The 55,775-nt window shown below is 61.8% G+C and carries 56 protein-coding genes (2 of these 56 running past the window's edge); 35 read left to right on the forward strand and 21 right to left on the reverse strand.

Annotation, left to right across the window (positions count from 1 at the left end):
- From prlC to OSW16_RS00570, 5 genes are all read left to right on the forward strand, one after another.
- Positions 1-583: the 3' portion of an oligopeptidase A gene (gene prlC, locus OSW16_RS00550; RefSeq protein ID WP_241806691.1), read on the forward strand. It extends 1,505 nt beyond the left edge of the window; only the last 583 of its 2,088 coding nucleotides appear in the window; its start codon lies off the left edge, out of view; it ends in the stop codon at positions 581-583.
- A complete protein-coding gene (locus OSW16_RS00555) occupies positions 580-861 on the forward strand; it encodes a YheV family putative zinc ribbon protein (protein WP_012312067.1) in 282 nt (93 codons plus the stop codon). The genes prlC and OSW16_RS00555 overlap by 4 nt, the downstream gene beginning before the upstream one ends.
- 204 nt (positions 862-1,065) lie before the next feature.
- Positions 1,066-2,124, forward strand: coding sequence for a PA0069 family radical SAM protein (locus tag OSW16_RS00560; RefSeq protein ID WP_267819968.1), 1,059 nt, complete (start codon positions 1,066-1,068; stop codon positions 2,122-2,124).
- 271 nt (positions 2,125-2,395) lie between these two features.
- The gene (locus tag OSW16_RS00565; RefSeq protein ID WP_241806693.1) at positions 2,396-3,115 is read left to right on the forward strand and encodes a carbonic anhydrase; all 720 of its coding nucleotides are present in this window, start codon (positions 2,396-2,398) and stop codon (positions 3,113-3,115) included.
- 192 nt (positions 3,116-3,307) lie between these two features.
- Positions 3,308-4,834, forward strand: a complete 1,527-nt coding sequence (locus tag OSW16_RS00570; protein ID WP_267819972.1) for a SulP family inorganic anion transporter — start codon at positions 3,308-3,310, stop codon at positions 4,832-4,834.
- A 2-nt stretch (positions 4,835-4,836) separates the two neighbouring features.
- Here OSW16_RS00570 and OSW16_RS00575 read toward each other — a convergent pair whose 3' ends face one another.
- Together OSW16_RS00575 and OSW16_RS00580 are read right to left on the reverse strand one after the other, a co-directional pair.
- A complete protein-coding gene (locus tag OSW16_RS00575) occupies positions 4,837-5,925 on the reverse strand; it encodes a hypothetical protein (protein WP_267819974.1) in 1,089 nt (362 codons plus the stop codon).
- A 117-nt stretch (positions 5,926-6,042) separates the two neighbouring features.
- Complete coding sequence (locus tag OSW16_RS00580; protein ID WP_267819976.1) at positions 6,043-6,684, reverse strand: hypothetical protein; 642 nt, start codon at positions 6,682-6,684, stop codon at positions 6,043-6,045.
- 369 nt (positions 6,685-7,053) lie between these two features.
- Between OSW16_RS00580 and coxB the strand changes: the two genes are divergently transcribed.
- Genes coxB through OSW16_RS00600 form a run of 4 tightly spaced genes read left to right on the forward strand, consistent with a single transcriptional unit; the run spans position 7,054 to position 11,295 of the window.
- Complete coding sequence (gene coxB / locus OSW16_RS00585) at positions 7,054-8,181, forward strand: cytochrome c oxidase subunit II (RefSeq protein ID WP_241806697.1); 1,128 nt, start codon at positions 7,054-7,056, stop codon at positions 8,179-8,181.
- 43 nt (positions 8,182-8,224) lie between these two features.
- Positions 8,225-9,814 (forward strand): cytochrome c oxidase subunit I, encoded by a 1,590-nt coding sequence (gene ctaD / locus OSW16_RS00590; protein ID WP_012312075.1) that lies wholly within the window; start codon positions 8,225-8,227, stop codon positions 9,812-9,814.
- A gap of 10 nt (positions 9,815-9,824) precedes the next feature.
- Entirely contained in the window at positions 9,825-10,391 is a 567-nt protein-coding gene (locus tag OSW16_RS00595; protein ID WP_241806698.1) for a cytochrome c oxidase assembly protein, read from the forward strand.
- Between the two features lie 16 nt (positions 10,392-10,407).
- Positions 10,408-11,295, forward strand: coding sequence for a cytochrome c oxidase subunit 3 (locus tag OSW16_RS00600; RefSeq protein WP_267819980.1), 888 nt, complete (start codon positions 10,408-10,410; stop codon positions 11,293-11,295).
- A 57-nt stretch (positions 11,296-11,352) separates the two neighbouring features.
- Here OSW16_RS00600 and OSW16_RS00605 read toward each other — a convergent pair whose 3' ends face one another.
- Positions 11,353-11,556, reverse strand: a complete 204-nt coding sequence (locus OSW16_RS00605) for a twin transmembrane helix small protein (RefSeq protein WP_241806700.1) — start codon at positions 11,554-11,556, stop codon at positions 11,353-11,355.
- Positions 11,557-11,607: 51 nt separating this feature from the next.
- On the opposite strand from OSW16_RS00605, the gene OSW16_RS00610 reads away from it, so the two are divergent.
- From OSW16_RS00610 to OSW16_RS00630, 5 genes are read left to right on the forward strand one after another with little or no spacing between them, the layout of a single operon-like run.
- The gene (locus tag OSW16_RS00610) at positions 11,608-12,348 is read left to right on the forward strand and encodes an SURF1 family protein (RefSeq protein ID WP_241806701.1); all 741 of its coding nucleotides are present in this window, start codon (positions 11,608-11,610) and stop codon (positions 12,346-12,348) included.
- Entirely contained in the window at positions 12,314-12,898 is a 585-nt protein-coding gene (locus OSW16_RS00615) for a hypothetical protein (protein ID WP_267819983.1), read from the forward strand. The genes OSW16_RS00610 and OSW16_RS00615 overlap by 35 nt, the downstream gene beginning before the upstream one ends.
- Before the next feature lie 10 nt (positions 12,899-12,908).
- Positions 12,909-13,982, forward strand: a complete 1,074-nt coding sequence (locus OSW16_RS00620) for a COX15/CtaA family protein (RefSeq protein ID WP_267819985.1) — start codon at positions 12,909-12,911, stop codon at positions 13,980-13,982.
- Complete coding sequence (cyoE, locus tag OSW16_RS00625; RefSeq protein WP_267819987.1) at positions 13,967-14,860, forward strand: heme o synthase; 894 nt, start codon at positions 13,967-13,969, stop codon at positions 14,858-14,860. Before OSW16_RS00620 ends, cyoE begins: the two co-directional genes overlap by 16 nt.
- Positions 14,857-15,489: an SCO family protein gene (locus tag OSW16_RS00630; protein ID WP_267819989.1), complete on the forward strand. Its 633-nt coding sequence runs from the start codon at positions 14,857-14,859 to the stop codon at positions 15,487-15,489. Before cyoE ends, OSW16_RS00630 begins: the two co-directional genes overlap by 4 nt.
- Positions 15,490-15,586: 97 nt before the next feature.
- On the opposite strand, the gene OSW16_RS00635 is transcribed toward OSW16_RS00630, so the two are convergent.
- The 4 genes from OSW16_RS00635 to aspA form a co-directional block, all read right to left on the reverse strand.
- The gene (locus OSW16_RS00635; protein WP_267819991.1) at positions 15,587-16,690 is read right to left on the reverse strand and encodes a polyamine ABC transporter substrate-binding protein; all 1,104 of its coding nucleotides are present in this window, start codon (positions 16,688-16,690) and stop codon (positions 15,587-15,589) included.
- Positions 16,690-17,733 carry a histone deacetylase family protein gene (locus OSW16_RS00640; protein ID WP_241806707.1) on the reverse strand — a complete coding sequence of 348 codons (1,044 nt, stop codon included), beginning with the start codon at positions 17,731-17,733 and terminating at the stop codon, positions 16,690-16,692. The genes OSW16_RS00635 and OSW16_RS00640 overlap by 1 nt, the downstream gene beginning before the upstream one ends.
- A 111-nt stretch (positions 17,734-17,844) precedes the next feature.
- Positions 17,845-18,837, reverse strand: coding sequence for an AraC family transcriptional regulator (locus tag OSW16_RS00645; protein ID WP_267819993.1), 993 nt, complete (start codon positions 18,835-18,837; stop codon positions 17,845-17,847).
- A gap of 157 nt (positions 18,838-18,994) precedes the next feature.
- Positions 18,995-20,419 carry an aspartate ammonia-lyase gene (gene aspA, locus OSW16_RS00650; protein WP_241806709.1) on the reverse strand — a complete coding sequence of 475 codons (1,425 nt, stop codon included), beginning with the start codon at positions 20,417-20,419 and terminating at the stop codon, positions 18,995-18,997.
- Positions 20,420-20,601: 182 nt separating this feature from the next.
- Here aspA and OSW16_RS00655 point away from each other — a divergent pair, with 182 nt between their 5' ends.
- Entirely contained in the window at positions 20,602-21,519 is a 918-nt protein-coding gene (locus OSW16_RS00655; protein WP_241806710.1) for a LysR substrate-binding domain-containing protein, read from the forward strand.
- On the opposite strand, the gene OSW16_RS00660 is transcribed toward OSW16_RS00655, so the two are convergent.
- Positions 21,511-22,131, reverse strand: coding sequence for a hypothetical protein (locus OSW16_RS00660; RefSeq protein ID WP_267819996.1), 621 nt, complete (start codon positions 22,129-22,131; stop codon positions 21,511-21,513). The two genes, OSW16_RS00655 and OSW16_RS00660, sit on opposite strands and share 9 nt — an antisense overlap.
- 270 nt (positions 22,132-22,401) lie before the next feature.
- Between OSW16_RS00660 and purE the strand changes: the two genes are divergently transcribed.
- From purE to OSW16_RS00680, 4 genes are all read left to right on the forward strand, one after another.
- Positions 22,402-22,893, forward strand: coding sequence for a 5-(carboxyamino)imidazole ribonucleotide mutase (gene purE, locus OSW16_RS00665; protein WP_125924414.1), 492 nt, complete (start codon positions 22,402-22,404; stop codon positions 22,891-22,893).
- Positions 22,894-22,903: 10 nt separating this feature from the next.
- Positions 22,904-23,986 carry a 5-(carboxyamino)imidazole ribonucleotide synthase gene (locus OSW16_RS00670; RefSeq protein WP_241806712.1) on the forward strand — a complete coding sequence of 361 codons (1,083 nt, stop codon included), beginning with the start codon at positions 22,904-22,906 and terminating at the stop codon, positions 23,984-23,986.
- A 108-nt stretch (positions 23,987-24,094) separates the two neighbouring features.
- Positions 24,095-24,340: a GlsB/YeaQ/YmgE family stress response membrane protein gene (locus OSW16_RS00675; protein ID WP_241806713.1), complete on the forward strand. Its 246-nt coding sequence runs from the start codon at positions 24,095-24,097 to the stop codon at positions 24,338-24,340.
- A gap of 48 nt (positions 24,341-24,388) precedes the next feature.
- A complete protein-coding gene (locus OSW16_RS00680) occupies positions 24,389-24,922 on the forward strand; it encodes a DUF3299 domain-containing protein (protein ID WP_418942026.1) in 534 nt (177 codons plus the stop codon).
- Positions 24,923-25,031: 109 nt separating this feature from the next.
- On the opposite strand, the gene OSW16_RS00685 is transcribed toward OSW16_RS00680, so the two are convergent.
- The gene (locus tag OSW16_RS00685; protein ID WP_267819999.1) at positions 25,032-25,928 is read right to left on the reverse strand and encodes a D-hexose-6-phosphate mutarotase; all 897 of its coding nucleotides are present in this window, start codon (positions 25,926-25,928) and stop codon (positions 25,032-25,034) included.
- Positions 25,929-25,999: 71 nt separating this feature from the next.
- Positions 26,000-26,398 (reverse strand): acyl-CoA thioesterase, encoded by a 399-nt coding sequence (locus OSW16_RS00690; RefSeq protein WP_003253317.1) that lies wholly within the window; start codon positions 26,396-26,398, stop codon positions 26,000-26,002.
- A gap of 356 nt (positions 26,399-26,754) precedes the next feature.
- On the opposite strand from OSW16_RS00690, the gene OSW16_RS00695 reads away from it, so the two are divergent.
- The 10 genes from OSW16_RS00695 (at position 26,755) to OSW16_RS00740 (ending at position 40,191) form a co-directional block, all read left to right on the forward strand.
- Entirely contained in the window at positions 26,755-28,044 is a 1,290-nt protein-coding gene (locus tag OSW16_RS00695) for an MFS transporter (protein ID WP_241806716.1), read from the forward strand.
- A 1,308-nt stretch (positions 28,045-29,352) separates the two neighbouring features.
- Entirely contained in the window at positions 29,353-29,826 is a 474-nt protein-coding gene (locus OSW16_RS00700) for a hypothetical protein (protein WP_267820002.1), read from the forward strand.
- Complete coding sequence (locus OSW16_RS00705) at positions 29,816-30,895, forward strand: bacteriocin immunity protein (RefSeq protein ID WP_267820004.1); 1,080 nt, start codon at positions 29,816-29,818, stop codon at positions 30,893-30,895. The genes OSW16_RS00700 and OSW16_RS00705 overlap by 11 nt, the downstream gene beginning before the upstream one ends.
- A 158-nt stretch (positions 30,896-31,053) precedes the next feature.
- Positions 31,054-32,052 carry a phosphate ABC transporter substrate-binding protein PstS gene (locus tag OSW16_RS00710; protein ID WP_241806719.1) on the forward strand — a complete coding sequence of 333 codons (999 nt, stop codon included), beginning with the start codon at positions 31,054-31,056 and terminating at the stop codon, positions 32,050-32,052.
- A 138-nt stretch (positions 32,053-32,190) separates the two neighbouring features.
- Positions 32,191-34,479, forward strand: a complete 2,289-nt coding sequence (locus OSW16_RS00715) for an ABC transporter permease subunit (RefSeq protein WP_267820006.1) — start codon at positions 32,191-32,193, stop codon at positions 34,477-34,479.
- A gap of 17 nt (positions 34,480-34,496) precedes the next feature.
- Entirely contained in the window at positions 34,497-36,167 is a 1,671-nt protein-coding gene (pstA, locus tag OSW16_RS00720; RefSeq protein ID WP_267820008.1) for a phosphate ABC transporter permease PstA, read from the forward strand.
- Positions 36,168-36,269: 102 nt separating this feature from the next.
- Positions 36,270-37,103 (forward strand): phosphate ABC transporter ATP-binding protein PstB, encoded by an 834-nt coding sequence (gene pstB / locus OSW16_RS00725; RefSeq protein WP_241806722.1) that lies wholly within the window; start codon positions 36,270-36,272, stop codon positions 37,101-37,103.
- 188 nt (positions 37,104-37,291) lie between these two features.
- Entirely contained in the window at positions 37,292-38,062 is a 771-nt protein-coding gene (phoU, locus tag OSW16_RS00730; RefSeq protein ID WP_267820010.1) for a phosphate signaling complex protein PhoU, read from the forward strand.
- Between the two features lie 165 nt (positions 38,063-38,227).
- Positions 38,228-39,139 (forward strand): response regulator, encoded by a 912-nt coding sequence (locus OSW16_RS00735; RefSeq protein WP_267820012.1) that lies wholly within the window; start codon positions 38,228-38,230, stop codon positions 39,137-39,139.
- A gap of 152 nt (positions 39,140-39,291) precedes the next feature.
- Positions 39,292-40,191, forward strand: coding sequence for a M23 family metallopeptidase (locus tag OSW16_RS00740; RefSeq protein WP_267820014.1), 900 nt, complete (start codon positions 39,292-39,294; stop codon positions 40,189-40,191).
- Between the two features lie 32 nt (positions 40,192-40,223).
- Here OSW16_RS00740 and OSW16_RS00745 read toward each other — a convergent pair whose 3' ends face one another.
- The 3 genes from OSW16_RS00745 to phoB form a co-directional block, all read right to left on the reverse strand.
- Complete coding sequence (locus OSW16_RS00745) at positions 40,224-41,564, reverse strand: hemolysin family protein (RefSeq protein ID WP_241806728.1); 1,341 nt, start codon at positions 41,562-41,564, stop codon at positions 40,224-40,226.
- A 117-nt stretch (positions 41,565-41,681) separates the two neighbouring features.
- A complete protein-coding gene (phoR, locus tag OSW16_RS00750) occupies positions 41,682-42,989 on the reverse strand; it encodes a phosphate regulon sensor histidine kinase PhoR (RefSeq protein ID WP_267820016.1) in 1,308 nt (435 codons plus the stop codon).
- A 136-nt stretch (positions 42,990-43,125) separates the two neighbouring features.
- Positions 43,126-43,815: a phosphate regulon transcriptional regulator PhoB gene (phoB, locus tag OSW16_RS00755; protein WP_012312105.1), complete on the reverse strand. Its 690-nt coding sequence runs from the start codon at positions 43,813-43,815 to the stop codon at positions 43,126-43,128.
- Positions 43,816-43,990: 175 nt separating this feature from the next.
- Between phoB and OSW16_RS00760 the strand changes: the two genes are divergently transcribed.
- Positions 43,991-44,362, forward strand: coding sequence for a hypothetical protein (locus OSW16_RS00760; protein ID WP_267820018.1), 372 nt, complete (start codon positions 43,991-43,993; stop codon positions 44,360-44,362).
- Positions 44,363-44,434: 72 nt separating this feature from the next.
- Here OSW16_RS00760 and ubiA read toward each other — a convergent pair whose 3' ends face one another.
- Together ubiA and OSW16_RS00770 are read right to left on the reverse strand one after the other, a co-directional pair.
- Positions 44,435-45,325 carry a 4-hydroxybenzoate octaprenyltransferase gene (gene ubiA / locus OSW16_RS00765; RefSeq protein WP_241806730.1) on the reverse strand — a complete coding sequence of 297 codons (891 nt, stop codon included), beginning with the start codon at positions 45,323-45,325 and terminating at the stop codon, positions 44,435-44,437.
- On the reverse strand, positions 45,325-45,882 hold the full coding sequence (locus OSW16_RS00770; protein WP_267820020.1) for a chorismate--pyruvate lyase family protein: 558 nt from the start codon (positions 45,880-45,882) through the stop codon (positions 45,325-45,327). The genes ubiA and OSW16_RS00770 overlap by 1 nt, the downstream gene beginning before the upstream one ends.
- A gap of 131 nt (positions 45,883-46,013) precedes the next feature.
- On the opposite strand from OSW16_RS00770, the gene OSW16_RS00775 reads away from it, so the two are divergent.
- The 4 genes from OSW16_RS00775 (at position 46,014) to OSW16_RS00790 (ending at position 48,377) form a co-directional block, all read left to right on the forward strand.
- Positions 46,014-46,181: a rubredoxin gene (locus tag OSW16_RS00775; protein WP_012312109.1), complete on the forward strand. Its 168-nt coding sequence runs from the start codon at positions 46,014-46,016 to the stop codon at positions 46,179-46,181.
- A gap of 34 nt (positions 46,182-46,215) precedes the next feature.
- A complete protein-coding gene (locus OSW16_RS00780) occupies positions 46,216-47,364 on the forward strand; it encodes an NAD(P)/FAD-dependent oxidoreductase (RefSeq protein ID WP_267820023.1) in 1,149 nt (382 codons plus the stop codon).
- A gap of 188 nt (positions 47,365-47,552) precedes the next feature.
- A complete protein-coding gene (locus OSW16_RS00785; RefSeq protein WP_241806733.1) occupies positions 47,553-47,852 on the forward strand; it encodes an HU family DNA-binding protein in 300 nt (99 codons plus the stop codon).
- A gap of 147 nt (positions 47,853-47,999) precedes the next feature.
- Positions 48,000-48,377 carry a helicase gene (locus tag OSW16_RS00790; RefSeq protein WP_241806734.1) on the forward strand — a complete coding sequence of 126 codons (378 nt, stop codon included), beginning with the start codon at positions 48,000-48,002 and terminating at the stop codon, positions 48,375-48,377.
- Positions 48,378-48,409: 32 nt separating this feature from the next.
- Here OSW16_RS00790 and OSW16_RS00795 read toward each other — a convergent pair whose 3' ends face one another.
- The 6 genes from OSW16_RS00795 to exbB form a co-directional block, all read right to left on the reverse strand.
- Positions 48,410-49,813: an aminoacyl-tRNA deacylase and HDOD domain-containing protein gene (locus OSW16_RS00795; RefSeq protein ID WP_241806736.1), complete on the reverse strand. Its 1,404-nt coding sequence runs from the start codon at positions 49,811-49,813 to the stop codon at positions 48,410-48,412.
- A 78-nt stretch (positions 49,814-49,891) separates the two neighbouring features.
- A complete protein-coding gene (gene recG / locus OSW16_RS00800; RefSeq protein ID WP_267820026.1) occupies positions 49,892-51,970 on the reverse strand; it encodes an ATP-dependent DNA helicase RecG in 2,079 nt (692 codons plus the stop codon).
- Positions 51,971-51,973: 3 nt separating this feature from the next.
- Positions 51,974-52,900 carry a hydrogen peroxide-inducible genes activator gene (locus OSW16_RS00805; RefSeq protein WP_012312115.1) on the reverse strand — a complete coding sequence of 309 codons (927 nt, stop codon included), beginning with the start codon at positions 52,898-52,900 and terminating at the stop codon, positions 51,974-51,976.
- 94 nt (positions 52,901-52,994) lie between these two features.
- Positions 52,995-53,729 (reverse strand): energy transducer TonB, encoded by a 735-nt coding sequence (locus OSW16_RS00810; RefSeq protein ID WP_241806740.1) that lies wholly within the window; start codon positions 53,727-53,729, stop codon positions 52,995-52,997.
- The gene (exbD, locus tag OSW16_RS00815) at positions 53,726-54,154 is read right to left on the reverse strand and encodes a TonB system transport protein ExbD (protein WP_241806741.1); all 429 of its coding nucleotides are present in this window, start codon (positions 54,152-54,154) and stop codon (positions 53,726-53,728) included. Before exbD ends, OSW16_RS00810 begins: the two co-directional genes overlap by 4 nt.
- A gap of 3 nt (positions 54,155-54,157) precedes the next feature.
- Positions 54,158-55,129, reverse strand: coding sequence for a tonB-system energizer ExbB (gene exbB, locus OSW16_RS00820; protein ID WP_267820030.1), 972 nt, complete (start codon positions 55,127-55,129; stop codon positions 54,158-54,160).
- Positions 55,130-55,319: 190 nt separating this feature from the next.
- Here exbB and OSW16_RS00825 point away from each other — a divergent pair, with 190 nt between their 5' ends.
- Positions 55,320-55,775, forward strand: partial view of an SDR family oxidoreductase gene (locus tag OSW16_RS00825; RefSeq protein WP_267820032.1) — the 5' portion only. The gene runs 402 nt beyond the window's last position; the window shows 456 of its 858 coding nt (coding positions 1-456); the start codon lies at positions 55,320-55,322; its stop codon lies off the right edge, out of view.

The raw sequence follows: 55,775 nt of genomic DNA on the forward strand, positions 1-55,775 counted from the left end.
CATCAATGGCGTGGCTTGGGATGCAGTCGAGTTGCCGAGCCAGTTCATGGAAAACTGGTGCTGGGAGCCGGAAGGCCTTGCACTGATCTCCGGCCATTACGAAACGGGGGCTGCCCTGCCCCAGGACCTGCTGGACAAGATGCTGGCGGCGAAGAACTTCCAGTCCGGCATGATGATGGTGCGCCAGCTGGAGTTCTCGTTGTTCGACTTCGAGCTGCACGCCAGCCACGGCGATGGCCGCAGTGTGCTGCAGGTGCTTGAAGGCGTGCGCGACGAGGTGACGGTCATGCGCCCACCGGCGTACAACCGCTTCCCGAACAGCTTTGCGCACATCTTCGCTGGTGGTTACGCGGCGGGCTACTACAGCTACAAATGGGCCGAAGTACTGTCGGCTGATGCCTTCTCACGGTTCGAGGAAGAAGGCGTGCTCAACGCCGAGACAGGCCGCGCCTTCCGCGAGGCCATTCTGGCCCGAGGCGGCTCGCGCGAGCCGATGGTGCTGTTCGTCGACTTCCGTGGCCGTGAGCCTTCCATTGATGCATTGCTGCGCCACTGTGGGCTGAGCGAGGACGCGGCGGCATGAGCGAGGTAGCTGTGAACAAGACCAAGAAGCGCTTCATCGCCGGGGCGGTCTGCCCGGCGTGCAGCGAGCCGGACAAGTTGATGATGTGGAGCGAAGACGACGTGCCGCACCGAGAGTGCGTGGCCTGCGGCTTCACCGACACCTTGAATGAACAGGGGCTGTCGGTACCCAAGGAGCTGGGGACGCGGGTCAACCACTTGGCGCCCAAGGCGGCGCCGGCCAAGGTACAGACGGTGCAGTTCTTCCCCAATCCCAAGCTGAAGAAACCAGCTGACTAAGGCCCGCCCGCCTGTGTCGGGGTGGTAGAAGATCATGGCTCTACCGCTCCGCCAGGCAGGCATGCTCGCCCATGAGGCAGGCAATATTGGCCGCACCCCAAGCCATGCCATCTACCTGAGTTGGCACGGGCTGGCCTGACCAGAGGTGCTGGCAAGTTGAGCCCTGCCCCTATACTGTTCATTCATACAGTATAGGGCTTGGCGATGAATCTTCCAGCACCACCCAAAGGCCGTGGGACGGCTCACAATCCGCACAACCGCTTCGCTCCGAGCCATTCGGTGGCGGAGGATGACGGCTGGTACCTTGAGGTTCCACTTACCCAAGGCACCGAGGTGCGGGTTGAAACCGCCAAGACGATCATCAGCCGCAACACGTCACCCGACCTGCCCTTCGATCGCTCCATCAATCCCTATCGAGGCTGCGAGCATGGTTGCATCTACTGCTATGCCAGGCCCTCGCACGCCTATTGGGACTTGTCCCCAGGGTTGGATTTCGAAACCAAACTGATCGCCAAGACCAACGCTGCCGAGGTACTTGCCGAGCAGCTGAGCAAGCCTGGCTATGTGTGCGCCCCCATCAACCTGGGTGCCAACACAGACCCCTACCAGCCGATCGAACGTGAGCACCAATTGACCCGGCGCTTGCTGGAAGTGCTGTTACGTTTTCGCCACCCGGTGACCATCGTCACCAAAGGTTCGCTGATATTGCGTGACCTCGATTTGCTGGCCGAAATGGCCAGCCAGCGGTTGGTGCGGGTGATGATCAGCCTGACCACACTGGACGATGGCCTCAAGCGGGTGCTCGAACCGCGTGCGGCCTCGCCCAAGGCCAGGCTGCGGGCAATCCGGGTGCTGCGCGAGGCGGGTGTACCGGTGGGCGTGTTGTGTTCGCCGATGATTCCCATGATCAACGACAGCGAACTGGAGCACCTTTTGCAAGCCGCCAAGGAGGCTGGTGCGCAGAGCGCAGCCTACATGATGCTGCGCCTGCCCCTGGAAGTGGCACCGCTGTTCGAGCAATGGCTGCAGGACCACTACCCGCAGCGCGCCAGCCATGTGTTGAGCCTGATTCGCCAGAGCCGGGGTGGCGAGCTGTATGACAGCCGCTTTGGCGCGCGCATGCGTGGTGAGGGCGTTTTCGCAGAGCTGCTGGCACAACGCTTTGCCAAGGCCATGCGCAAGCTGGGTTTGGAGGGGCGGCAGGGGCAAATGCTGGATTGCTCGGCGTTCTGTCCGCCCGGTGGGCAAATGGCATTGTTTTGACCCTCAATGGGACTAATCCAAGCACATAATCTTATTCGGAGGTCTTGGCATTTGATGTGTTTTTGCTATTATCCAATTCCCGCCTTATCTATCTGGAACACCCGTTCTAGAGCCTCCGAATTAAGTTTCAGTTAAGTTTTCCCCGCTAGCGTAGGAAACCAGTCCACGAAGACTGTGATCTATGGCCTGTGCGTGTCATCTAATTCCTCGCATAGCCAGAATCTTTCACCGGTAAAATGGATTTACCAACTCACCGTCAAGAGGATGAATCATGCCCGTCAAGGACCCATCCAAGGTCGTTCCGCAGGCCCCCGCGGAGAGCGCCGATGCCGCCCTCAAGCACATCGTCGACGGCTTCCTGCGTTTCCACCATGACGTCTTCCCTGAGCAGCAAGAGCTGTTCAAGAAGCTCGCCACCGCGCAAACGCCGCGCGCCATGTTCATCACCTGTGCCGACTCGCGCATCGTCCCCGAGCTGATCACCCAGAGCTCGCCAGGCGACCTGTTCGTTACCCGTAACGTCGGCAACGTGGTTCCGCCGTATGGCCAGATGAACGGCGGTGTTTCCAGCGCCATCGAGTACGCCGTGTCGGCGCTGGGTGTGCACCACATCATCATCTGTGGCCACTCCGACTGCGGCGCGATGCGTGCGGTACTCAACCCGCAATCGCTGACCAAGATGCCGACCGTTTCCGCCTGGCTGCGGCATGCCGAAGTGGCACGTACCGTGGTCGAGAACAACTGCGCCTGCGGCAGCGAGCACGAAACCATGCAGGTGCTGACGCGGGAAAACGTCATCGCCCAGTTGCACCACCTGCGCACCCACCCGTCGGTGGCCTCGCGCCTTGCGGCTGGCGAGCTGTACATCCATGGTTGGGTCTATGACATCGAGACCAGCCGGATCGAAGCCTACGATGCCGCCAGCGACAGCTTCATGCCCCTGGCCGCCGGTGAGCCGGTGCCCTGCGCGACTCCGAGAGGCCGCTACTAAGCGACCCATCCAACGCTAGAACCTTGATAGCCAGCTGCACCCCGCAGGGGTGTGGCGCGGCCTTCGGCTGCCTTGAATTCCCTGACTGCCCTGCCGGCATGCTCGCTGGCGGCCCGCGCCTGCGCGTTTGTCAGGGGCCAAACGTGCCCATGGCCAGAGGAAAGGCCATGTGACAGAGAAAGGAGAAACACGGTGAACATTACACAGTTGAAAGCGGCCTTGCCGCGAGAGTTGCTGGCGTCGGTTGTGGTCTTCCTGGTAGCCCTGCCCTTGTGCATGGGCATTGCGATCGCTTCGGGCATGCCACCGGCCAAAGGCCTGATAACCGGCATCATCGGCGGTATCGTGGTGGGCTTTCTGGCCGGTTCGCCGCTGCAGGTCAGTGGCCCTGCGGCCGGCTTGGCCGTGCTGGTGTTCGAGTTGGTGCGCCAGCACGGCGTGGCGATGCTCGGGCCGATCCTGCTGCTGGCGGGGTTGCTGCAATTGCTGGCCGGGCGCTTGCGCCTGGGCTGCTGGTTCCGCGTCACTGCCCCGGCGGTGGTGTATGGCATGCTGGCTGGTATCGGTGTACTGATCGTGCTGTCACAGGTGCATGTGATGTTCGACACGGCGCCGCAGCCTTCGGGCTTGCAGAACCTGATCGGCTTCCCCGCCACGGTGGCTAGCGCCCTGCCCTTTGAAAGTGCCGGCAGCGGCTGGCAGGCCGGCCTGCTCGGTATGGGCACCATCGCCGTGATGTGGGGCTGGGAGCGTTTTCGGCCACAGCGGCTGCGGTTTTTACCTGGCGCCTTGCTCGGTGTGGGGGGGATGACGCTGCTCAGCATGTGGCTGGCACTGCCAGTCAATCGTGTGCAGGTGCCGGCCGACTTGTCCGAGGCCATCGACTGGCTGCGCCCCGAAGATCTGCTGCAATTGGCTGATCCGACCTTGCTGGTGGCCGCCTTCGCGCTGGCGTTCATCGCCAGTGCCGAAACCCTGTTGTCTGCCGCAGCGGTGGACCGCATGCACAGCGGCCAGCGCTCGGACTTCGACCGGGAACTCTCCGCGCAGGGTATCGGCAACATGCTCTGCGGTGTATTGGGCGCCCTGCCCATGACCGGCGTGATCGTGCGCAGTTCGGCCAATGTGCAGGCCGGCGCGCAAACCCGCGCATCGGCGATCCTCCATGGCTTGTGGTTGTTGGCGTTCGTGGTGGCCTTGAGCAGTGTGCTGCAGCAGATTCCGGTGGCGAGCCTGGCGGGGGTGCTGGTGTACACCGGTATCAAGTTGGTGGACTTCAAGGCCTTTCGCGGGCTTGGCCGCTACGGTCGCATGCCGATGTTCACCTACGCAGCAACAGCGCTGGCGATCATCTTCACTGACCTGCTGACCGGTGTGCTGCTGGGCTTTGCCCTGACGCTGCTGAAGTTGGCACTCAAAGCGGCCCGCCTGAAGATCAACCTGCTCAGCCTGGACCGGCCGGGGCACATGGAGCTGAGGCTCACCGGCGCCGCCACCTTCCTCAAGGTGCCGGCACTGACCCAGGTGCTGGAAACGGTGCCAGCTGGCACCCAGTTGCACGTCCCGCTGGCCAACCTGAGTTACATCGACCATTCGGTGCTGGAGTTATTGGAAGACTGGGGGCGTACGCAGCGCAGCGCCGGTTCACGCCTGCTCATCGAGCCGCGTGGGCTCAAGCGGCGTATCGAGGGGGGCTTGCGCACTGCGGCAGAGTGTTGAGCTCAGTCTTCCTCGACGACACGCACGGAGGGCGAGCCGGGCCACGTACCATACAGGTTGATGGTCCGGCTGCCGCCAACCCACTGGCTGAGGGGCGTTGTCCAGTGCCGCGTCAACGTTTGATTGGCGCCTACGTTGACGAATTCGGCGCTGAAGTCGAGATTTCTGGCGCCCAGCGGAAGGGTGAAGTTATGCGACAGGCCGCCGGAAATGGTCATCGGGCCAACCGTGGTGCGGCGCTCGCCTGGAAGATCATAGGCAATCGATACCTTGGTGATGTAGGTGGTGGCCGAGGTGGCCTTGCTGTCGACATGCAGTTGCAAGCTGCCAATTTTGCGCACCCAGATCGGAATGATCATCCTGTCCGGGCCAAAGGAGGCAAAGCTGTAAGCTACCGGCAGTGGGAGGGTGGCAACCTGGCCATCTTGCGCAGGTAGAGTATGCGATTCCACCGACGCGGTATCGCGGGTGGAAATGAACGTTGCTCCGCCTTTGCCTGAAATACCGTTTTCGCCCAGCAAGGTGTTCAGGCCGCTGGCTGAACCCGAAAGGGAGAATTTGGCATTCTTGCTCTTGGCGCCGGCATTCACGCCGCTATCGGCCAGAATGACGCTCGTTACCACGCCAAAGCCCTCTGCAATCCGGCCATCGCTGGCCATGCCGACTTTCTGTGCCTGCGCGTACAGCCAATCGTATTGGTCGTGGATCAGGGCCAGGTCATTCAGACGTTGCTCTCCATGGAGGGCAAACTCCGAAGCGATCGACTCCTCTTTACCGAAGTTCCACTCCAGCGTCAGGTCTGGCTTGACCTGAGCCCCGGTGGCAGGGTCGATCACGGTCCCTGAAACATTGGCCTTGGTCTCCCTGCGGGAGACGTCCTTGGAGCTGATGGCCCAGCGGCGCCCTTGCTCGACATTGGAAATCTGTACGGAGGGCAACGCTTCGTTGACCAGGGTGAAATCGCCGGACGCCGGGTCGATGATACCCACCGCTCCGGGTTTGATGACTGGGTTGAGGGCCCAGTTGCCCCAAAGGGTGGAGCGGCTGCCGCGTAACAGGTCCGTGTAAAGCCTGTTCCATTTGATGCTCATGGTTTCTTCCTCGCCTTGTTAGGTCAGTGCCTACCCCGTAAGGAGGCGGGAAGAATCTATCCGTGCGCGGTACAGCCGATCAGTTGGAGCCTGTTCCCATTGGGCTGCAGGCAGCGGTCAGGCGGGTTGGCCCAGTTCGACCCCCAGCTGGCGCGACAGGCATGGCCAGCGTTTCCAGGCCTCACCAGTCTTCGGGCTGCTCAAGGTTTCCCGGTAGGCTTCCACGGATTCGGTAGCGAAGCTTTCCTCGTCCAGCATTTCATCCACCGAGTGGTGCACCACCTCATCGAGCTGGTTGGCGAAGGTCTCTCCGATCAGTTGATGGGCAATCAGGTTGGCCATGGTGGTATCGAAGGGGATCAGTGGTTGCTGGAAGTGGCGGATATAAAGATCGTTCACCTCCTCCACCAAACGGTGCGCCAGGTAGGCTTCATCCAGCAGGCAGTCCAGGCCCACGTGCCCCTGCATAACGCTCGGCGGCTGCAGGAAATAGGCCTCAGCGATCTTCAGCACGGGTTTGATCTGCGATTCGATACCGGCCTCCAGCGCCACCGCGTGGGCAGCTTCGAGCAACTCGGGCACTTGGTCGATATAGGCGCTGACGAAGCGCGCCAATGTACCCTGGGCGTCCTGCTCAGGCAGCTGGATCGAGGGGTGCAGATGGGGCAGTTGCAGCTCGAGACGCTCTTTCAGTTGGCCGGTCTGGCGTTCGTGATCGTGGGCTTGGCTTATCTGCTCGCGTACAGCAGCGATGTTCATGACAACTCCAGGGACAATACGTTTCAAACGGAAGACACTAAATTAGCTCGGTATACAGAATACCTAAGACGCATTTGTTATAAACCACGCAAACGTGTGCGCTGTTGGGCATATGCAGGTGCCATCATTATGCCATTTAGCGTCTAGGGCAGGCTTTACAGGCGTTTTCACGATTTCGTGAAGATCATTTCACCCGCGCCGTTGCGTGCCATTGGTCGCTGTCTATACTCGGGTTGAACGTGATTCGCTGATGAGGCCCGACTGCTTATCGCAGGGGCTCGGTCGTCGAAGCCAGGCAGTCTTGACCGCCGTTCCCTCTTGCCGCAGGCCATGCCTCCGGGACAACAAGAATTAGAAGGGGAACCCGCAATGATGCGACATCCACCCGTCTGGATGGGCCTCCTGTTGTGGACGGTTTTCGGTCAGGCGAACGCCGCCTGGACCGTAAACATGGCGCCGGGGGCGACGGAAGTCTCCAACGCCGTGTTCGACCTGCACATGACCATCTTCTGGATATGCGTGATCATCGGCGTCGTGGTGTTCGGCGCGATGTTCTGGTCCATGGTCATCCACCGCCGTTCCACCGGCCAGCAAGCTGCGCATTTCCACGAGCACACCTGGGTGGAAATCCTGTGGACCGTGGTCCCCTTGCTGATCCTGGTGGCCATGGCCATCCCCGCCACCAAGACCCTGATCGACATCTACGACGCCAGCGAATCGGACATTGATATCCAGGTTACGGGCTATCAGTGGAAATGGCACTACAAATACCTGGGCCAGGATGTGGAGTTCTTCAGCAACCTGGCCACCCCTGCCGACCAGATCCAGAACAAGGCGCCCAAGGACGAGCACTACCTGCTTGAGGTCGACCAGCCGCTCGTGCTGCCGGTGGGCGCGAAAGTGCGCTTTCTGGTGACCGCCGCCGACGTGATCCATTCCTGGTGGGTTCCGGCTTTCGCGGTCAAGCGCGACGCCATCCCTGGCTTCGTCAATGAAGCCTGGACCCGGGTCGAGAAGCCCGGCATCTACCGCGGCCAATGCACCGAGCTGTGTGGCAAGGACCACGGTTTCATGCCGGTGGTGGTGGAGGTCAAGTCCAAGGCCGACTACGACACCTGGCTCGGCGAGCGCAAGGCCGAGGCGGCCAAACTCAAAGAGCTGACCAGCAAGGAATGGACCCTTGAAGAGTTGGTCGCCCGTGGCGACAAGGTTTACCACACCACCTGCGTGGCCTGTCACCAGGCCGAGGGCCAGGGCTTGCCGCCGATGTTCCCGGCACTCAAGGGCTCGAAGATCGCCACCGGCCCCAAGGATGCCCACCTGGACATCGTCTTCCACGGCAAGCCCGGCACCGCCATGGCGGCCTTCGGCAAGCAGCTGTCTGAAGTCGATATCGCCGCCGTGGTCACCTACGAGCGCAACGCCTGGGGCAATGACACAGGCGACATGGTGACACCGAAGGACGTGCTGGCGCTCAAGCAGGCACAAGCGCAATGAACCGGGTTACTCGCGGCAGTCAGTGGGCTGCAGGAGACAGGACATGAGTGCAGTGATCGACGACCACGCCCACGGCCATGAGCATGCCCACGGCCCGGCCAAGGGCCTGATGCGCTGGGTGCTGACCACCAACCACAAGGACATCGGCACGATGTACCTGTGGTTCAGCTTCATCATGTTCCTGCTTGGCGGTTCGTTCGCCATGGTGATACGCGCCGAGCTGTTCCAGCCCGGGCTGCAGATCGTCGAGCCGGCATTTTTCAACCAGATGACCACCATGCACGGCCTGATCATGGTGTTCGGCGCGGTGATGCCGGCCTTCGTCGGTTTGGCCAACTGGATGATCCCACTGATGATCGGCGCGCCGGACATGGCCCTGCCGCGGATGAACAACTTCAGTTTCTGGCTGCTGCCGGCAGCGTTCCTGATGCTGGTATCGACCCTGTTCAGCCCCGGTGGTGGGCCGAATTTCGGCTGGACGTTCTACGCTCCGCTTTCCACCACCTATGCCCCCGCCAGCGTGACGTTCTTCATATTCGCCATCCACTTGATGGGTATCAGCTCAATCATGGGGGCCATCAACGTCATAGCCACCATTCTCAACCTGCGCGCACCGGGCATGACCCTGATGAAAATGCCGCTGTTCGTCTGGACCTGGCTGATCACGGCCTTCCTGCTGATCGCGGTGATGCCGGTGCTGGCCGGCGTGGTCACCATGATGCTGATGGATATCCACTTTGGCACCAGCTTCTTCAGTGCCGCCGGTGGCGGTGACCCGGTGCTGTTCCAGCATGTGTTCTGGTTCTTCGGCCATCCCGAGGTGTACATCATGATCCTGCCGGCCTTCGGCGCGGTCAGCTCGATCATCCCGGCGTTCTCGCGCAAGCCACTGTTCGGCTACACCTCGATGGTCTACGCCACGGGTGCCATCGCCTTTTTGTCGTTCATCGTCTGGGCGCATCACATGTTCGTGGTCGGCATCCCGGTGGTGGGCGAGTTGTTCTTCATGTACGCGACCATGCTCATTGCCGTGCCCACCGGGGTGAAGGTGTTCAACTGGGTCAGCACCATGTGGGAAGGCTCACTGACCTTCGAGACGCCGATGCTGTTCGCCATCGCCTTCGTCATCCTGTTCACCATCGGTGGGTTCTCGGGGTTGATGCTGGCCATCGCGCCGGCGGACTTCCAGTACCACGACACCTACTTCGTGGTGGCGCACTTCCACTACGTGCTGGTGCCCGGGGCGATCTTCGGCATCTTCGCCTCGGCCTATTACTGGCTGCCGAAGTGGACCGGCCACATGTACGACGAAACCCTCGGCAAGCTGCATTTCTGGCTGTCGTTCATCGGTATGAACCTGGCCTTCTTCCCCATGCACTTCGTTGGCCTGGCAGGCATGCCGCGGCGCATTCCTGACTACAACCTGCAGTTCGCCGACTTCAACATGGTGTCATCGGTCGGGGCATTCATGTTCGGTGCCACGCAGATCTTCTTCCTGTTCATCGTCATCAAGTGCATTCGCGGCGGCGCGCCGGCCCCGGCCAAACCCTGGGACGGGGCCGAGGGGCTTGAGTGGTCGGTGCCTTCGCCGGCGCCGTATCACACCTTCCAGACGCCACCGGATGTGAAATAGGTAACCGCCCATGACCGGCCAACCGCTCAAACGCCTGGTGCTGCGCCTGTTGATGCTGACGGTGGTGATGTTCGCCTTCGGCTTTGCCCTGGTGCCGATCTACGACGTCATGTGCAGGGCCTTCGGCATCAATGGCAAGACGGGCGGGCAGTATGAAGGGAGCCAGGTCAGCGATCCGACGCGTTCGGTGCGGGTGCAGTTCATGTCGACCAATGCCGGTGACATGGTCTGGGATTTCTACGCCACTGCCGACCAGCTCGCGGTCAACCCGGGGGCCGTCAACCAGATGATCTTCGTGGCTCACAACACCACTGACCGGCCGATGACCGCCCAGGCCGTACCCAGCATCACTCCGGCCGAGGCCGCGGCGTACTTCCACAAGACCGAGTGCTTCTGCTTTACCCAGCAGGTGCTGCAGCCCGGCGAACGTATCGAGATGCCCGTGCGCTTCATCGTCGACCGGGACCTGCCGGCCACTGTGAAGCACCTGACACTGGCCTACACCTTGTTCGACATCACCGCTCGCCACCCGCCGGTCGCGCATGTCGCGCCCCAGGACGTTCAGGGCGCCCGTTAAGGGAAGGAGAACAGCAATGGCAAGTCATGAACACTACTACGTCCCTGCGCAGAGCAAATGGCCGATCATTGCCACCATCGGAATGTTCATCACGGTGTTCGGCCTTGGCACGTGGTTCAACGACCTCAAGGCTGGCCACCCCGATTCCCACGGGCCGCTGATTTTCTTCGTCGGTGCGCTGTTGCTGGCCTACATGCTGTTCGGCTGGTTCGGTGCGGTGGTGAAGGAAAGCCGCGCCGGGCTGTACAGCGCGCAGCTGGACCGCTCGTTCCGCTGGGGCATGAGCTGGTTCATCTTCTCCGAGGTGATGTTCTTCCTGGCGTTTTTTGGCGCACTTTTCTATGTACGGGTACTGGCCGGACCCTGGCTCGGCGGAGAAGGCGCCAAAGGTGTCGCACACATGCTGTGGCCCAGTTTCGAGTTCGCCTGGCCCCTGCTCAATACCCCGGACCCCAAGTTGTTCCCGCCGCCCAAGGACGTCATCGACCCTTGGCACCTGCCTTTGATCAACACCATTCTGCTGGTCAGTTCGAGCGTGACCATCACCATCGCCCACCATGCGCTGCGGCGTGGCCACCGTGGGGCGCTGAAGCTGTGGATGGCCATCACCATCTTGCTGGGGCTGAGCTTTATCGCACTGCAGGCCTACGAATACTTCGAGGCCTACACCCACTTGGGCCTGACGCTGGGCTCGGGGATCTACGGCGCGACCTTCTTCATGCTCACAGGCTTCCACGGTGCCCACGTGACCTTGGGCACGATCATTTTGATCGTCATGTTCGTGCGCATCCTGCGGGGCCACTTCAACCCGGACAAACACTTCGGCTTCGAGGCGGCAAGCTGGTACTGGCACTTCGTCGATGTGGTGTGGGTTGGGCTGTTCATCTTTGTGTATGTGCTGTGAAGAGCGACACAGCCCTTTCGCGCCACAAGGCCGCCCCTACAGGTGGCGGCTGACGGCCTAGAAGGGAGCGTGGGAGACGAGCTGGCCAGAGATGAAGCCATATGCCACCAGGGCGATGGTCACGCAGGCCAAGGTGACACGCACGGTCAGTGCCTTGAGCAGGCGGGTGGAGTTCTCATCGTCCTTGACCAGAAACACCAGGCCGCTGAACAGGCTGGCGATGGTGGCCAACAGCATCATGACAATCGCGGCCTTGAGCATGGCGTTTCTCCAGGGGGATGCGGTGATGTGGATAAGTATAGCGAGGCGCCCGTGAGGCTGTTTCGCCCGGGCTGGGTACCCACCCTGGTAGTGCTTGCGCTACTGCCGGGCTTGATCGCCCTTGGCTGCTGGCAATTGGGCCGAGCCGCCGAAAAGCGCGCATTGCTGGCCAGCCATGCCGAGCGTAGCGTCGACGCGCCGCTTTCCGCCGCCCAGTTGCAGCTGAGCGACGACCCCGCCTTCCGCCGTGTGCACCTCTACGGCCGCTTCGATGCCGAGCACAGCGTGCTGCTGGACAACCGCATGCGCGACGGCCAGGCCGGCGTCGAGTTGCTGCAGCCGTTTCTCGACCAGCCCAGCGGCCTGTGGCTGTGGGTCAACCGCGGGTGGCTGCCCTGGCCCGACCGCCGCGTGCCGGTGCCCTTCGACACCCCTGCGCAGGCTCTGGCCCTGGATGCCTCGGTATACGTAGCGCCGGGCAGCACCTTTCAATTGCACCCCGACCCCGTTGGCGGCCAGTGGCCGCACCTGCTGACGGCGGTGAACCCCGTGCAACTGTGGCAACAGCTGCGGCGCGCAGGCTTCGCCCATGAACTGCGCCTGCAGCCTGGCCCGGCGGCGTACCGCCTGGACTGGCCAGTGGTGGCCATGGGGCCGGAAAAACACCTGGGCTATGCCGTGCAATGGTTCGCCCTGGCGACCGCGCTGGTGTTGCTCTACCTCTACTTTGGCTGGCACAACAAAAAGGAGAACCGCCATGGCCGCCACCACCACTCCACTGGACATGCCTGAACGTCGCAAACCCAGAGCCCGCGGGCGTTTGCAGCTGATCCTGATTCTGCTGGTGGTGCTCGGCCCGATGATCCTGGCCACCAGCATGTACAAGCTCAAGTTCTGGGTGCCGGAAGGCCGAAGCTATCACGGCACGATGATCGGCAATGGCCAGAGCCGCGGCGATATCGGCATCGCTGGCGAGGACGCCCGTTGGCAACTGCTGGTCAGCGCCCCGGAAAACTGTGCTGAAGACTGCCAGCGTCTGGTTTACCTGGCGCGGCAGATCCAGATTGGCCTTGGCCGGGACGCCAGCCGTGCCAGCCATGCCTTGGCCGCTGCCCAACCGTTGAGCGCCGGCTACCAGGCCTTGCTGGCGCGCGAGTACCCACAGTTGCAGCGTTATCCACTCGATCCCCAGCGCTACCTTCAGAAGGTAGGAGACCCCGCGCCGCATCTGTGGATCGTCGACCCGCACGGCAATCTGGTGCTGCGCTATGACGGCAAGGTCAGCGGCAAGCATGTACTGGATGACCTGCGCCACCTGCTCAAGCTGTCCAACATCGGCTAGGAGCCTTGCCATGGCCAGACCTGGATTCCGCCTCGCTGTGTTCGCCACCCTGCTGGCACTGCTGGTCGTACTGCTCGGTGCGTATACCCGCCTGACTCATGCTGGCCTCGGCTGCCCCGACTGGCCTGGCTGCTATGGCTTCATCAGCGTGCCGAAAACCGACGCGCAGCTGGCCCATGCCGAACTGCACTTCCCCGAGCACCCGGTGGAGGTCGCCAAGGGCTGGGCCGAGATGGTCCATCGTTACTTTGCCGGCACGCTTGCCGTAGTGATCGCCCTGCTCGCCTTCCAAGCCGTGCGCCGGCATTCACGCGACGGCCAGCCCTACCGCCTGCCGGTGCTGCTGCTGGGCGCAGTGCTGGCCCAGGCGGCATTCGGCATGTGGACAGTAACCCTCAAGCTGTGGCCGCAGGTCGTCACCGCACATCTGCTGGGTGGCTTCACTACCCTGGCCTTGCTGTTCCTGCTATCGCTGCGTCTATCTCGGGCCTTTGCGCCATTACCGAAACTACCGCTGAGCTTGCGACGGATCGCTGCCTTGGCGCTGCTGGTAGTGATCGGGCAGATTGCCCTGGGCGGCTGGGTCAGTTCCAACTATGCGGCCGTTGCCTGCATTGACCTGCCGACCTGCCATGGCCAGTGGTGGCCGGCAGCGGACTTCAGCAACGGCTTCCACCTGACCCAGCACGTGGGCCCCAATTACTTGGGCGGGCAACTGGACAGCGATGCGCGCACGGCCATCCATATCAGCCATCGGCTGGGCGCTCTTCTGGTCACTGGTGTGTTGCTGATGCTCAGCTGGAAGCTGCACCGCTGTGGCTTGTCTGGGTTGGGGCGCCTGGTACTGCTGGTGCTGGCGCTGCAGGTAGGCCTGGGCATCAGCAACGTGATGTTGCACCTGCCGCTGGCGGTGGCGGTGGCGCATAACGCAGGCGGCGCACTGTTGCTGCTGAGCATGGTGCTGGTCAACTACCGTATCCGTGTCGTCGACAAGGTGCGTGTGGGCCAAGGCTGGCGCCTCACGCCGGTGACAGGCGTGGGCGCGCCCCATCACTTGAGGAACGCTTCGTGGCGACGCTTTTAAGTGCCCAACGTGCGGGCTGGCGCGACTATCTGGAGCTGACCAAGCCCAAGGTGGTGGTGCTGATGCTGATCACTTCGCTGGTAGGCATGTTCCTGGCGACCCGTGCCGGGGTGCCTTGGCGTGTGCTGCTGTTCGGCAATCTGGGGATTGCCCTGTGCGCGGGGGCCGCGGCGACGGTCAACCATGTGTTGGACCGGCGCATCGATGCGCTGATGGCCCGCACCCACAAGCGGCCGCTGGCCGAGGGGCGGGTCGCGCCGGTGCCGGCACTGTTATTCGCCCTCGCCCTGGCGCTGCTGGGTATGGCCCTGTTGCTGGTGTTCACCAACGCCCTCGCTGCCTGGCTGACGCTTGCCTCTCTACTCGGCTATGCGGTGCTCTACACCGGCTTTCTCAAGCGCGCGACCCCGCAGAACATCGTTATCGGAGGCCTGGCAGGCGCGGCCCCGCCGCTGCTTGGCTGGGTGGCAGTGAGTGGCCATGTCAGTGCCGAGCCCTTGTTGCTGGTGCTGATCATCTTCGCCTGGACGCCACCACACTTCTGGGCGCTGGCCATTCACCGCAAGCAGGAGTACGCCAAGGCCGATATCCCGATGCTGCCGGTGACCCACGGCGAGCGCTACACCAAGCTGCACATCTTGCTCTACACCCTGATCCTGCTGGCGGTGACCCTGCTGCCCTACGCCATCCACATGAGCGGCCCGTTGTATCTGGCCTGCGCCATCGCCCTTGGTCTGCGCTTCCTGCAATGGGCCTGGGTGTTGTACCGTGGCAGCCGGCCGCACGCGGCGATCGGCACCTTCAAGTACTCTATCGGGTACCTGTTCGCGCTGTTCATCGCGTTGCTTGTTGACCACTACCTGTTGCTGAACCTATGACCCGAACCCAGAAAACCGTCTTCATCCTCGTTGCCCTGGTCGCGTTGATCATGGGCCTGACCGTCAACAAGGTGCTCAATGGCAGTGACCAGCCAAACCCCACGCAGTTGATCGATGCCGGCATCATCCTCCTGCCGCAGAGCCGCACGGTCGCCGACGTGACCATGACCAACCAGGACGGCCAGCCGGTGCAGCTGGACGAGCTCAAGGGCAAATGGTCGCTGCTGTTCTTTGGCTACACCTATTGCCCGGATATCTGCCCTACTACCCTGGCGCAGTTGCGGCAGGTGAAGAGCGAGCTGCCCAAGGAAGCGGTCGACCGCCTGCAGGTGGTACTGGTGAGTGTCGATCCGAACCGCGACACGCCGAACCAGCTCAAGCAGTACCTGGGCTATTTCGACAAGGATTTCGTCGGCGTGGCGGGGTCGATCGAAGATACTCAGAAGCTGGCCAATGCCTTGAGCATTCCGTTCATCCCGGCCGATACCAGCAAGCCCGGTTATACCGTGGATCACAGCGGCAACCTGGCGATTGTCGGGCCGGACGGTCGTCAGCGTGGGTTCATCCGGGCGCCGTTCAACAACCAGAAGCTGGTGGCGCAGTTGCCGGGGCTTGTGAAGCGCGATTGAAACTCCCGGCCTGCTTAGGCCAGCGCGGCACAAGGCCGCTCCACAAGGCACCGCACGCGCCTTCAGGCGCGCGCGGTCTTGCTAACACAAGGCGGTATCAAGTCCCGGACTTGATCCTGGTCCAGGCCCGCGTCCGCGCCCGCTCTGCCTCACGCGTCAAAGGCTTGAGCGTGTACAGCTTGGCCATTGCCTCAGGGGTCGGATACAGGTTGGGATTATTGCGAATCGCTGGGCTGACCTGATCCGTCGCATCCTTGTTCGGGTTCGGGTAGCCGACAAAGTCGCTGATCGGCGCAATCACCTCTGGGCGCAGCAGGTAGTTGATGAACGTATGCGCATCCTCCGGGTTGGCGGCGCCTTTCGGAATCGCCAGCATGTCGAACCAGATCGGCGCGCCCTCCTTGGGCAGCCGCATGTCCACCACCACACCGTTCTTCGCATCTCGGGCGCGGTTTGCGGCCTGGGAGAAGCTGCCGGAATAACCAACGGCAACGCAGATATCGCCGTTGGCGATGTCCGCCATGTACTTGGAAGAGTGGAAGTAGGTGATATACGGGCGGATCTTCAGCAGCAGGGCTTGGGCTTGCTTGTAGTCACCTGGCTTGCTGCTGTTGGGGTCCAGCCCGAGGTATTGCAACGCCAGAGGCAGGATCTCTGATGGCGAGTCGAGCAGCGCTACGCCGCACTGCTTGAGCTTGGCGATGTTCTCTTCCTTGAAGAGCAGGTCCCAGCTGTCCACCGGAGCCTTGTCGCCCAGTACTGCCTTGACCTTGTCTGGGTTGAAACCGATCAGCACCGTGCCGTACATGTAAGGCACGGCGAACTTGTTGCCCGGGTCGTTGGCCTCGATCAGCTTCATCAATGCCGGGTCCAGGTGTTGCCAGTTCGGCAGCTTGCTGCGGTCCAGTGGCTGGAACACCCCCGCCTCTATCTGCTTGGCGAGGAACACGTTGGACGGCACTACCACGTCGTAGCCGGAGTTACCCGTTAACAGCTTCGCCTCCAGGGCTTCGTTGGTGTCGAAAATGTCGTAGACCAGCTTGACGCCGCTGTCCTTCTGGAAGCTGGTCAAGGTTTGCGGGGTGATGTAATCGAACCAGTTGTACACGCGCAAGGTGCGCTGTTCGGCTTGCGCCTGAAGGGCGCCGGCGCACAGGGTGGCCGCGATGAGTGGGGCGAGCAGGCGCTTGAGTCTGGCCATTATCGGGCTCCTGGCTGGGCGAGCTGGAAACCTTCCAGCACATTGACCGCGTTGATACCGATTTCTTCCACTGCGTAGCCGCCTTCCATCACGAACAAGGTCGGCTTGCCGAGCTGGGCGATACGCTTGCCCATTTCCAGGTAGTCCGGGCTGTCCAGCTTGAACTGAGAGATAGGGTCATCCTTGAAGGTATCCACCCCCAGTGAGATGACAAGCACGTCAGCGTCGTAGCCGGCGATGCGCGTGCAGGCATCCTCCAGCGCAGCGCTCCAGGCGGCCCAGTCACTGCCCGCTGGCAGCGGATAGTTGATGTTGCAGCCAGCGCCCGCACCTGCGCCGGTTTCGTCCGCGTAGCCCAAAAAGAACGGGAACTCGTCTTGCGGGTCGCCGTGGATCGAGGCGAAGAACACGTCTTCGCGGTGGTAGAAGATGTCCTGGGTGCCATTGCCATGGTGGTAGTCGACGTCGAGGATAGCCACCTTGGCCCTGCCCTGGTCGAGGAAGGCTTGGGCTGCGATCGCGGCGTTGTTCAGGTAGCAGTAACCTCCCATCACCTCAGCGGCGGCGTGATGCCCTGGTGGGCGGCACAGGGCGAAGGCCGCATGGGCGCCTTGCTCGATTGCAGCCTGGGCGGTGAGGGCAACCTGTGCTGCGCTGTAGGCGGCTTGCCAGGTACCCGCTGTGATGGGCGCGCCGGCATCGAAACTGTAGTAACCCAGTTCGCCATGCAGGCCGGTGGGTTTGACCTGGCGCAAGGTGCGAGCTGGCCAGGTGAAGGGCAGCAGGTCGCCTTCCTGACCCAACGCGGCCCAACGCGCCCAGGCACCTTCGAAGAAGTCGAGATAGTCGGCGCTGTGGATGCGCTGCAGCGGTGCACGGCCGAAATCGGTCGGGGCCTGGACAGCACCGAGGTTGCGCTTTTTCACTTGCTCGAGCACATGGTCAGCGCGCGACGGCATTTCGAAGCAGGGCATCAGTTTGCCGTCGATCAGCTCGCAGCGGCCGTGGTGCAGGCGGTGGTCATCGGAATAGATCGTCAGCATTGTTGTTCTCCGGTGGTACTGGCGTTGGCCCATTTTCACGGGCTGCCGGGTGCGGGAGAACGACGCAAACGGCCAAAAGGGGATCGATGTGGCCAAGCTCGCAGGCCCCGCTCAACCTCGGAAATGGCTGGGCGCAACACCGCTCCACCGCTGGAACGCATGCCGGAAGCTCGCCGTCTCACTGAACCCCAGGCGCTCGGCAATCCGGTAGATCGGCATCTTGTCATCGGCGAGCAATTGCTTGGCGCGCTCGAACCGAAGCTCATCGAGCAGCTGTTGATAACTGCTGCCGAGCGCCTGCAAGTGCCGGCGCAAGGTGCGAGACGAACAGTTCATCTGCCGCGCCAAGCCCTCAAGGCCGGGGGCAGCGTCCAGTTGCTGCAGCAGCAACTGGCGAATCCGCCCCAGCCAGGCCTGGCGCCCTGTGAATTCAAGGTTCAGGCGCCGGCAGCGTTCGCTCATGGCTTTGTGCGTGATCGGGTCGGCAAGCGGCAGCGGCGTGTCCAACCAGTGTCGATCGAACGCAAAGGCGTTGTCTTTCGCGTCGAAGCCCAGAGGGCAGGGGAAGGCCCCGTTGTAGCGCTGATGGTAGGCAGGCTGGGCATGCGCGAAGCGGGCGCCGAGCAGGGGCAGTGGCCGGCCCAGCAGGTCGTCACAGATGACTTTGAGCGACACCAGGCAGAACTCGGCATTGAAAGCGGCCAGCGCCGGGAGGTCGCGATATTCGTCGGCGCTAAGCCAGATGCGCTGGCCGTCGTCTGTCAGGCGTAAGCGAAAGACTGTTCCCAGCAGTGCCGGATACTGCAAAGCCAGCCGCAAGGCGTCACCCAAAGTGGCACTGGAGAGCAGGGCGTAACCCAGCATGCCGTAGCACGACACATGCATGCGCTGGCCCAGTTCCAGGCCAATGTCCTCACGCCGTGCCACGGCATTGGCGCATACCTGCAGCTCTTGCTGGGTGGTGATGCGCGCATCGGCATGGCCAAGGTCTGCCAGGCCTATACCGCTGCCAGCCAGCAGCGCCGTAGCCTCGCACCCTTGCTCCTGGAACAGGTTGAGGATCAGCGAAACCGCGTTGAGGGTGGTCATGTGGCTGTGCAGCATGCTCGGTATTTCCGTGGGGCTGGGAAACATTACAGAGCAAGTTGTGTGCCGGGATCGCGCGGGCGAAAAAAAGGGCCCGTAGCGTGCGCTCGGGCCCTTGAAAGGTCGAGAGGTGTCTAGTCCCTCAAACCTGGTGAGACTGTTTGCAGCAGCCGGGTTACGCCTTCAGCGGAACCAGACGTGGAGCGATCATGTTTTCCGGGCGCAGGATGTCGTTGAGCATCGCTTCGTCCAGCAGCTGTTCTTCGCGTACCAGCTCCAGCACGCCACGGCCGGTTTCCAGGGCTACGCGGGCAATACGGGTGGCGTTTTCGTAGCCGATGTAAGGGTTCAGGGCGGTGACCAGGCCGATCGAGTGCTCCACCAGTTCACGGCAGCGCTGTTCGTTGGCGGTGATGCCGACGATGCAGTGCTCGCGCAGCATGTCCATGGCACGCTGGAGCAGGCGGATCGAGTCGAAGATCTTGTAGGCGATCAGCGGCTCCATCACGTTCAGCTGCAGCTGGCCACCTTCAGCGGCGACGGTCAGGGCCAGGTCGTTGCCCATGATGGCGAAGGCAACCTGGTTGACGGCCTCCGGGATGACCGGGTTGACCTTGCCTGGCATGATCGAGCTGCCTGGCTGACGCGCTGGCAGGTTGATTTCGTTGATGCCGGTACGTGGGCCGCTGGACAGCAGGCGCAGGTCGTTGCAGATCTTCGACAGCTTGACTGCAGTGCGCTTGAGCATGCCGGAGAACAGCACGAAGGCGCCCATGTCCGAGGTGGCTTCGATCAGGTCGGCAGCCGGTACCAGCGGCTGGCCGCTGATGGTCGCCAAACGCTGTACGGCCAGGGCCTGGTAGCCAGGGTCGGCGTTGATGCCGGTGCCGATGGCGGTACCGCCCAGGTTGATTTCGGTCAGCAGTTCCGGGGCCAGCGAGCGCAGACGCTGCAGGTCTTCGGTCATGGTGGTGGCGAAGGCGCGGAACTCCTGGCCCAGGGTCATCGGCACGGCGTCCTGCAGCTGGGTGCGGCCCATCTTCAGTACGTGGTCGAACTCTTTACCTTTGGCAGCGAAGGCCTGGATCAGGCTGTCGAGGCTGGCCAGCAGCGCGTCGTGGCCCAGCAGCAAGCCCAGACGGATGGCGGTCGGGTAAGCATCGTTGGTCGACTGCGCCATGTTCACATCGTTGTTCGGGTGCAGGTACTGGTATTCACCCTTCTGGTGGCCCATGGCCTCCAGCGCGACGTTGGCGATGACCTCGTTGGCGTTCATGTTGGTGGAAGTACCAGCGCCACCTTGAATCATGTCCACCACGAACTGGTCGTGGAAGTCACCGCGGATCAGGCGGGCGCAGGCCTCGCTGATGGCGGCGTGCTTGGCATCGCTCAGGTGCCCCAGCTCACGGTTGGCATCGGCAGCAGCCTGCTTGACCATGGCAAGTGCCACGACCAGCTTCGGATAGTGCGACAGCGGAACACCGGAGAGATGGAAGTTGTTGGCAGCGCGCAGAGTCTGGATGCCGTAGTAGGCATCGGCAGGGACTTCAAGGGTACCAAGCAGATCTTTTTCGACGCGGAACGATGCAGCGGAGGACATGATGGATATCATCTCGATTTTGACCCGGCACCTGCCGGAATGGCGCTAATGCTAGGCCTTAAGGGGTTTTTGCGGCCAATGCTGTTGCACGCTAACCTATGCACAAACGGCATAGTGTTTGATGTGACGCCAATTGACATTCGAGCGTGTTCCATTTTGGTGCATGCCGGGAGATTCGTTTAGTGAACCTAGAAAGCAAATGGCTGGAAGACTTCAGTGCGCTGGCCGCCACCCGCAGTTTTTCCCAGGCAGCGGAGCGCCGTTTCGTCACCCAACCAGCGTTCAGCCGACGTATTCGCAGCCTGGAGGCGGCGCTCGGCCTGACGTTGGTGAATCGTTCCCGCACGCCCATCGAGCTGACGGCGGCGGGTCAGCTATTTCTCGTAACGGCGCGTACCGTTGTCGACCAGTTGAGTGAAGTTCTACGCCATTTGCATCATCTTGAAGGTGGCCAGGGCGAGGTGATCCAGGTGGCGGCGGCGCACTCGCTGGCGTCTGGCTTTTTCCCGCGCTGGGTTGCGCAACTGCGTAACGATGGTTTGAACATCGCCACGCGGCTGGTGGCCACCAACGTCGGTGATGCTGTGCATGCGTTGCGCGAAGGTGGCTGCGATCTGATGCTGGCTTTCTATGACCCGGATGCGGCGCTGCAGATGGACGCCGAAATCTTTCCCTCGCTGCACATGGGCACCACCGAAATGCTTCCGGTGTGCGCCGTAGGGGCAGATGGAAAGCCCATGTTCGACCTTGAGGGCGACGCCAGCGTGCCGTTGCTTGCATACAGTGCGGGCGCCTTCCTTGGCCGTTCCGTGAGCCTGCTGCTGCGCCAGCGCAATTTGCGCTATACCACGGTGTACGAGACAGCCATGGCCGACAGTTTGAAGAGCATGGCCTTGGAAGGCATGGGCGTTGCCTGGGTGCCCCGGCTTTCGATGCGTGGCGAACTGGAGCGTGGCGAGCTGGTCATCTGCGCAGGGGCCCAGTGGCATGTGCCACTGGAAATCCGCTTGTATCGCTGTGCTCTGGTGCGCAAGGCCAACGTGCGCCTGCTATGGCGCAAGCTCGAGTCCGCGGGTGCGCAAGGCGAAGGCTCAGTGTGAGTTGTACTTGAGGTAGTCGGCGATATTCGCCCGGTTCTTGTCGCTATACCGGTAGCAGTTCGATCGCGCCGGGATTCGCCGGTGCGTATAGGTTTCGCAAACCCAGCCGTTGAACTTCAGTTCGGCGTCTTCATGCGTGGCGGAAAGCAGATGGCCGATTTCATGGGCGGCGCTGCTGTAAGCGGCCATTGAGGCGATGGCGGTGTTCTGTTTGAAGTAGGCCAGGCCCGCATTGTAGTTCAGCCCGCTGTGGTCATAGCTGTTTTGCGTCATCAGCAGGTGCTTGTGCATGAAAGAGAAGCGTTGGTCCGAGGTCAGTTCCTGCACGCCTTGGGTAAATGCCTCAAGAATCTCGTTGGATGGCTTGCCTTGATAATCCATATCGGTGATGCCCGGAACGTTGCGTCGCACGATCAGTTCCGTGGGGTGGGCGGTGAAACTGCGCATCTCATCGATCCAGTGCTGAAAGTAATCCTTGTGCACTTGCTCGTCGCTGATGCTGGCCAGCTCGTCGTGAAGATAAACGGTCACGACCAGTGACTTGGCCGCTACGGCGCAAGGCAACTGCAGGGACAGCAGGAGGCTGAAAAGGAGGGTGAGGGTCTTGGGCATTACGGTTCTCCAGGTAGATCGAGTGGGTGGCCGCGATCGTCACCACCTGGCAGGCCGCTCGGCAGTCGGAAAAAGTTGTCCCACGAGACAGCTTGCCCTTTGATCCGACATGTGCTTGTGGGGGTGGGCGGGCCGACTTGAAATACGCTACAATCCCGCGCCTTCGGCCAGCCTGGTCGATTCAGAATCCGTATGACAAGCCACGCCGGTCCACCTGCGTGGCTTGTTGCTTTTAGCGCGCCAGAAGGCGCTTGCAGGAGAGGCTCGACGATGAGTGCACTGGTTGGCGTGATCATGGGCTCCAAGTCCGATTGGTCCACCCTTAGCCACACCGCCGATATGCTGGAAAAACTCGGCATTCCCTACGAAGTGAAGGTGGTTTCCGCCCACCGCACCCCGGATCTGCTGTTCCAGTACGCCGAAGAGGCCGAAGGGCGTGGCATCGAGGTGATCATCGCTGGCGCGGGTGGCGCAGCGCACCTGCCAGGCATGTGCGCCGCCAAGACCCACCTGCCGGTGCTGGGTGTGCCGGTACAGTCGTCGATGCTGTCGGGTGTCGACTCGCTGCTGTCGATCGTCCAGATGCCTGCCGGTGTACCCGTTGCCACCCTGGCCATCGGCCGTGCCGGTGCGGTCAACGCCGCGCTGCTGTCGGCGAGCATCCTCGGCGCCAAATACCCGCACTATCACGCGGCGCTCAAGCAGTTCCGCACCGAGCAGACCGACACTGTGCTGGACAATCCAGACCCACGTCAGGCTTGAGGCTGAACCCATGAAGATCGGTGTTATCGGTGGCGGCCAGCTGGGCCGCATGCTGGCTCTGGCGGGCACCCCGCTGGGCATGAACTTCGCCTTCCTCGACCCGGCGCCGGACGCCTGCGCTGCGGCTCTTGGCGAGCATCTGCGTGCCGACTACGGCGACCAGGACCACCTGCGCCAGCTGGCGGACGAAGTCGACCTGGTGACCTTCGAGTTCGAAAGCGTCCCGGCCGAGACCGTCGCCTTCCTCTCGCAGTTCGTCCCGGTGTACCCGAGCGCCGAAGCGCTGCGCATTGCCCGCGACCGCCTGTTCGAAAAGAGCATGTTCCGCGACTTGGGCATTCCCACCCCGGCCTTCGCCGATATTCTTTCCCAGGCCGACCTTGATGCAGCGGTGGCCAGCATCGGCCTGCCGGCCGTGCTCAAGACCCGGACCCTGGGCTACGACGGCAAGGGCCAGAAGGTTCTGCGCACCCCTGAGGATGTGCTAGGTACCTTTGCCGAGTTGGGCAGCGTGCCGTGCCTGCTGGAAGGCTTCGTGCCGTTCACTGGCGAAGTGTCCCTGGTGGCCGTGCGAGCACGCGATGGCGAAACCCGCTTCTACCCGTTGGTGCATAACACCCACGAGAGCGGCATCCTGCGCCTGTCCGTAGCAAGCCAGGCACACCCGCTGCAGGCGCTGGCCGAAGACTACGTCGGCCGTGTGCTCAAGCAGCTGGACTATGTGGGTGTGATGGCCTTCGAGTTCTTCGAAGTCGACGGTGGCCTCAAGGCCAACGAGATCGCCCCGCGTGTGCACAACTCCGGGCACTGGACCATCGAAGGGGCCGAGTGCAGCCAGTTCGAAAACCACCTGCGCGCCGTCGCCGGCCTGCCGCTGGGTTCGACTGCCAAGGTAGGCGAGAGCGCCATGCTCAACTTCATCGGTGAGGTGCCGGCAGTGGACAAGGTCATCGCCATCGATGACTGCCACCTGCATCACTATGGCAAGGCCTTCAAGGCCGGGCGCAAGGTCGGCCACGCCACCCTGCGTTGCCAGGATATGGCCACCCTCGAGCGCAAGATTGCCGAGGTAGAGGCCTTGATCAGCAACTGACAGGCCATCTGATCGAACTTCTGCAAGCGGTTCGCCCTCTGAAATGGCAACAAGCCAAAGCGCTGTCTAGGCTTTGGCTTGCTCCATCTTCACTGCAGAGGGATTGCCATGGGCATCATTGGAACTATCTTCATCGGCCTGATCGTTGGCCTGCTGGCGCGCTTCATCAAGCCCGGCGACGACAGCATGGGCTGGATCATGACCATCCTGCTGGGTATTGCCGGCTCTTTGATCGCCACGTATGGCGGCCAGGCCCTGGGGATTTATCAGGCTGGCCAGGCAGCGGGCTTCTTCGGCGCGCTGGTCGGTGCCGTCATCCTTCTGGTTATCTTCGGCTTCATCAAGAAGCGCTGAATACTGGTTAGAATGCTCGGCAATTCATCCGATTTGCCGAGCATATTCATGCGTGCCTTTTTTCTCATCCCCATGCTTCTGGCCAGCGCCCTGGCCCATGCCGAGCTGCCTGAAACCGACTGGCTCGAACTGATGCCCAAGTCGGACCAGAAAGCCCTCGAGCAAATGCCAGAGATTGACCATAACTCGCCGGAGGCGATGGGTACCTTCACCGACAAGGGCGGCCTCAAGCAAAGCAAGGGCCTGCCAGCGGTGATGTATTCGACCAAGACCGTGGCCGCGATGAACGGCAAGGAAATTCGTCTCGGCGGTTACCCGGTGCCGCTTGAAAGCGATGCCAAGGGTAATAACACGCTGTTCTTCCTGGTGCCTTACCCGGGCGCCTGCATCCATGTACCGCCGCCGCCGCCCAACCAGCTGGTGCTGGTGCGCTATCCGAAGGGGTTGAAGATCGATGACATCTACACGCCGTTGTGGGTGAGCGGGACGTTGAAGGTTGAAAAGGTCAGCAACGACATGGCCGATGCGGCGTATGCGCTGGACGCCGCGAAGGTGAGGGTGGTGCAGGACGCTGACCTGTGAAGGGGCTGCTTCGCAGCCCATCGTGAAACAAGGCCGCTCAGGTGTGGGCGGCCTGCGTAGCAGGAGCTTTGTAGCGCGAAAGAACCGCAAAGCGGTCCCGGCAGTGGAATCAAAGCCCTTCGCTGCCAATCGCCACGTGCAGGGAATGAACGGCCCCAGGCTTCAACTCCACCACATCGTCCCAGACATTCGCCGTCTCGATGCACAGCATTCGCTGCCAGCCATCATCGGCCATGTCAGGCAATTCCTGGGCTCTATCGGTCCAAGGGTTCCAGATCACCGCTGAACGTGAACCACGGCTGTTCAGGGTAATGCGCCGATTCCAGTGCGGATCGACAATGCTCAGTTGCCCAGGCGTATTCAGGTAGATGCGATCGGTCTCACCGGCAAACGTCAGCGCACCCTGTTGCTGGCGCTGCTCCCAGTCAGCCAGGGTCTCGATGTAGTCCAGCCCTTCGACACCCTCGACCCGCGCCTCACGCACATCGCTGACGGCAAAGTAGCTGTGCAGGGCCTGGCTGATGGTGACTGAGCTGTTGCCCCTGTTACGGCTGGTCAGGGTCAGCTCAAGCGCATCACCCATGACGATCAGCAGTTTCAGCTCGACGTCATGCGGCCAGTGCGGCAGATCGCCCTGGGCTTCTGGCAGTTCGAATTCGATGCGCAGCGCGCTGGCCGCTTCTTCGATGCCCAACAGTTTCCAGTCACGCGTGCGGGCCAGGCCATGGGCCGGCGCCTGCGTGCCATGGAACATGCCTTGAACAGCTTCGGGGTTGCGCTGCAGGTTGCCGAACCACGGCCAGCACACCGGCACACCTGCGCGCACCGACTTGCCCTGGCGGAATATGGCCTGGTCACTCAGCCACAGCAGCGGCGGCTCGCCAACGTGCTGGTAGCTGAGGATCTGCGCACCCTGTTGGGCGATCAGTAGTTCGGCACGGTCGCTGGTGATACGCCAGCAATTGAGTTCGCCGTGTTGCTCGTTTACGACCTGGTAGGTAGCCATTGCGCTTGTCTCATTGATTGCCTGTGGGCCTTCGACCCGCTGCCTTGCAATGAGTTTACCGCTCGCGTGGCTTAGCGACGAGGCACTGAACGGGTGCGGCCGCTGCCATCGATGGCGACGAAGACGAACACCGCTTCCGTGACTTTGCGCCATTCGCTCGACAGCGGGTCGTCGCTCCACACTTCGACCATCATCTGGATCGAGCTGCGGCCGATTTCCAGCGTCTGGGTATAGAACGACAGTTGTGCGCCCACGGCCACTGGCACCAGGAAGGCCATACGGTCAATGGCGACCGTTGCCACCCGGCCACCCGCGACGCGGCTCGCCATGGCAGTGCCTGCCAGGTCCATCTGGGCGACCAGCCAGCCGCCAAAGATATCGCCAAAACCGTTGGTTTCGCGGGGCAACGCAGTGATTTGCAGGGCCAGGTCGCCTTGCGGGATAGGATCTTCTTGTTCGAGCTCAATCATGCGGTGGGGCCTCTGACCCGTGACGCTTTCGTTGGTGTGGCGCAAAGGCCGAGTAAACGATTCAGCTTGAAACATACTACGCCGATTTCGTTTCGCTGGACGGCCGTAGGGAAACTCTGCGAAACCGCCTGACATAAAGACCGGCGTTTTCGCACAACATCCCATCGTGGCGGCAACGTTTTCCTACGAACGGGCAGTATATATAGCCAAACGCTCAGCGACGACCGTGCAGTCATGAATATCTGTATGGATTTTGTATCGCTTTCAGCAGGCCCCGGCAATTTGCTATCTTCGCCTGTCACCGCCAGAAGCCGCGTGCCAAGCGGCCTGCATGCCCTACAAGAGATGAACAAGCAATGACCTCCGTGCCCAGCAGTATCGAGCAGCCCTCGCGGCCGCTGACCCGCAGTGACTACAAGACTCTCTCACTGTCCGCGCTAGGCGGAGCCCTTGAGTTCTACGACTTCATCATTTTCGTGTTTTTCGCCACTGTGGTCGGCAAGCTGTTCTTCCCGGCCGACATGCCCGAGTGGCTGCGCCTGATGCAGACCTTCGGCATTTTCGCCGCCGGCTACCTGGCCAGGCCCCTGGGCGGCATCATCATGGCCCACTTCGGCGACCTGCTTGGGCGCAAGAAGATGTTCACCCTGAGCATCTTCATGATGGCTCTGCCCACGCTGATCATGGGCCTGCTGCCCACCTATGCCCAGATTGGCCTGTGGGCACCGATCCTGCTGCTGCTGATGCGCGTGATCCAGGGGGCAGCGATCGGGGGTGAGGTGCCTGGCGCTTGGGTGTTCGTGTCCGAGCATGTACCTGCGCGCAACACCGGCTATGCCTGCGGCACCCTGACCGCCGGCCTGACCGCTGGCATTCTGCTTGGCTCGCTGGTGGCAACGCTGATCAACACGGTCTACAGCGTTGAAGAAGTCGCCGACTACGCCTGGCGTATCCCTTTCCTGCTAGGCGGCGTGTTCGGCCTGTTCTCGGTGTACCTGCGCCGCTGGCTGCATGAAACCCCGGTATTCGCTGAGATGCAGCAACGCAAGGCACTGGCCGAAGAGCTGCCCCTGCGCGCGGTGCTGCGTGATCACCGTGGCCCGATCATCCTGTCGATGCTGCTGACCTGGATGCTTTCTGCCGGCATCGTAGTGGTCATCCTGATGACACCGGCGCTGTTGCAGAGCATCTACCACATCAGCCCCACCGACTCGCTCAAGGCCAACAGCCTGGCGATCGTGCTGCTCAGCCTTGGCTGCATTGGCTCCGGCAGCCTGGCCGACCGCTTTGGTGCAGGCCGCGTGTTCGTCATTGGCAGCCTGCTGCTGCTGGTGACGTCCTGGACCTTCTACCACAGCCTGCCGACCCACCCGCAGCTGCTGTTCCCCCTGTATGCCATCACCGGCCTGTGCGTGGGGGTGATCGGCGCGGTGCCCTATGTGATGGTCAAGGCGTTCCCGGCGGCGGTGCGCTTCAGTGGCCTCTCGTTCTCCTACAACGTGGCCTACGCCATCTTTGGCGGCTTGACGCCGATGGTGGTGACCGCGCTGCTCAAGGTGAGCCCAATGGCGCCTGCCTATTATGTAGCGGGTCTGTGTGCAGTTGGTCTGATCGTGGGCATTTACCTGGTCGCTAACAGGCGCTGATCGGCTGGCCCTCACCGGCTTTATCGTCGGCAAGGTGACGCCCACATGTACAGCACAGTTTCAGTAAGGGTGCTGTACATGTGGGCGTCACAGCCTTATTCAAAATCTAAACGCTTTACCCAGCCCGCACATGCAGGCCTCAGTGGCGCTTGCCCTTGCCAGGGCGTTCAGCGCGCCCTGTAAATAGGCCTCTTGTATATTGCTCCCTTCAAATTATGCGGGATGTTTCCTATCGGCAAAAATTTAAGCCAAGGCGTCTTTGTACCATTCTGCAAATTGGAAACTTCTGCCCGTAGAGAGAATTTTCTCATGTATCGACGGCATCTAAATGCCGGCGGAAAAGTAAAAATGTATTCCGAAATTAGTTGAAATAAACAGTTTAACGTAGAGAGATATGTAGTGCAGTTGCCCGACATCAAATGGGCAACTTGAGCCGTGCAGATAAGGAGACTCTGTATGGCTCAAAACACACTCAACGATAATTCAACGGGTGATGTTGTCATCACTCCCGGCTCGTGCCGAGGCATTGGCGCTTGCGCATCACCAGCGGGTTGGTACGTACAGCCAGGCACATGAAGGTCGACGTGCGCAGCTTGATGCTCACTTCGCAAAACAGTCGAAAGGCCTGGCACAGGCGCTTCAGGATGAGCTCGTGTGGCCTTGGCGTTCGACGCCGCGATTGTGGAAGGCCAGCCCCCGCGCACCTGGACGCCACTGGTGGCACCTGGATCGGAGTTACTGGGACCGACGCCTTTGCCCGAGGCTCCGTTACTGCCGGGCATTCTTCCGGGGGGCGTCGACTGATCCAGTGGGGCCAAGTCTTGAAATACTTCCAGGCGAGAATCCTGGAGAGACAGGGGCCATAATTCCTGGGTTCGGTCGAGAGGACGATCTACCAGCGCCGGGCCTGGTTAATAACGAGCCAGCAGAAGAGACTGAAACTGGAGCGTATGGTGATTTGGAGCGCAGAAGTATAAGAGACGATATGGATGTTGATCATATACCTGCTCAAGGCGCGATAAAACTTTGGCTTGAGAATAATGTTCCGTATTTGTCACCCTATCAAGTCAGAGCGCTTACCAGGCGAGCCCCTGCTGTCGTTATACCTACACATGTGCATAGGCGGTACAGTGAGACATAGGGTGGACGGAACACCAAAGCGAAGCAAAAGCTAGACGCTGCTGACCTGTTTGAGGCTGTGCGTAGCAACGTCGAGGCGCTAAGGCCAGGTCTTCCGACTGAGCGAGTTGAAGGAATCAAGGCGGAGCTTACTTATTTGCTTAAAAAATTTATTGAAATGGTGTGATCATGACAAGAATTGTAGAAGTCGAGCATTGGTTGAAGTCCCTAGGTGAAACTCATGCCACGTTGCTTGGTCTTGGACTTGATCCAGATCTCCCTTTCATAAAACTCTATTCTGGTGCAACAGAGCTGTACCTTGAGCCAGCGCCTGGGGTTAGCTATAGACTTGATACGGAAACTAAAGTATTGCAAGCGGTGATTGTGACAATTATCAGGCGCGTTGAGCGTGAGCCAGAGTTTAAGGATCTTCTTTCGCAACCCTATGGTTGTCGGGATAAGGATGCTGTTCGGGCGACATGGGGAAATCCCATTAGTTCACGAGGTCCTATGGCGATGCCGCAACCCATAGGCAAAACGGGTGGATGGGATATTTATGAGCTTTCCTCCCAGGGGTTTGCGAATGTCGAATTAACATATAATTATGCTACGGATTTTCAAGTTTCCGGGGTTGTCTTGAGGGCTAAGGAAGATGAAGCTTGAGAAACGATTGCAAGACTACGATGAGCATTCGTTCTTATTGCTCGTCAAAAATATCTGGGATGTCGAAGGCAAGAGGTCTGAACATAACTCATTCATCGCCCATTTCGATCAGATAATCGGCCACCCCGCCGGCAGCGACCTCCTGTTCTACTCAACCGCTGACGAAACCGGCAGCATCAACTCCCCTGACCACATTGTTGCAACGATAAAATCCTGGCAAAAAGGCCGCGCAGCCTTCAAAGGCCAGACCTTGCAACCACCACCGGTTCGCCAAACGCTGACCCCCGCGCAGCGAGCCAGCCAGTCTTCCACCCGCAACCTGGAAAAAGTGCGCAAACTGGTAGCTGAGATCCAGGCAGCCGAGCAGCAGGGCAAACTGAAGCTGACCGCGTTGGAACAGCAATTGGCTCGCAGCCCAGGCGTCGGCACGCCTGCGCAGCAACTGGCTGCCAGCCTCGCCGCGCTGCGTGCCCTGGAACTGGCCCAGCATCAAGCCAAGGCCGCCGTCGACCAGCTCAAGCGCTTGCAGATGTCAGTCAAGTTTGCACTCGATGGCGCAAAGCGCGACGCCACCAGCCCGTTTCTAAACGCTGCAATCCAGGCCGTCGTGCTGCGTGAAATCACCGCAGGTAGCCAGCGTCATGCCGCGGCCTTGGCTACGGCCCAGGCGCGTCATCCCGCCTTATACGGCCGTGGCGTGAAGCTGATCGAAAGCCTGGAAGCACGTATCGCCCAGTTGGCCAAGGCCACGGCGACCAGCCCGGGCCATGGGCCTTTGACGTTAAAGACCGCGGCCCATGCAGCAAGCCTGCATCCTGCATTGCTGACAGCGCAAGGCTTGAGCCGTGAAGTAGCCCAACAGCAGCATCATCTGATCAAGACCTTTCGTTCCGCTGTAGCGGAACTGGATTGGCAGGCAACGTCGCTGCAGGGCGATCACCCCGGTACGTATGCGGATGTTGTCGAGTTCGTGTTAAGTACCCCCAGCGACGATCCGCGCTTTGCCGTAACGGTGCCGCTGGTTGAAATGCTCGACAGCGAGCGGATGGACTGGGCAGCTTTAGGGTAGCCCCTACTTTCCTGCAACATCTTGCAAAGGCCATCCCCGATAACCGGTGATGGCCTTTCATCCAATTGTCATATTGAAGTCATATCGTGTTCATGCGGCCTGCAGATACTTGGGCCCGATCCATCCAACACCCCAAATATTCCTGCTAGGAGCAAGGCATGAAACTGAAGCGTTTGATGGCGGCCCTCACCTTTGCCGCCGCTGGCGTTGCAACCGCCAACGCGGTAGCCGCCGTCGACCCTGCGATCCCGACCTACACCAAGACCACCGGTGTTTCGGGCAACCTCTCCAGCGTCGGTTCCGACACCCTCGCGAACCTCATGACCCTGTGGGCCGAGGCCTACAAGAAGGAATATCCGAACGTCAACATCCAGATCCAGGCTGCCGGCTCCTCCACCGCGCCACCCGCGCTGACCGAAGGCACCGCCAACCTTGGTCCGATGAGCCGCAAGATGAAGGACGTCGAGCTGCAGGCCTTCGAGCAGAAGTACGGCTACAAGCCGACCGCCATCCCGGTCGCTGTCGACGCCCTGGCCGTATTCGTGCACAAGGACAACCCGATCAAGGGCCTGACCATGGCTCAGGTCGACGCGATCTTCTCTTCCACTCGCCTGTGCGGTGCCAAGGCCGACGTCAAGACCTGGGGCGACCTGGGCGTGACTGGCGACCTGGCCAACAAGCCAGTGCAGCTGTTCGGTCGTAACTCGGTATCGGGTACCTACGGCTACTTCAAGGAAGAGGCCCTGTGCAAAGGTGACTTCAAGCCTAACGTCAACGAACAGCCAGGCTCGGCGTCGGTCGTGCAGTCGATCAGCTCCTCGTTGAACGGCATCGGCTACTCGGGTATCGGCTACAAGACTGCCAGCGTCAAGACCGTAGCCCTGGCCAAGAAAGAAGGCGGCGAGTTCATCGAAGACAACGAGGCCAATGCCCTGAACGGCACCTACCCGCTGTCGCGCTTCCTGTACGTCTACGTCAACAAGGCCCCGAACAAGCCGCTGGCCCCGCTGGAAGCTGAGTTCGTCAAACTGGTGCTGTCGCAGGCCGGGCAGCAGGTCGTGGTGAAGGACGGCTACATTCCGTTGCCATCGAAAGTGGTCGACAAGACCCTCGCTGACCTGGGCCTGTCCCACGCCGGTAACGTTGCAAAAAAGTAAGTAACTGAGGAAAAGGCCGGCAATTGAGCCGGCCTTTTCCACGAATTCTCGGTCCGAAGCCAGGGCTCCTGAGCGGCGGGCTTTTTTGCGTCAACGCACTGTCATGTTTTTGTCATACGGGACCGCTAGGGTGTGCGCATGAATGATCTGGCCAACTCCACCATGACCCAAAAATCCCCTCCCGAGCGGATTGATTTCAATACGCCCGAGTTGCAACGCAAGCGCCGCATGCGCGCGCTCAAGGACCGCCTGACCCGCTGGTATGTACTGGTAGGCGGGCTTGCTGTGCTGGCAGCCATCACGCTGATCTTCTTCTATCTGGCCTATGTGGTGCTGCCGCTGTTCCAGGGCGCCGAGCTGACCAGCAAGAAGGCCCTGGAGCCGACCTGGCTGCAGCAGGATGCCGGCAAGCCGCTGATGATCGCGCTCGAAGAGCAGAACCTGGTCGGCATGCGTGTTTCGGACAAGGGGCAGGCACTGTTCTTCGATACCAAGACCGGTAACGAGCTCAACCGCGTCGACCTGCCGCTGCCGGCAGGCACCCAGGTCAGCTCGATCAGCACCGACCAGCCGGGTAGCCCACTGGTGGTGCTGGGCTTGTCCAATGGGCAGGCGCTGGTGTTCCACCACACCTACAAGATCACCTACCCAGACAACAAAAAGACCATTACCCCCGGCATCGACTATCCGTATGGCCAAGAGCCGTACGTGCTGGATGACCAGGGCCGCGCGCTGGAGCACGTCAGCGTCAACGTCAACGGCGACACCCTGATGCTTGCCGGTTCCACTGGCGCGCACCTGCAGGTGATCGAGCTGACGCGCACCGAAAACCTGATGACCGAAGAGGTCACCACCGAGCAGAACCGCATCGAGCTGCCGCAAATGACCGAGGCGGTGAAGAACATCTTCATCGACCCGCGCCAGCAGTGGCTGTACGTGATCAACGGCCGAGCCACCGCAGATGTCTTCAGCCTGCGCGACAAGAGCCTCAATGGCCGCTACAAGCTGTCTGAAAGCGCCGACACCGAGATTACCGCTACTGCGCAACTGGTCGGCGGCATTTCGCTGATCATCGGTGACTCCAAAGGCGGCCTGGCGCAATGGTTCATGGCCCGTGACGCGGATGGCGAATCGCGCTTCAAGCAGATCCGTACCTTCCAGATGGGCAAGGCGCCGATCGTCCAGATCGATGCCGAAGAGCGCCGCAAGGGCTTCGTCGCCCTGGACGCCGAGGGCAAGCTGGGCGTCTTCCACAGCACCGCGCACCGCACCCTGCTGATCGAGCCTGCTGCCGAAGGCCCGGGCATTCTGGCCCTGTCACCGCGTGCCAACCGTATCTTCATCGAAGAGGGCGGCAAGCTGCTGCCACTGAGCCTGAAGAACCCGCACCCGGAAATTTCCTTCAGCGCGCTGTGGGGCAAGGTCTGGTACGAAAACTACGACGAGCCCAAGTACGTCTGGCAGTCGACGGCGTCGAACACCGACTTCGAGCCTAAGCTGAGCCTGTCGCCGCTGACCTTCGGTACCCTCAAGGCCGCGTTCTACGCGATGATCCTGGCGGCTCCGCTGGCCATCGCCGCAGCTATCTACACTGCTTACTTCATGGCCCCGGGTATGCGCCGCAAGGTCAAGCCGGTGATCGAACTGATGGAGGCGATGCCGACGGTGATCCTCGGCTTCTTCGCTGGCCTGTTCCTCGCGCCGTACCTGGAAGGGCACCTGCCAGGTGTGTTCAGCCTGTTCCTGCTGATGCCGTTCGGCATTCTGCTGGCAGGTTTCACCTGGAGCCGCCTGCCTGAGTCGGTTCGCCTGCGCGTTCCGGATGGTTGGGAGGCCGCGATCCTGATCCCGGTGATCCTGTTCACCGGCTGGTTCGCCCTGACCATGAGCCCGTACCTGGAAACCTGGTTCTTCGGCGGCGACATGCGCCTGTGGATAACCAATGATCTGGGTATCACTTATGACCAGCGCAACGCCTTGGTAGTCGGTATCGCCATGGGCTTTGCGGTCATCCCGAACATCTACTCGATCGCCGAAGACGCCGTGTTCAGCGTGCCGCGCAGCCTGACCCTGGGCTCCCTGGCCCTGGGTGCGACGCCGTGGCAGACCTTGACTCGCGTGGTCATCCTTACTGCCAGCCCGGGTATCTTCTCGGCGCTGATGATCGGCATGGGCCGAGCGGTGGGCGAGACCATGATCGTGCTCATGGCCACCGGCAACACCCCGGTGATGGAGATGAACCTGTTCGAAGGCATGCGTACCTTGGCCGCCAACGTGGCGGTGGAGATGCCCGAATCCGAAGTCGGTGGCAGCCATTACCGTGTGCTGTTCCTCGCCGCTCTCGTGCTGCTGATGTTCACCTTCATCATGAACACCTTGGCCGAGCTGATTCGCCAGCGTCTGCGCAAGAAATACTCGTCGCTTTGATAGAAAGGTAGAGATCCGTGAAAAAGGATTCCCTCAAAGGCTGGTTCAAGAGCGGCGCCCCAGGCGTCTGGATCAGCGGTGGCGCGGTTGCCATGGCGGTCATCATGACCGTCGGCCTGCTGGCCGTGATCGCCGTACGCGGCCTGGGCCACTTCTGGCCCGCCGACCTGGTCCAGGCCACCTACAAGGTGCCGGGCCAGGGTGACCACGTCATCGTCGGTGAAGTGGTTCAGAAAGAAGAAGTACCTCGCGCCCGCCTCAAGGGTGCCGGCTTGCCGGTGCCTGACGAAGGTCCCGAGTTCATGACCCGCGAGCTGATCAAGGTGGGTAACCGTGACCTCAACGGCAGTGACTTCACCTGGGTGGTCGGTGAATGGTTGGTCGACGAGCAGCGTCCGGTCGACCTGATCGCCCTGGAGCGCCGCGAATGGGGCAACTTCTACGGCTATCTGGTGAGCGTCAAGGAACAAGGCCGCGTGGTCGCCGAAGGCGCTGGCGCCTGGAATGAGCTGCAGGCACGTCTCAAACGCGCCAACCAGCTCAACAGCGAGCTGCAGCAGCTTGAGAAAAAAGACATCGGTGCCATCAACCATGGCTTGGAGCGGCTGCGCCTGCAAGGCCGCAAGCTGGAGCTGGAAGGCAAGCTGGACGCTACCGCCCAGGCCGACATGGATGCCGAACGTGCCGAGTTGAACAGCCGCTACAAGGCCATCGAAGACCGCCTCAGCAGCCTGCATCAGGCCTTCGCCCGCGACAGCCTGGTCGCTCGCGACGGCAACGGCCGGGAAGTGGAGATCAACCTGAGCAAGGTGGTGCACGCCATCCAGCCCAACGCCATGTCCGGCTTTACCAAGATGGGCACTTATTTCGCCAAGGTCTGGGAGTTCCTCAGCGACGATCCTCGTGAAGCCAACACCGAAGGCGGTATCTTCCCGGCCATTTTCGGTACCGTCATGATGACCCTGATCATGGCCGTGATCGTCACCCCGTTCGGCGTGCTGGCGGCGGTCTACCTGCGCGAATACGCCAAGCAAGGCCCGGTGACGCGCCTGATCCGCATCGCCGTGAACAACCTGGCGGGCGTTCCGGCCATCGTCTACGGCGTGTTCGGCCTGGGCTTCTTCGTCTACGTGCTGGGTGGTTCGATCGACCGTCTGTTCTTCCCCGAATCGCTGCCGGCACCGACCCTGGGCACGCCAGGCCTGCTGTGGGCTTCGCTGACCCTGGCGCTGCTGGCCGTGCCGGTGGTGATCGTGGCTACCGAGGAAGGCCTGGCGCGTATTCCACGCACCGTGCGTGAAGGCTCGCTGGCGCTTGGTGCGACCAAGGCCGAGACCTTGTGGAAAATCGTGCTGCCAATGGCCAGCCCGGCAATGATGACCGGCATGATCCTCGCCGTGGCCCGAGCCGCGGGTGAAGTAGCGCCGCTGATGCTGGTGGGTGTGGTCAAGCTGGCGCCGTCGTTGCCGCTGGACGGCAACTATCCGTACCTGCACCTGGACCAGAAGATCATGCACCTGGGCTTCCACATCTACGACGTCGGCTTCCAGAGCCCCAACGTCGAGGCGGCGCGGCCGCTGGTGTACGCCACTGCGCTGCTGCTGGTGATGGTGATCGCCACCCTCAACCTCTCGGCGGTGTGGATCCGTAACCACCTGCGCGAGAAGTACAAGGCCCTCGACCACTGATTGAAGCTTTAAGCCACAAGCGGCAAGCCCCAAGAGGATTGCCGCTCTGCCCTAACTTGCAGCTTGCAGCCCAACGCATGCAGCTACAAACGGAGTGAGACCATGCAGCAAGAATCCCACACCCACGGCATCGACATGGCTGCCCTGGGCCGCGACAAGCAGAGCCTGCGCCTGGCCGAAGAGACCGTGGCCATCGAAGTACCCGGTTTGAGCCTGTACTACGGCGACAAGCAGGCGTTGTTCGACGTCAGCATGAACATCCCCAAGCAACGCGTGACGGCTTTCATCGGCCCTTCGGGCTGCGGCAAGTCGACCCTGCTGCGCACCTTCAACCGCATGAACGACCTGGTGGACGGTTGCCGCGTCGAAGGCGCCATCAACCTGTACGGCAACAACATCTACCGCAAGGGTGAGGACGTGGCCGAGCTGCGCCGTCGTGTGGGCATGGTGTTCCAGAAGCCAAACCCGTTCCCCAAGACCATCTACGAGAACGTGGTGTATGGCCTGCGTATCCAGGGCATCAACAAGAAGCGTGTGCTGGACGAGGCGGTCGAGTGGGCGCTCAAGGGCGCTGCACTGTGGGATGAGGTGAAAGACCGTTTGCACGACTCGGCGCTGGGCTTGTCCGGCGGCCAGCAGCAGCGTCTGGTGATCGCCCGTACCATCGCCGTCGAGCCTGAAGTCCTGCTGCTCGATGAGCCTTGCTCGGCACTGGACCCGATCTCGACGCTGAAGGTCGAAGAGCTGATCTACGAACTGAAATCCAAGTACACCATCGTTATCGTGACCCACAACATGCAACAGGCGGCCCGTGTTTCGGACTACACCGCGTTCATGTACATGGGCAAACTGGTCGAATTCGGTGATACCGACACCCTGTTCACCAACCCGGCGAAGAAGCAGACCGAAGACTACATCACCGGTCGCTACGGCTAACGGTGCCTTGAGCGGCGGGCTGCGAGCTTCAAGCTTCAAGCTTCAAGCTTCAAGCTTCAAGCTTCAAGCTTCAAGCTTCAAGCAGAAGCAAGAGCAGTTAGCGCGGGGCCAGGAACGATACGAACTACTTGAAGCTTGCAGCTTGCAGCTTGCAGCTTGCAGCTGCCGCAGCTTCCCGGAGCGAAACGATGATCAACAAAGAAAGCCTGACGCACCACATTTCCCAGCAGTTCAACGCCGAACTCGAGGAGGTGCGCAGCCACCTCCTGGCCATGGGCGGGCTGGTCGAGAAACAGGTCAACGACGCGGTTACCGCGCTGATCGAGGCCGACTCCGGCCTTGCCCAGCAGGTGCGTGAAGTCGACGAGCAGATCAACCAGATGGAACGCAACATCGACGAGGAATGCGTGCGCATCCTCGCCCGTCGCCAGCCCGCGGCCTCTGACCTGCGCCTGATCATCAGCATTTCCAAGTCGGTGATCGACCTGGAGCGCATTGGCGACGAATCGACCAAGATCGCCCGCCGCGCCATCCAGTTGTGCGAAGAAGGCGAGTCGCCGCGTGGCTACGTCGAAGTGCGCCACATTGGCGACCAGGTACGCAACATGGTGCGCGACGCACTGGATGCCTTCGCCCGCTTCGATGCCGACCTGGCCCTGTCGGTGGCCCAGTACGACAAGACCATCGACCGCGAGTACAAGACCGCCCTGCGTGAACTGGTGACCTACATGATGGAAGACCCGCGCTCGATCTCGCGGGTATTGAGCGTCATCTGGGCCCTGCGTTCACTGGAGCGCATCGGCGACCACGCGCGCAACATCTCGGAACTGGTGATCTACCTGGTGCGCGGTACCGATGTACGCCACATGGGCCTCAAGCGCATGAAAGCCGAAGTTCAGGGAACGGCGGGTGATGAGGCCGAAATCGCTAATGTTCCGGCTCAACCTGACGATAAATAAGATTGCTCCCGAGCATCGACGCCCGGCTTTCGCCGGGCGTTTTCGTTTGCGCTTGAGCAGTCAGCAGGCACCCGCGAACGATGCAAAGAAGTCCCGGCGTGATCCAGGTGTTGGCAAATGGCCACCAATCGGCGGTAGGCTAGTCGGGATTCAAGAGGAGTATCGATGAGTAAAGTCAATGTGCTGGTCGTGGATGACGCCCCGTTCATCCGCGATCTGGTGAGGAAGTGCCTGCGTAATGCCTTCCCGGGCATGGTCATCGAAGATGCGGTGAACGGCCGCAAGGCCATGGCCATGCTGGCCAAGGAAACCTTCGACCTGGTGCTGTGCGACTGGGAAATGCCCGAGATGTCCGGCCTTGAGCTGCTGACCTGGTGCCGCCAGCAGCCAGAGATGAAGAGCCTGCAGTTCATCATGGTGACCAGCCGCGGCGACAAGGAAAACGTCATCCAGGCCATCCAGGCGGGCGTTTCCGATTTTGTCGGTAAGCCGTTCACCAACGAACAGCTGCTGACCAAAGTGAAGAAGGCCCTGACCAAGATCGGCAAGCTTGAAGGCTTGGTAGCCGGTGGTCAGGCGCGGGTGAATTCGGCGTTCGCCAACGATTCGTTGAGCGCGCTGACCGGGGGCAAACCTGAAGCGGTCAAGGCCACGCCTGCTGCCGCTGCTGCCGCTGCGCCGGCCAAGCCATTGATCAATGCACCGAAACCGCAGACGGCTGCTGCGGCCGCCGCGCAGACCGGGCGTGGTCAAGGCCAGCTGCGCCTTTCCAGTGGTACTCAGCCTTGTGTGATCAAGGCGTTGAGCCTCAAAGAGGCGCTGCTGGTGGTGCGTCGCAGTGCCGTGCTGCCACAGGTGCTCGAAGGCGCTGTGCTGGACCTGGAGCAGGGCGAGAGCGCTGAAGTCGCTCGCCTGAACGGTTACCTGCATGCCATCGCAGCATTGGAGCCGAAACCTGAGAGCGACTGGCTGCAACTGACCTTCAAGTTCGTCGACCAGGATGCGCAGAAGCTCGACTACCTGTCGCGGCTGATTGCCCGCGGCACCGCGCAGAAGCACTTCACTCCCGGCGCCTAGTGCCCCGTACAACGCCCTGGGCCGCTGTGCGGCCCTTTCGCGGCGCATGGCCGTCACTACAGAACTGCGGCGGTCATCCGACCAACTGTCATACCGCTCCCAGATCCGACTGCTAGGCTTCGACAGACGGTAACTGTCAAAAAGCCACTATCATGCCTGCTGCCCGCTTGCTGCTGCTCTGTACCTTGCTCACGGCCTCCGCGTCGAGCCTGGGCATGACCATCTACAAGACCACCGATAATTTCGGCGTGGCGTCCTACTCCGAGCGGCCCAGCCCAGGTGCCAAGGCGCTGGAGCTGGGCGAGCCGATGTTTGAACAGGTAGAAGGGCGGGTACGCCTGCAAACCGAGCCATTCCCCGGCGGCGTACGCTTCCTGGTGCGTAATGAGCTGTATGTGCCCATGCAGGTTGAATTGCGTATCGATCAGTTGGCTAACGCCTTCGGCGGTAACGGTCCGCGGATCGTGCGGGCCGTAGTCGGGCCACGCTCGACCAAGGTGCTCAGTTCTGTATTGGCGGCACCCGGCGGGGCGCTGAGGTACGCCAGCAAATTCCTGTACGCCATGGGTGACCCCGGCCAGCGCACGCAGGCTTACCGCTACCCGTTCCCGTGGAAAGGCGGCCCTTTCCGCCTGACTCAAGGCCCCAATGGGCGCTTCAGCCATTACGGCCCCAAGGGCCGTTTTGCCATGGACATCGCTATGCCGGAGGGCACCCCGATCATCGCGGCCAGGGGTGGGATGGTAGTGAAGATCGAGAACCGCCAGAGCGGGCGGGGGCCCAACCCCTCGGGCAATTTCGTGCGTATTCTTCACCCGGACGGCACGATGGGAGTGTATCTGCACCTGATGCGCGGTTCAGTGGTAGTGGCTGAGGGGCAGCAGGTGGCGTTGGGGCAGGCATTGGCCAAGTCGGGCAATACCGGCAACAGCACGGGCCCGCACCTGCATTTCGTGGTACAGCGCAACGTCGGCTTGGCGCTGGAGTCGATCCCTTTTCAGTTCGACCGGCCGATTGGCGGTTTGCCGAACTTTACTGCAGGCAACCCCTAATAGTGTCGGGGCCGCAAAGCGGCCCCGACAGCTCAATCGAGCTTGATCACCTTGGCCAGCACGATCTTGGGCCCTTTCATCTTCTTGATGATGATGCGCAGGCCTTCGACTTCCAGCACTTCCTCTTCCTCAGGCACACGCTTGAGCGTTTCATAGACAAGCCCGGCCAGGGTTTCCGCTTCGATGTGGTCAAGGTCGATACCCAGCAGACGCTCCACCTTGAACAGCGGCGTGTCGCCACGCACCAGCAGCTTGCCTGGCTGGTAGGCCAGGATGCCGCGCTCGGTCTTGCGGTGTTCGTCCTGAATGTCGCCCACCAGCACTTCCAGCACGTCCTCCATGGTCAGGTAACCGATCACCTTGCCATCGGCTTCCTCGACCAGCACGAAGTGCGCGCCACCCTTGCGGAACTGCTCCAGCAGCTGAGACAACGGCATGTGCCGCGATACACGCTCCAGCGGGCGCGCCAAGTCTTCGAGGTCCACGGTTTCGGGCAGGTGCTCGAGTTCGGCCAGTTCCAGCAGCAGGTCCTTGATGTGCAAAAGCCCGGTGAACTCCTCACGCTCGGCATCGTACAGTGGATAACGGCTGAACTTGTGGCGGCGCACCAGGGCCAGGATTTCCTTGAGTGGCGCATGGGCGTCGATGCTGATCATGTCTTCGCGCGAGTTGGCCCAGTCGACCACTTCCAGCTCGCCCATCTCCACGGCCGAGGCCAGCACACGCATGCCTTGGTCGCTCGGGTCCTGGCCACGGCTGGAGTGCAGGATCAGCTTGAGTTCTTCACGGCTGTAATGGTGCTCGTGGTGCGGGCCAGGCTCGCCCTGGCCGGCAAAGCGCAGGATGGTGTTGGCACTGGCGTTGAGCAGGTAGATGGCCGGGTACATCAACCAGTAGAACAGGTAAAGCGGTACCGCAGTCCACAGCGACAGCAGTTCGGGCTTGCGGATCGCCCAGGATTTGGGCGCAAGCTCACCGACCACGATGTGCAGGTACGAAATGACGAAGAAGGCGACGAAGAACGAAACACCCTTGATCAACTCGGGCGTGTCCACGCCCAGGTAGGCCAGCAACGGTTCGAGCAGGTGGGCGAATGCCGGCTCACCGACCCAGCCAAGGCCCAGGGAGGCGAGGGTGATACCCAGCTGGCAGGCCGATAGGTAGGCGTCGAGCTGGTTGTGTACCTTGCGCAGGATGCTGCCACGCCAGCCGTGCTGCTCGGCAATGGATTCGACACGGGTGGAGCGCAGCTTGACCATGGCGAACTCGGCGGCTACGAAGAAGCCGTTGAGCAGCACCAGGAACAGGGCGAAGAGAATCATGCCGAAATCGGCGAATAACGAGGTGAGGCTGATACCAGGGGAAGGGTCCATGATGGATTTTTTACGGGGTCCGTCTTTGGGAAAGGTTAGAAAAAAAGTGCCAGCTTTTGCTGGCACAGGGGGCTCAATGTAGCGGCTGGGGCAGCAAAAGCAAAGTGGCCCTTGGAATCACGCGTGAGCGTCAGCCAGCTGTGCGGGGGCGAAGTGGCAGGTGAAGGTGCTGCCATGGCCCGGTACGCTGCTGATCTCAAGGCGCCCGCGATGGCGCATGAGCACATGCTTGACGATCGCCAGCCCCAGGCCCGTACCTCCTGTGGTGGAGGCGCGGCTGGAGTCGACGCGGTAAAAGCGTTCGGTCAGGCGCGGCAGGTGCTTGGCGTCTATTCCGACACCCGAGTCCTGCACTGTCAGGTGAGCGCCCTCGGCGTCGGCCCACCAACGGATACGAATCTTGCCTTCGTCCTGGGTGTACTTCACCGCGTTGAACACCAGGTTGGAGAAAGCGCTGCGCAACTCCGACTCGCTGCCTTTGAGGCGCAGGCCCGGCGTGGCCTCCAGGGTAATGTGCTGGTTGCGCGGCCCGGACAGCGCCTGGGCGTCGCTCATGATCGCACCGAGCAGTGCGTCGACTGCCACCGGCTGGTTGTCCGATGGGTAATCGGTGGCTTCCAGCTTGGCCAGCAGCAGCAGGTCGTTGAGCAGGGCCTGCATGCGCGAGCCTTGCTGGCTCATCTGCTGCAGTGCCCGGTTCCAGCGCGGGTTCACGTCTTCGACGTTATCCAGCAGGGTTTCCAGGTACCCGGCAATCACCGTCAGGGGGGTACGCAACTCGTGCGATACGTTGGCCACGAAATCTTTGCGCATCTGTTCGAGTTGATGGATGCGGGTCACGTCGCGCACCAGCATCAGGTGCTCATTGTTGCCGTAGCGTGTGAGGTGCAGCTGCACGCGCATGCGGTCATTGATGGGGGAGGGAATTTCCAGCGGTTCGGCGAAGTTATGCGACTCGAAGTATTCCTTGAAGCGTGGGTGGCGTACGAGGTTGGTGACCGGTTGGCCGCCATCTTGCGGGGTCTTGAAGCCCAGCAGGGTTTCTGCGGCGCGGTTCCACCATTCCAGGTTGCCGTCGCTGTCGAGCATGATCACCGCGTCGCGCAGGGCGGCCGTTGACTCCTGCACCCGGTCGATCACTGCCTGCAAGCGGCCGCGTACGCGCTGGTCGCGGCGTTGCAGGTGATAGATGCTGTCGAACACTTCGCCCCACAGGCCGTAGCCGTCGGGGGGCGCTTCGTCGGGCTGATGGTTGCGCAGCCAGTCGTGCAGGCGCAGCAACTGTTTGAGGGTCCAGCCCAGGTAAAGGCCCAGGCCGATGGCCAGGCTCCAGCCGTAATAACCGCTGACCAGGCCGCCTATCAGGCAGACAGTGATCAGCAGCAGCAGGTGGCGAATGAGGGTTGCGTGCCAGTTCTGGTTCAATTGACAGATCCTTCGGATCCAGCTGCAAGCTGCAAGCTACAAGCTGCAAGAAGAAGCGGATCGGTGATGCTGATAGTCCTTTTCTAGCCTGGAAGCTGCTCGTTTTTGCTTGCAGCTTGCAGCTTGCAGCTTGCAGCTAGCTCTTGGTCGAGAAGCGGTAGCCAGTGCCCCGGACGGTTTGTACCAGATTTTCGTAGGCTTCACCCAGTGCCTTGCGCAGGCGGCGGATGTGCACATCCACGGTGCGTTCCTCGACATAGACGTTGCCGCCCCAGACCTGGTCGAGCAACTGGCCTCGGGTGTAGGCGCGTTCCTGGTGGGTCATGAAGAACTGCAGCAGGCGGTATTCGGTGGGGCCCATCTCGGCCGGCTTGCCGTCGATGGTCACGCGGTGGCTGATCGGGTCCAGCAGCAGGCCGCCGACTTCGATAGGGGCCTCGCTGTCGCTCGGGCCGGCACGACGCAGCACGGCTTTCAGGCGTGCTACCAGCTCGCGAGGCGAAAAAGGTTTGGTGATGTAGTCGTCGGCGCCGACTTCCAGGCCCTGGATCTTGTTGTCCTCTTCGCCTTTGGCGGTGAGCATGATGATCGGAATATCGCCGGTGAGTTCATCGCGCTTGAGGCGGCGCGCCAACTCGATGCCGGAAGTGCCCGGGAGCATCCAGTCGAGCAGGATCAGGTCCGGTTTACGGTCGACGATGATTGCGTGGGCCTGTTGCGAGTTCTCGGCTTCCAGGCAGTCATAGCCGGCCATTTCCAATGCAACGGCGATCATCTCGCGAATGGGCGCTTCGTCGTCGACGATCAGAATGTTTCTGCCAACCATGCTTTGAACCTCTCCTGGAATTTCGGGGCTGGCCCGCATTAGATAACGGAATTATTGCAGCTGTGTGACAGGGCGTTGGCCATTCTGGCGACTTCGCATGACTGGACTAGGCTTGCAGAGGCCGCTGCGGCGGCTGTGCGAACTCATTCCACCCCCCGAATACAAGGTGATTCCAATGACACGACACACGCTGAGCTGGATGGCCTTCTGCGCTGCGCTGGCACTGCCCGGAGTAGCGTCGGCCCACCATGCCATGGAAAAGGACGGCATGTGGGTCGATCACGCGGGCATGACGCTGTACACCTTCGACAAGGATGCTGGCGGCAAGTCGATGTGCAATGGCGAGTGCGCTAGCAACTGGCCGCCGCTGCTGGTCAAGGCCGACGACGAGCCTGCCAAGGGCAAGTGGTCGGTGGTGATGCGCGACGATGGCAAGAAGCAGTGGGCGTATGACGGCAAGCCCCTGTATACCTTCGTCAAGGACAAGAAGGCTGGAGACATGACCGGTGATGGTTTGAAAGACGTCTGGCACGTCGCCAAGCCTTGAGACCGCCAGGGCCGCTTTGCGGCCCAATCGTCGGCAAGCCGGCTCGCACAGGTTGGCTTGCCGGGGTTGTGGTCAGCGCAGGGCGTAATCGAGCACCACACCCATGAACACCAGCAGCCCCGCCCAGTGGTTGTGCAGAAACGCCTTGAAGCACGACTCCCTGTCCAGCTTGCGCGTCGACCAGTATTCCCAGGCAAAGCACAGTGCGGCCCCCAGCAGCCCGAGGTGGAACCAGCCACCCAGCTCGAAGCGGCTCCCCGCCAGTAACAGGCAGCCCAGCGACAGCATCTGCAGGGTCAGAATGATCACCCGGTCGGATTCGCCGAACAGGATCGCGGTCGATTTCACCCCGATTTTCAGGTCATCGTCCCGGTCGACCATGGCGTAGTAGGTATCGTAGCCCACCGTCCACAGCAGGTTGGCGATGTACAGCAGCCAGGCGCTGGCCGGCAACTCGCCGCCGGCGGCGGTGAAGGCCATGGGGATGCCCCAGGAATACGCGGCCCCCAGCACCACCTGCGGGTAATAGGTGTAGCGCTTCATGAACGGGTAACAGGACGCCAACGCCACTGCACCGAATGACAGCCACACGGTCCTGCTGTTGGTGCAAAGCACCAGCAGGAAGCTCACTGCCACCAGGATCGCAAACAGCGCCAGGGCTTCGCGTGGCGTGACCCGGCCACTGGCCAGTGGCCTGTCGGCGGTACGTTTGACGTGGCCATCGACCTTGCGGTCAGCGAAGTCATTGATGCAGCAGCCAGCGGCACGCATCAGTACGACGCCCAGGCCGAAGATAAGCACGTTGGCCAAGGTTGGCGAACCAAGCCCTGCGATCCACACCGCCGTCAGGGTAGGCCACAGCAGCAGGTAGATGCCGATCGGCCGGTCCATGCGGCTGAGCTGGATGAAGTCCCACGCGCGCGGGTGCACGCGGTTGAGCGACTTGAGCAGTTGCAGGTACATCAGCGGTTTTCCTCCTTGGCTGCTTGCCACAGTGCCGGCAGGAATACTTCGGCCACCAGCAGGTCGAGGCCGTCGCGTTCAAAGCGCGAACGTCGCCCCCACAGGCCGTCATGGGCAACCTCGGCGGGCAGCCAGGCCTGTGGATAACTACCCACTTCGATAGGATGGCGGATGAACGCCTGGTCGCAGAACAGCAATTCCCCCAGCGACCGGCTGCCGAGGGTTTCCAGGTCCAGGCCGCCGCGCTCTAGCGCCTGGCGGCTGGCCACGCTGCGGGCGAACACCCAAGGCAGGCCATGGCCGCGCAGGTACACCTCGCGTACCCAGCCTTCGGCGCCTGGGGCGATGCCCAGTGCCAGGCACTCGTCATCGCGCAGTGGCTGCCAGCCTTCGAACAGGGGGGTAACGCTGAATTGGCCGCCGGACAGGCGGGTCAGGCGGCGAGTCAGAGAACCTTCATCGAACAGCCAGTCGTGGGTGTGCTGGTCGATATTGGTCGCCAGCTGTGAATACGCCAGCCACGCGACAGCGGCTGCTTGCGGGGATTCGTACGACACGTCGGTATGCTTGATTACAGCCAGAGAGGCGGCGAGCTTAGCATGATTGCCCCAACTGCTTGCATAATGCCCGCGTAAGGGCCCTGAGCCCGAATGACAAAGCCTGAGCCTGCAGCGAGGAACGACAAATCATGAAGAAGTGGCAGTGTATTGTCTGTGGCCTGATCTACGACGAGGCCCAAGGGTGGCCGGATGACGGCATCGCGCCGGGTACGCGCTGGGAGGATGTGCCACAAGATTGGCTGTGCCCCGATTGCGGCGTTGGCAAAAGCGATTTTGAAATGATCGCCATCGGCTGATCGCAATGCTGTTCAACCAAGAGGAAAGCACGACATGACGTCCCCCGTGGTCATCATCGGAACCGGCCTGGCCGGTTACAACCTGGCCCGTGAGTTTCGCAAGCTCGATGGCGAGACGCCGCTGCTGCTGATTACGGCCGACGACGGTCGCTCCTATTCCAAGCCCATGCTTTCCACCGGCTTCGCCAAGCAAAAGGACGCCGATGGCCTGTGCATGGCCGAGCCGGGGGCCATGGCCGAGCAACTCAAGGCGGTGATCCGCACCCACACGCGCATCAGCGGTATCGACCCTGGCCACAAGCGCCTGTGGATTGGCGAAGAAGCGGTGGAGTACCGCGACCTGGTGCTGGCTTGGGGCGCGCAGACGGTGCAGGTGCCGGTCGAGGGTGACGGGGCTGATCATGTGTTCCCGATCAATGATCTGGAAGACTACGCACGTTTTCGTGCTGCTGCGGCTGGCAAGCAGCGTGTCTTGATCCTCGGCGCCGGCCTGATTGGCTGTGAGTTCGCCAATGACATGCGCCTGGGTGGTTTTGAGGTCGATGTGGTGGCGCCCTGCGAGCAGGTCATGCCGACCCTGTTGCATCCTGCCGCTGCCGCTGCTGTTCAAGGTGGCTTGCAAGGGCTGGGCGTGCGCTTTCACCTGGGCCCCGTACTCACTCGTCTGCAGCAGGTGAGCGAAGGCCTTGAGGCGTATCTGTCCGATGGCAGCGTGATCGCCTGCGACCTGGTGGTGTCGGCCATCGGCCTGCGCCCGCGCACCGACCTGGCTGCGGCAGCCGGCCTGCAGACCAACCGCGGTGTAGTCGTGGACCGCCAGCTGCGCACCTCCCACGGCAACATTTTCGCGCTGGGCGACTGTGCTGAAGTCGAAGGTATCAACCTGCTCTATGTGATGCCCTTGATGGCCTGTGCGCGAGCCCTGGCCCAGACGTTGACAGGCAACCCGGCGCAGGTCAGTTACGGGCCGATGCCCATCACCGTGAAAACACCGGCCTGCCCATTGGTGGTTTCGCCGCCGCCGCCTGGCTGTGAGGGAAGCTGGCAGGTGCAAGGGCAGGGCAGTGACCTGAAAGTGCTCTGTCACGCCGCTGACGGCCAGTTGCTCGGCTATGCCCTGACGGGCAGCGCTGTGACGGAAAAACTGGCGTTGAACCGGCAGCTGCCCGCGCTGATGGCATAAACAGCGGGCGTTCTGTCGGATTTATCCTGTAGTTGACCGCACAATGGCCGCCCAGATACTGGCGCGGCCCCGGTCGGCGTGCCATTCTCACTTCCGTCTGCCGCAGATTAGAGCCTGCGGTGCCTTGAACGCTGCTTCACGGGCAGCACGGCAATAACAACAAGAATTCCCGTCAAAGAGGCTTCATTATGCGTAAACCAGAACTCGCCGCCGTCATCGCCGAAAAGGCCGATCTGACCAAGGAAAAGGCCAACCAGGTGCTCAACGCCATTCTCGACAGCATCACCGGTGCGCTGGACAAAGACACCGTGACGCTCGTGGGCTTCGGTACGTTTGAAAAACGCCATCGTGGCGCCCGCACCGGCAAGAACCCTCAGACGGGTGAGCCGGTGAAAATCAAGGCCAGCAATACAGTGGCCTTCAAGCCTGGTAAAAACCTGCGTGACAGCGTCAATGTGTCTGCCAAGCCAGGCAAGAAAGCCAAATGATCGACGTTTGACGTGCAGCCTCTGTTCAAACGGGCGCCTTAGTGCGCCCGTTGCGCTTTCTGAACGCATGACGCTGCGAATTTGCGTAAATTGTCCAGGAAACGGATAAACTGCGAGCTTCGGTCACATTATATTCGAGGCGCGTTGATGAAGTTCCGCTTTCTTCTCTGGGCCATGGGGCTGTTGATGGCCAGGGCCAGCCGTAACAACCCGGCATTTCAGCAGCAACTCGTGGGCAAGGACCTGGTGTTCCAGATGCAGACGCTCGATGGCAAGGTTGCCCGGCACTTCATCGTCAGTGGCGAACGCATCAGCAGCAAAGGTGGCGCTCATGCACAGCCAGCCTTTGCCATTGCGTTCAAGGACGCCGCCTACGGCTTCGCCACGATGCAGGCGAGCAACAAGCAGCTGGCGTTCATGCAGGGCATCCAGGACAAAAGCATCCAGATCAAGGGCAATCCGGCGCTGGTGATGTGGTTTCAGGGCTTGATGAAATACCTGAAACCGAAGAAGAAAAAAGGCTGAATGGCTGGGGCTGCCGAACAGCCCCAACGTATTCAGTGCGGTGCGTTGAACTGCGACGCCAGTTCGCGCAGCAAGCTCTCGGCCTCGAGCACCTTGTTCACCACGTCCTCAGCCTTCTCCCGGCTGACGCCCAGGCGCTCCAGCAACTCGTCAGGGATCGCCTCCTGCGGCCCCGAGCCGATGCCGCGGCAGCGTAGCAGGCGGGTCGCCAGGCACACCAGGTTGGGGTACGCCGAGTATTCGCCGTCATAGGCAGGATCGTGCTGGAACCGCAGCGCGGTCGACAGCTCTTCGGGCATGTCCCACAGCTTCATCAGCCAGGCGCCGATCTGCTCCCGGCTGATACCCAGCAGGTGCTGCTCCACATAGGTGTGGCAGAGGTGCGGGTTGACCTCCAGATGACGGCAGATCAGCGAGAAGTGCGGTGGGAACACATGGGCCAGCAGTAAGTAGCCGAAGTTGTGCAGCAGCCCGGCCAGGTAAGTCAGGCCGGCCTCAGGACGTTCGGCCCGGGGCATGGCCCGGGTCAGGCCTTCGATGATCGCCGCGGTGTAGATCGACTGCTGCCAGTACGGCGTCGCCTGTTGCGGGTGGTCCTTGGGCAGGCTCAAGGTCTTGCCCAATGCCAGGCCCAGGGCCAGGTTGATCACCAGATCGAAGCCCAGGACGCGGACGATGGCATCTTCCACCGAGCGGATCTTGCCTGGAGAGGCGTAATAGGGCGAGGCTGCCCAGCTGACGACTTGGGCGGCCAGGGCCGGGTCGGTTTCGACCACGCCGGTGATGTCATCGATGCTGGCGTTGGGGTCGACGCGCAGCTTGATGATTTTCTGCGCCGTATCGGCCAGTGGCGGAATCTCGATGGTTTCTTCCAGGCGCTTCTGGATGCGGCGGGCGGTGAAGGCCTGCACTGCCAGGGTAATCTCCCTGGAGTCATCATCCGGGCGGTCGAGATTGGGGCGGATTTCCCTGACGGGTTGGCCGAAAGTGCCAGCGCTGGCCTTGTGCATCATGCGCTTGAAGTCATCACGCTGGATTTCCAGCAGCAGCCCGGCTTCGCCAGACTGGATCAGCAGGCGGTCGGCATCGAGCAACTTGCCTTCATAGAGGCAGGGCGAACTGGTCAAGGCCGGAATCGCCGGCAAGGCCTTCAGATGATGCTTGTCGAGCATCTGCTTCAGGCGCTGTAACGGCACGGCCTTGAGCTTGCGCCCCGTCAGCTCTTCCAGACGATTGAGGTCCAGCAGTTTGCTATGCGGGAACAGCACCATCAATGCGCCGATCTCGTCATCGAGCAGGATCGCCTGTACCCGTGAAGCAGCCGGCAGTTGCGTATGCTCAGGCACCTCGCGATAGGCAATGCCCAGCTTTTCGAGCAACAGCCGGATGACAGAGGGTGCGTGTGGGGTTGCGGTGTCCAGGGCAGCTTCAGTCATGGTCCGTATCCACTGATTCTTTTAAACGCGAAGTATAACCAGTCTGGTCGCAAAGCTGGATCCATTCTGGTACTGGCGTCACACTTGGCCATATTGCTGGCCGTGGCGCAGCCAGCGGTCGAGCAGGGGACTCACGTGCTCGGGCCAGCGTGCGATGAGGGCCTGTGCGGCATCGCGCACGGCGGGTAACAGGTCGGCATCACGCATCAGGTCGGCGACCTTGAATTGTAACAAGCCGGTCTGACGTGTCCCGAGCATTTCGCCCGGGCCGCGCAGTTCCAGGTCCTTCTCGGCAATCACGAAGCCATCGTTGGTTTCGCGCATGATCCCCAGGCGTTCGCGGCCAATCTGCGACAGCGGCGGGTGATACAGCAGCACGCAGTGGCTCACCGCGCTGCCGCGGCCAACCCGGCCGCGCAGCTGGTGCAATTGAGCAAGGCCCAGGCGTTCAGGGTTCTCGATGATCATCAGGCTGGCGTTGGGCACGTCCACACCCACCTCGATCACGGTGGTCGCGACCAGCAGTTGCAGGTCGCCTTGCTTGAACTCGGCCATCACCGCGGCTTTTTCCGCAGGCTTCATGCGCCCGTGGATCAGCCCTACGCGCAGTTCGCCCAAGGCGCTGCCCAGTTCCTCGTAGGTGCTCTCGGCTGCCTGGCAGGTCAGTTCTTCGGATTCTTCGATCAGCGTGCAGACCCAATAGGCCTGGCGCCCTTCGGCACAAGCGGCGCGTACCCGCTCCACCACTTCGAAACGCCGGCTATCGGCGACCAGCACGGTGTTCACCGGTGTGCGCCCTGGCGGCAGTTCGTCGAGCACCGAGGTGTCGAGGTCGGCGTAGGCGCTCATCGCCAGTGTGCGCGGGATCGGGGTGGCGGTCATGATCAGCTGGTGCGGGCACAGTTCGCCTGCAACACCCTTCTTGCGCAGGGCCAGGCGTTGTTGCACCCCAAAACGGTGTTGTTCGTCGATGATCGCCAGGGCCAGGTGCTTGAATTGCACTTCTTCCTGGAACAACGCGTGGGTTCCCACCACCATCGGTGCACCGTTGGCGATCTGTTCCAGGGCGCTGGCGCGGGCCTTGCCCTTGAGCTTGCCCGCCAGCCAGGCGACTTCCAGGCCCAGCGGCTCCAGCCAGCGCTTGAAGGTGATGTAGTGCTGCTCGGCGAGAATCTCGGTGGGCGCCATCAGCGCCACCTGGTAGCCCGCCTCCAGTGCTTGCAGCGCCGCCAGTGCGGCAACCACGGTCTTGCCGGCGCCGACATCGCCCTGTACCAGGCGCATCATCGGCTCGGCCTGGCTCAGGTCGTAGGCGATTTCACCGGCTACCCGCTGCTGTGCGCCGGTCGGCTTGAAGCCCAGGTTGGCCAGGTATTGCACCTGCAGGCGCTTGGCCTTGGGCAGAACGGGGGCGCGCAAGCTGCGCAGGCTTTCCCGCAGCCGTTGTTGCGACAGCTGGTGGGTAAGCAGCTCTTCGAAGGCAAGGCGGTGCTGGGCCCAGTGCTGGCCTTCGGCGAGTTCATCAAGGTCGGCATCAGCCGGCGGGTTGTGCAGGTAGCGGATGGCATCATCCAGCGGTGCCAGGTGGTAGTCCCGGGCCAGTTCGTCCGGTAGCCAGTCCGGTAGGCTGCGCGGGCCGAGCATACCCAGGCTCTGCTGGCAGAGCAGGCGCAGGCGCTGCTGGGTGAGGCCTTCGGTGGACGGGTAGATCGGCGTCAGGGTCTGCTCGTCCGGCGGTGGCGGCTCGTCGCCATTGAGTGCGCGGTACTCCGGGTGGTAGATCTCCAGGCCCGAGGCGCCGGGGCGGGCCTCGCCATAGCAGCGCAGGTGCGTACCGCGCTTGAGGCCTTCCTTCTGCGCATTGCTGAAGTGATAGAAGCGCAGGCTGAGCACGCCGCTGCCATCACCCAGGCGCACGACCAGGCTGCGGCGCTTGCCCATGGTCACATCGGCGCCACTGACCACGCCTTCGATCACTGCGTCCTGGCCGGGGCGCAGGGCGCCGATAGGCACCACACGGGTGCGGTCCTGATAGCGCAGCGGCAGGTGGAACAACACGTCTTGCAGGTTTTCCAGGCCGACCTTGGCGAGCTTCTGCGCCATGGCTTCGCCTACGCCCTTGAGCGCGGTGACCGAGACCTTCGACAACTCAGTCATGACTCAGGCCGGTTGTTCCACAGCGGGCTTGGCTACCGAGCAGAGGCGAATCGAGTCGGCAAGGATCTCGATGGCCTTGGGCCGCGGGAAGCTTGCGCGCCAGGCGATGGCTACGGTGCGGAAGGGAGCCGGCGCGGTAAGCGGGCGCACTTCGATGACCCCCGGTGCGTAGTGGTGGCTGTGCACCGCCGAAAGCGGCAGGATCGACACGCCCAGGCCTGAAGCGACCATGTGGCGGATGGTTTCCAGCGAGCTGGACTCCACCGTGGTGTGCTTGGCGCCTTCACCGCCTTTGTTCAGCGTCGGGCAGGCTTCCAGAACCTGGTCGCGGAAGCAGTGGCCCTCGCCGAGCAGCAGCAGGCTCTTGTCGTTGAGCATGGCGGTGTCGATGGTCTTTTTCGCGGTCCAGGGATGGTCGGCGGGCATCAGGGCGCAGAATGGCTCATCGTACAGTGGCAGGGTCAGCACGTCGGCTTCGTTGAACGGCAGGGCGATGATCACCGCGTCGAGTTCACCGTTGCGCAGTTTTTCGCGCAGCACGTGGGTGAAGTTCTCTTCGATGTACAGCGGCATCTGCGGGGCCACGCGGTGCAGCTGCGGGATCAGGTGCGGGAAGAGGTAAGGGCCGACGGTATAGATCGCACCGACCTTCAGCGGGGCGGTGAGCTGGTTCTTGCCGGCTTGGGCCAGCTCGCGGATGCCCTGCGCCTGCTCCAGTACCTTCTGCGCCTGGGCGACGATGCTTTCACCGACTGGCGTCAGGCGCACCGCGCTCTTGCTGCGCTCGAAGATCAGCACGCCAAGCTCGTCCTCAAGCTTTTTAACACCGACGGACAGGGTGGGCTGGCTGACATGGCAACGCTCGGCGGCGTGGCCGAAGTGCTGCTCCTGGGCGAGCGTGACGATGTAGCGTAATTCTGTGAGGGTCATAACGTGCGTCCATGAAGTTGCGAGCCCAGCATAGCGGCTGCAATCGATAGACGCACGTTATCAGACTTGCCGATTTGTGACAGAAACAAAAGTCTCAGCGACGGTCCAGCGAGTAGACGAACGGTGCTACGACTTCAATCGTGCCATTGTTCAGCAATTCCGCTGGCGGCTTGGGCACCTTGCCGGCCCTGCGGATCATTTCCATGGTTGCCCGGTCCAGCGCTGCGCTGCCCGAACCCCCTGCCATCGAGTACGAGAGCACCTTGCCGTCAGCATCGACCACGAAGCGCAGGCGGTTGATGCCCTGAAGACCCCGGCGGCGAGCGTCTTCCGGGTAGCGCTTGTACTTCGCCAGGTGGCGCAGCAGGTCGCTCTGCCACGTCGGCAGCGCCTTGCTGTTCGCGGCAATGCTTGGTGCCGGTGCCGCCGACTTCTGCGGTGGCGTATTGGTTGGCGGCGTGTCCACGACCTGTTCTTTGGTCGGTGGCTCATCCTTCGGCGGCTCAGGCTTTTTCACAGGCTTCGGAGGTTGAGGCTTGGGTTTGGGCTTGGGCGGCTTGGCGATGGCGATCTTTGGTTTGGGCGCTTCAGCTACCTTGGGCAACGGCGGTTCTTCGACCGGTGCCGGCGGCTGTGGAGCGGCCTTCGGTGGTGGTGGCGGTGCCGGCTCGGGCAGCGGTGCCAGCTCGACCATCATGGCTGCCGGGGGCAGCTCGACGGCCTGGGGCACCGACCAGTTGAGCGTGAGCAGCACAGCGACGGCATGGACACCCAGCACAAGTACCAGGCTGCCGCTGTAACGCGCCAGATTGTGCCGCGTCTTCGTCATTTCTTGGCTGCCGTCTCGAGACCTACCAGACCGACTTTGAGGTAGCCGGCCGCGCGCATGTTGTTCATCACTTCCATCAGGTCACCGTAATCCACACCTTTGTCGGCCTGGAAGAAGATGGTGGTTTCCTTGTCGCCCTTGGTCTTGGCGTCGAGCATCGGGCCAAGCTGGTTGGGTGCAGGCACCTGATCGTCACCGACATACAGCTTCTGGTCGGCCTTGACGCTGACGAACACGGGTTTTTCCGGCCTCGGTGCCGGCTTGGCGGTCGAGGCCGGCAGGTCGACCTTGATGTCGACCGTGGCCAGCGGCGCGGCCACCATGAAGATGATCAGCAGTACCAGCATCACGTCGATGAACGGCGTGACGTTGATTTCGTGGTTTTCGGCGAGGTCGTCGCCACCTTCGTTGAGATGCAGGCCCATGGCTTACCCCACTTTCACCATGTGCGGGGCGACGCGCTCGCCACCCTGGTGGTCCAGGTCACGGCTGACCAGCAGCAGGACCTGCGCCGAAGCATCGGAAACCTGGGCTTTGTAGCCGGCGATGGAGCGGGCGAAGACGTTGTAGATGACTACGGCCGGGATCGCGGCGACCAGGCCCAGGGCGGTGGCCAGCAGGGCTTCGGCGATACCGGGGGCAACCACGGCGAGGTTGGTGGTCTGGGTTTTGGCGATACCGATGAAGCTGTTCATGATGCCCCACACGGTACCGAACAGGCCGACGAACGGCGCAGTGGAACCGATGGTGGCGAGCACGCCGGTGCCGCTGCTCATGTTGCGGCCGCTGGCATGCACCAGGCGCTCCAGGCGGAAGCTGACACGTTCCTTGATGCCCTCTTTTTCGCGGGCGTTGGCCGACAGGCGCATTTCTTCCAGGGCATCGTGGACCAGCGTGTGGGCCAGAGTACCTTCCTTGTTGGAGACTTCGCTGGCTTCCTTGAGGCTGGCAGACTTCTTCAGCTGGGCGATTTCGCCGCGCAGACGACGCTTGGCGCCCATCAACTCGAAGCCCTTGGCGATCCAGATGGTCCAGGTGATGATCGAGGCGATGGCCAGGCCGATCATGACCGCTTTCACCACCACGTCGGCGTTCTTGTACATGCCCCACGGCGACAGGTCATGGGCCATGCCCAGTGAAGTGTCCTCAACCACCGCTTCGGTGCTCGGGGCTGCCGCTGCCGGCGCATCGACCGGTGTAGCGACCTGAGCGTCGCCAGCAGGGGCCTGGCCTTCGCTGGCAGGGGTGGCTGGCGCGCTTGCAGCTGCAGGGGTGCTGACGTTGGTATTGGGCTCATCGGCCATAGCCACTGGGGCCAGGACCAGGCTGAACATCAGCGCGGCGATGGCGCGCCAGGCGCGCGACGGGGTTGGCGAAGCGGAAGGTTGAGTACGTGTCATGCTGGCCGGACCTGATGAAGAAAAAGTGTGCGTTCTCCAAGGCCTCGATACAGGCCGAGAACAGATAGGGGCGCTATTATTGCAAGTAATTCTTGTTAACAAAAGTAATATTGTAGCTTTTTTCGCCCATGGTCTAGCCGCCCATCGTGTAATACGGCTAGCCTGAACCTTTGGTCTAGGGAGTTAAGTGATGTCAGACCGTTCCGTATTGATCGTGGGTTGTGGTGACGTAGGCGGCCGGCTGGCTCGGCAATTACTCGCCCGTGGCTGGCAGGTAAGCGGCCTGCGTCGCTCGGTCGAACACCTGCCACAGGGTGTTGTACCGATCGCGGCCGACCTGTCCGATCCGGGCATGCCCCAGGCTTGGCCGCAGCACTCCCCGGATTATCTGGTGTACTGCGTAGCCGCCAGCCAGCACGATGAAGCGGGTTACCAAAGCGCCTACGTCGAAGGCTTGCGTCACGTGCTGGGTTGGTTGGCCGAGCGTGGGCAACGTCCGCGCCGCCTGCTGTTCGTCTCCAGCAGCAGCGTGTTTGCACAAAAGGATGGGGAGTGGATCGATGAGACCGCACCTACCGAACCGCAAGGCTATTCGGGGCGCGTGATGCTGGAGGCGGAGCGGCTGGCGCTGAGCAGCGGCCTGCCC

Origin of the sequence: Pseudomonas putida (assembly GCF_026625125.1) — a bacterium.
Classification (GTDB): domain Bacteria; phylum Pseudomonadota; class Gammaproteobacteria; order Pseudomonadales; family Pseudomonadaceae; genus Aquipseudomonas; species Aquipseudomonas putida_X.

What these genes read in the sequence shown, in the direction of transcription:
- OSW16_RS00805 (WP_012312115.1), bottom strand. Translation starts at nt 52,900, where the DNA reads ATGACCCTCACAGAATTACGCTACATCGTCACGCTCGCCCAGGAGCAG.
- exbD (WP_241806741.1), bottom strand. Translation starts at nt 54,154, where the DNA reads ATGGGCCTGCATCTCAACGAAGGTGGCGACGACCTCGCCGAAAACCAC.
- OSW16_RS00600 (WP_267819980.1), top strand. Translation starts at nt 10,408, where the DNA reads ATGGCAAGTCATGAACACTACTACGTCCCTGCGCAGAGCAAATGGCCG.
- OSW16_RS00715 (WP_267820006.1), top strand. Translation starts at nt 32,191, where the DNA reads ATGAATGATCTGGCCAACTCCACCATGACCCAAAAATCCCCTCCCGAG.
- OSW16_RS00640 (WP_241806707.1), bottom strand. Translation starts at nt 17,733, where the DNA reads ATGCTGACGATCTATTCCGATGACCACCGCCTGCACCACGGCCGCTGC.
- OSW16_RS00575 (WP_267819974.1), bottom strand. Translation starts at nt 5,925, where the DNA reads ATGAGCATCAAATGGAACAGGCTTTACACGGACCTGTTACGCGGCAGC.
- OSW16_RS00690 (WP_003253317.1), bottom strand. Translation starts at nt 26,398, where the DNA reads ATGATTGAGCTCGAACAAGAAGATCCTATCCCGCAAGGCGACCTGGCC.
- OSW16_RS00635 (WP_267819991.1), bottom strand. Translation starts at nt 16,690, where the DNA reads ATGGCCAGACTCAAGCGCCTGCTCGCCCCACTCATCGCGGCCACCCTG.
- OSW16_RS00740 (WP_267820014.1), top strand. Translation starts at nt 39,292, where the DNA reads ATGCCTGCTGCCCGCTTGCTGCTGCTCTGTACCTTGCTCACGGCCTCC.
- ubiA (WP_241806730.1), bottom strand. Translation starts at nt 45,325, where the DNA reads ATGTACCTGCAACTGCTCAAGTCGCTCAACCGCGTGCACCCGCGCGCG.
- OSW16_RS00675 (WP_241806713.1), top strand. Translation starts at nt 24,095, where the DNA reads ATGGGCATCATTGGAACTATCTTCATCGGCCTGATCGTTGGCCTGCTG.
- purE (WP_125924414.1), top strand. Translation starts at nt 22,402, where the DNA reads ATGAGTGCACTGGTTGGCGTGATCATGGGCTCCAAGTCCGATTGGTCC.
- ctaD (WP_012312075.1), top strand. Translation starts at nt 8,225, where the DNA reads ATGAGTGCAGTGATCGACGACCACGCCCACGGCCATGAGCATGCCCAC.
- OSW16_RS00555 (WP_012312067.1), top strand. Translation starts at nt 580, where the DNA reads ATGAGCGAGGTAGCTGTGAACAAGACCAAGAAGCGCTTCATCGCCGGG.
- OSW16_RS00780 (WP_267820023.1), top strand. Translation starts at nt 46,216, where the DNA reads ATGACGTCCCCCGTGGTCATCATCGGAACCGGCCTGGCCGGTTACAAC.
- OSW16_RS00670 (WP_241806712.1), top strand. Translation starts at nt 22,904, where the DNA reads ATGAAGATCGGTGTTATCGGTGGCGGCCAGCTGGGCCGCATGCTGGCT.
- OSW16_RS00605 (WP_241806700.1), bottom strand. Translation starts at nt 11,556, where the DNA reads ATGCTCAAGGCCGCGATTGTCATGATGCTGTTGGCCACCATCGCCAGC.
- OSW16_RS00660 (WP_267819996.1), bottom strand. Translation starts at nt 22,131, where the DNA reads ATGCCCAAGACCCTCACCCTCCTTTTCAGCCTCCTGCTGTCCCTGCAG.
- OSW16_RS00810 (WP_241806740.1), bottom strand. Translation starts at nt 53,729, where the DNA reads ATGACGAAGACGCGGCACAATCTGGCGCGTTACAGCGGCAGCCTGGTA.
- phoB (WP_012312105.1), bottom strand. Translation starts at nt 43,815, where the DNA reads ATGGTTGGCAGAAACATTCTGATCGTCGACGACGAAGCGCCCATTCGC.
- OSW16_RS00560 (WP_267819968.1), top strand. Translation starts at nt 1,066, where the DNA reads ATGAATCTTCCAGCACCACCCAAAGGCCGTGGGACGGCTCACAATCCG.
- OSW16_RS00630 (WP_267819989.1), top strand. Translation starts at nt 14,857, where the DNA reads ATGACCCGAACCCAGAAAACCGTCTTCATCCTCGTTGCCCTGGTCGCG.
- OSW16_RS00680 (WP_418942026.1), top strand. Translation starts at nt 24,389, where the DNA reads ATGCGTGCCTTTTTTCTCATCCCCATGCTTCTGGCCAGCGCCCTGGCC.
- OSW16_RS00775 (WP_012312109.1), top strand. Translation starts at nt 46,014, where the DNA reads ATGAAGAAGTGGCAGTGTATTGTCTGTGGCCTGATCTACGACGAGGCC.
- OSW16_RS00595 (WP_241806698.1), top strand. Translation starts at nt 9,825, where the DNA reads ATGACCGGCCAACCGCTCAAACGCCTGGTGCTGCGCCTGTTGATGCTG.
- OSW16_RS00760 (WP_267820018.1), top strand. Translation starts at nt 43,991, where the DNA reads ATGACACGACACACGCTGAGCTGGATGGCCTTCTGCGCTGCGCTGGCA.
- aspA (WP_241806709.1), bottom strand. Translation starts at nt 20,419, where the DNA reads ATGTCCTCCGCTGCATCGTTCCGCGTCGAAAAAGATCTGCTTGGTACC.
- OSW16_RS00795 (WP_241806736.1), bottom strand. Translation starts at nt 49,813, where the DNA reads ATGACTGAAGCTGCCCTGGACACCGCAACCCCACACGCACCCTCTGTC.
- OSW16_RS00565 (WP_241806693.1), top strand. Translation starts at nt 2,396, where the DNA reads ATGCCCGTCAAGGACCCATCCAAGGTCGTTCCGCAGGCCCCCGCGGAG.
- exbB (WP_267820030.1), bottom strand. Translation starts at nt 55,129, where the DNA reads ATGACACGTACTCAACCTTCCGCTTCGCCAACCCCGTCGCGCGCCTGG.
- recG (WP_267820026.1), bottom strand. Translation starts at nt 51,970, where the DNA reads ATGACTGAGTTGTCGAAGGTCTCGGTCACCGCGCTCAAGGGCGTAGGC.
- phoU (WP_267820010.1), top strand. Translation starts at nt 37,292, where the DNA reads ATGATCAACAAAGAAAGCCTGACGCACCACATTTCCCAGCAGTTCAAC.
- OSW16_RS00785 (WP_241806733.1), top strand. Translation starts at nt 47,553, where the DNA reads ATGCGTAAACCAGAACTCGCCGCCGTCATCGCCGAAAAGGCCGATCTG.
- OSW16_RS00710 (WP_241806719.1), top strand. Translation starts at nt 31,054, where the DNA reads ATGAAACTGAAGCGTTTGATGGCGGCCCTCACCTTTGCCGCCGCTGGC.
- OSW16_RS00580 (WP_267819976.1), bottom strand. Translation starts at nt 6,684, where the DNA reads ATGAACATCGCTGCTGTACGCGAGCAGATAAGCCAAGCCCACGATCAC.
- OSW16_RS00695 (WP_241806716.1), top strand. Translation starts at nt 26,755, where the DNA reads ATGACCTCCGTGCCCAGCAGTATCGAGCAGCCCTCGCGGCCGCTGACC.
- coxB (WP_241806697.1), top strand. Translation starts at nt 7,054, where the DNA reads ATGATGCGACATCCACCCGTCTGGATGGGCCTCCTGTTGTGGACGGTT.
- OSW16_RS00645 (WP_267819993.1), bottom strand. Translation starts at nt 18,837, where the DNA reads ATGCTGCACAGCCACATGACCACCCTCAACGCGGTTTCGCTGATCCTC.
- pstB (WP_241806722.1), top strand. Translation starts at nt 36,270, where the DNA reads ATGCAGCAAGAATCCCACACCCACGGCATCGACATGGCTGCCCTGGGC.
- OSW16_RS00705 (WP_267820004.1), top strand. Translation starts at nt 29,816, where the DNA reads ATGAAGCTTGAGAAACGATTGCAAGACTACGATGAGCATTCGTTCTTA.
- OSW16_RS00620 (WP_267819985.1), top strand. Translation starts at nt 12,909, where the DNA reads ATGGCCAGACCTGGATTCCGCCTCGCTGTGTTCGCCACCCTGCTGGCA.
- OSW16_RS00685 (WP_267819999.1), bottom strand. Translation starts at nt 25,928, where the DNA reads ATGGCTACCTACCAGGTCGTAAACGAGCAACACGGCGAACTCAATTGC.
- OSW16_RS00615 (WP_267819983.1), top strand. Translation starts at nt 12,314, where the DNA reads ATGGCCGCCACCACCACTCCACTGGACATGCCTGAACGTCGCAAACCC.
- OSW16_RS00745 (WP_241806728.1), bottom strand. Translation starts at nt 41,564, where the DNA reads ATGGACCCTTCCCCTGGTATCAGCCTCACCTCGTTATTCGCCGATTTC.
- OSW16_RS00735 (WP_267820012.1), top strand. Translation starts at nt 38,228, where the DNA reads ATGAGTAAAGTCAATGTGCTGGTCGTGGATGACGCCCCGTTCATCCGC.
- OSW16_RS00700 (WP_267820002.1), top strand. Translation starts at nt 29,353, where the DNA reads ATGACAAGAATTGTAGAAGTCGAGCATTGGTTGAAGTCCCTAGGTGAA.
- OSW16_RS00790 (WP_241806734.1), top strand. Translation starts at nt 48,000, where the DNA reads ATGAAGTTCCGCTTTCTTCTCTGGGCCATGGGGCTGTTGATGGCCAGG.